The 55751-nt window shown below is 60.1% G+C and carries 54 protein-coding genes (1 of these 54 running past the window's edge); 24 read left to right on the top strand and 30 right to left on the bottom strand.

The features are described from left to right. Nucleotides 1-469, bottom strand: partial view of an ABC transporter ATP-binding protein gene (locus AC0Z5Z_RS24920; protein ID WP_485611782.1) — the 5' portion only. It extends 641 nt beyond the left edge of the window; 469 of the gene's 1110 nt are visible here — the first part of the coding sequence; the start codon lies at nt 467-469; the stop codon falls past the left edge of the window. Then, entirely contained in the window at nt 466-1386 is a 921-nt protein-coding gene (argF, locus tag AC0Z5Z_RS24915) for an ornithine carbamoyltransferase (RefSeq protein ID WP_315434867.1), read from the bottom strand. The genes AC0Z5Z_RS24920 and argF overlap by 4 nt, the downstream gene beginning before the upstream one ends. A gap of 405 nt (nt 1387-1791) precedes the next feature. Between argF and AC0Z5Z_RS24910 the strand changes: the two genes are divergently transcribed. From AC0Z5Z_RS24910 to grxD, 3 genes are all read left to right on the top strand, one after another. Beyond that, on the top strand, nt 1792-2082 hold the full coding sequence (locus tag AC0Z5Z_RS24910; RefSeq protein WP_041479870.1) for a hypothetical protein: 291 nt from the start codon (nt 1792-1794) through the stop codon (nt 2080-2082). 135 nt (nt 2083-2217) lie between these two features. Beyond that, the gene (locus AC0Z5Z_RS24905) at nt 2218-4323 is read left to right on the top strand and encodes a molybdopterin oxidoreductase family protein (RefSeq protein WP_485611781.1); all 2106 of its coding nucleotides are present in this window, start codon (nt 2218-2220) and stop codon (nt 4321-4323) included. Nucleotides 4324-4420: 97 nt separating this feature from the next. Beyond that, the gene (gene grxD, locus AC0Z5Z_RS24900; protein WP_016773402.1) at nt 4421-4762 is read left to right on the top strand and encodes a Grx4 family monothiol glutaredoxin; all 342 of its coding nucleotides are present in this window, start codon (nt 4421-4423) and stop codon (nt 4760-4762) included. A 201-nt stretch (nt 4763-4963) separates the two neighbouring features. Here grxD and bfr read toward each other — a convergent pair whose 3' ends face one another. Together bfr and AC0Z5Z_RS24890 are read right to left on the bottom strand one after the other, a co-directional pair. Beyond that, on the bottom strand, nt 4964-5437 hold the full coding sequence (bfr, locus tag AC0Z5Z_RS24895; RefSeq protein ID WP_016773403.1) for a bacterioferritin: 474 nt from the start codon (nt 5435-5437) through the stop codon (nt 4964-4966). 201 nt (nt 5438-5638) lie between these two features. Then, a complete protein-coding gene (locus AC0Z5Z_RS24890; RefSeq protein WP_003227725.1) occupies nt 5639-5857 on the bottom strand; it encodes a bacterioferritin-associated ferredoxin in 219 nt (72 codons plus the stop codon). Between the two features lie 312 nt (nt 5858-6169). Here AC0Z5Z_RS24890 and AC0Z5Z_RS24885 point away from each other — a divergent pair, with 312 nt between their 5' ends. After that, a complete protein-coding gene (locus AC0Z5Z_RS24885) occupies nt 6170-6772 on the top strand; it encodes a peroxiredoxin (protein ID WP_003227723.1) in 603 nt (200 codons plus the stop codon). A 74-nt stretch (nt 6773-6846) separates the two neighbouring features. On the opposite strand, the gene rnt is transcribed toward AC0Z5Z_RS24885, so the two are convergent. Then, nucleotides 6847-7524 (bottom strand): ribonuclease T, encoded by a 678-nt coding sequence (gene rnt, locus AC0Z5Z_RS24880; RefSeq protein WP_252868210.1) that lies wholly within the window; start codon nt 7522-7524, stop codon nt 6847-6849. Next, nucleotides 7521-8567 (bottom strand): dihydroorotase, encoded by a 1047-nt coding sequence (pyrC, locus tag AC0Z5Z_RS24875; protein ID WP_353188138.1) that lies wholly within the window; start codon nt 8565-8567, stop codon nt 7521-7523. The genes rnt and pyrC overlap by 4 nt, the downstream gene beginning before the upstream one ends. 160 nt (nt 8568-8727) lie before the next feature. On the opposite strand from pyrC, the gene AC0Z5Z_RS24870 reads away from it, so the two are divergent. Both AC0Z5Z_RS24870 and AC0Z5Z_RS24865 read left to right on the top strand, forming a co-directional pair. After that, complete coding sequence (locus AC0Z5Z_RS24870) at nt 8728-9642, top strand: flagellar protein MotY (RefSeq protein WP_016773406.1); 915 nt, start codon at nt 8728-8730, stop codon at nt 9640-9642. Nucleotides 9643-9771: 129 nt separating this feature from the next. Continuing rightward, complete coding sequence (locus AC0Z5Z_RS24865) at nt 9772-10989, top strand: argininosuccinate synthase (protein ID WP_007953201.1); 1218 nt, start codon at nt 9772-9774, stop codon at nt 10987-10989. A 116-nt stretch (nt 10990-11105) separates the two neighbouring features. Here AC0Z5Z_RS24865 and AC0Z5Z_RS24860 read toward each other — a convergent pair whose 3' ends face one another. Then, entirely contained in the window at nt 11106-11807 is a 702-nt protein-coding gene (locus AC0Z5Z_RS24860; protein ID WP_095181788.1) for a hypothetical protein, read from the bottom strand. 466 nt (nt 11808-12273) lie between these two features. On the opposite strand from AC0Z5Z_RS24860, the gene AC0Z5Z_RS24855 reads away from it, so the two are divergent. Then, nucleotides 12274-12900: a response regulator transcription factor gene (locus tag AC0Z5Z_RS24855; protein WP_016773408.1), complete on the top strand. Its 627-nt coding sequence runs from the start codon at nt 12274-12276 to the stop codon at nt 12898-12900. 88 nt (nt 12901-12988) lie between these two features. Here the strand turns inward: AC0Z5Z_RS24855 and AC0Z5Z_RS24850 are convergent, their stop codons facing one another. The 8 genes from AC0Z5Z_RS24850 to metG all read right to left on the bottom strand — a co-directional run bounded on the left by AC0Z5Z_RS24850 (nt 12989) and on the right by metG (nt 19797). Beyond that, entirely contained in the window at nt 12989-13168 is a 180-nt protein-coding gene (locus AC0Z5Z_RS24850; protein ID WP_041479865.1) for a PA3496 family putative envelope integrity protein, read from the bottom strand. A gap of 107 nt (nt 13169-13275) precedes the next feature. After that, nucleotides 13276-13914, bottom strand: a complete 639-nt coding sequence (gene nth / locus AC0Z5Z_RS24845; RefSeq protein ID WP_016773410.1) for an endonuclease III — start codon at nt 13912-13914, stop codon at nt 13276-13278. Continuing rightward, on the bottom strand, nt 13911-14483 hold the full coding sequence (locus AC0Z5Z_RS24840; RefSeq protein ID WP_150741899.1) for an Rnf-Nqr domain containing protein: 573 nt from the start codon (nt 14481-14483) through the stop codon (nt 13911-13913). The genes nth and AC0Z5Z_RS24840 overlap by 4 nt, the downstream gene beginning before the upstream one ends. After that, the gene (locus tag AC0Z5Z_RS24835) at nt 14480-15085 is read right to left on the bottom strand and encodes an RnfABCDGE type electron transport complex subunit G (protein ID WP_150741900.1); all 606 of its coding nucleotides are present in this window, start codon (nt 15083-15085) and stop codon (nt 14480-14482) included. Before AC0Z5Z_RS24835 ends, AC0Z5Z_RS24840 begins: the two co-directional genes overlap by 4 nt. Further along, nucleotides 15082-16074, bottom strand: a complete 993-nt coding sequence (locus AC0Z5Z_RS24830; protein ID WP_485611780.1) for an RnfABCDGE type electron transport complex subunit D — start codon at nt 16072-16074, stop codon at nt 15082-15084. Before AC0Z5Z_RS24830 ends, AC0Z5Z_RS24835 begins: the two co-directional genes overlap by 4 nt. Further along, entirely contained in the window at nt 16061-17065 is a 1005-nt protein-coding gene (gene rsxB, locus AC0Z5Z_RS24825) for an electron transport complex subunit RsxB (protein ID WP_236168283.1), read from the bottom strand. Before rsxB ends, AC0Z5Z_RS24830 begins: the two co-directional genes overlap by 14 nt. Next, nucleotides 17062-17631 (bottom strand): Rnf-Nqr domain containing protein, encoded by a 570-nt coding sequence (locus tag AC0Z5Z_RS24820; RefSeq protein WP_150637387.1) that lies wholly within the window; start codon nt 17629-17631, stop codon nt 17062-17064. The genes rsxB and AC0Z5Z_RS24820 overlap by 4 nt, the downstream gene beginning before the upstream one ends. 114 nt (nt 17632-17745) lie before the next feature. Next, entirely contained in the window at nt 17746-19797 is a 2052-nt protein-coding gene (gene metG / locus AC0Z5Z_RS24815) for a methionine--tRNA ligase (RefSeq protein ID WP_310218117.1), read from the bottom strand. 319 nt (nt 19798-20116) lie between these two features. Here metG and apbC point away from each other — a divergent pair, with 319 nt between their 5' ends. Next, nucleotides 20117-21211, top strand: coding sequence for an iron-sulfur cluster carrier protein ApbC (gene apbC / locus AC0Z5Z_RS24810; protein WP_024014150.1), 1095 nt, complete (start codon nt 20117-20119; stop codon nt 21209-21211). A 132-nt stretch (nt 21212-21343) separates the two neighbouring features. On the opposite strand, the gene AC0Z5Z_RS24805 is transcribed toward apbC, so the two are convergent. Then, nucleotides 21344-22102: an SDR family oxidoreductase gene (locus AC0Z5Z_RS24805; protein ID WP_460059028.1), complete on the bottom strand. Its 759-nt coding sequence runs from the start codon at nt 22100-22102 to the stop codon at nt 21344-21346. Between the two features lie 163 nt (nt 22103-22265). On the opposite strand from AC0Z5Z_RS24805, the gene AC0Z5Z_RS24800 reads away from it, so the two are divergent. The 4 genes from AC0Z5Z_RS24800 to groL all read left to right on the top strand — a co-directional run bounded on the left by AC0Z5Z_RS24800 (nt 22266) and on the right by groL (nt 25789). Further along, nucleotides 22266-22991, top strand: a complete 726-nt coding sequence (locus AC0Z5Z_RS24800) for a HugZ family pyridoxamine 5'-phosphate oxidase (RefSeq protein WP_095181796.1) — start codon at nt 22266-22268, stop codon at nt 22989-22991. A 71-nt stretch (nt 22992-23062) separates the two neighbouring features. Beyond that, complete coding sequence (locus AC0Z5Z_RS24795) at nt 23063-23539, top strand: FxsA family protein (protein ID WP_016773418.1); 477 nt, start codon at nt 23063-23065, stop codon at nt 23537-23539. A gap of 259 nt (nt 23540-23798) precedes the next feature. Further along, nucleotides 23799-24092, top strand: coding sequence for a co-chaperone GroES (locus tag AC0Z5Z_RS24790; RefSeq protein WP_007916610.1), 294 nt, complete (start codon nt 23799-23801; stop codon nt 24090-24092). 50 nt (nt 24093-24142) lie between these two features. Further along, nucleotides 24143-25789, top strand: coding sequence for a chaperonin GroEL (gene groL, locus AC0Z5Z_RS24785; RefSeq protein WP_016773419.1), 1647 nt, complete (start codon nt 24143-24145; stop codon nt 25787-25789). Between the two features lie 190 nt (nt 25790-25979). On the opposite strand, the gene AC0Z5Z_RS24780 is transcribed toward groL, so the two are convergent. After that, nucleotides 25980-26723: a phosphatase PAP2 family protein gene (locus AC0Z5Z_RS24780; RefSeq protein WP_252886732.1), complete on the bottom strand. Its 744-nt coding sequence runs from the start codon at nt 26721-26723 to the stop codon at nt 25980-25982. Nucleotides 26724-26932: 209 nt separating this feature from the next. Here AC0Z5Z_RS24780 and colR point away from each other — a divergent pair, with 209 nt between their 5' ends. The 5 genes from colR (at nt 26933) to AC0Z5Z_RS24755 (ending at nt 30657) form a co-directional block, all read left to right on the top strand. Next, nucleotides 26933-27616, top strand: a complete 684-nt coding sequence (colR, locus tag AC0Z5Z_RS24775; RefSeq protein WP_016773421.1) for a two-component system response regulator ColR — start codon at nt 26933-26935, stop codon at nt 27614-27616. Beyond that, nucleotides 27606-28889, top strand: a complete 1284-nt coding sequence (locus AC0Z5Z_RS24770; protein ID WP_041479854.1) for a sensor histidine kinase — start codon at nt 27606-27608, stop codon at nt 28887-28889. Before colR ends, AC0Z5Z_RS24770 begins: the two co-directional genes overlap by 11 nt. Before the next feature lie 149 nt (nt 28890-29038). Beyond that, nucleotides 29039-29707, top strand: coding sequence for a class I SAM-dependent methyltransferase (locus AC0Z5Z_RS24765; RefSeq protein ID WP_041480029.1), 669 nt, complete (start codon nt 29039-29041; stop codon nt 29705-29707). A 3-nt stretch (nt 29708-29710) separates the two neighbouring features. Further along, complete coding sequence (locus AC0Z5Z_RS24760) at nt 29711-30427, top strand: lipopolysaccharide kinase InaA family protein (protein WP_485611779.1); 717 nt, start codon at nt 29711-29713, stop codon at nt 30425-30427. 2 nt (nt 30428-30429) lie between these two features. Then, nucleotides 30430-30657 carry a hypothetical protein gene (locus tag AC0Z5Z_RS24755; protein WP_041479852.1) on the top strand — a complete coding sequence of 76 codons (228 nt, stop codon included), beginning with the start codon at nt 30430-30432 and terminating at the stop codon, nt 30655-30657. 244 nt (nt 30658-30901) lie between these two features. On the opposite strand, the gene AC0Z5Z_RS24750 is transcribed toward AC0Z5Z_RS24755, so the two are convergent. The 9 genes from AC0Z5Z_RS24750 to AC0Z5Z_RS24710 form a co-directional block, all read right to left on the bottom strand. After that, nucleotides 30902-33931, bottom strand: a complete 3030-nt coding sequence (locus AC0Z5Z_RS24750; RefSeq protein WP_485611778.1) for a multidrug efflux RND transporter permease subunit — start codon at nt 33929-33931, stop codon at nt 30902-30904. A 13-nt stretch (nt 33932-33944) separates the two neighbouring features. Next, entirely contained in the window at nt 33945-35093 is a 1149-nt protein-coding gene (locus AC0Z5Z_RS24745; protein ID WP_076563993.1) for an efflux RND transporter periplasmic adaptor subunit, read from the bottom strand. 255 nt (nt 35094-35348) lie between these two features. Further along, the gene (locus AC0Z5Z_RS24740; protein ID WP_056789981.1) at nt 35349-36449 is read right to left on the bottom strand and encodes a DUF1513 domain-containing protein; all 1101 of its coding nucleotides are present in this window, start codon (nt 36447-36449) and stop codon (nt 35349-35351) included. A 14-nt stretch (nt 36450-36463) separates the two neighbouring features. After that, the gene (locus AC0Z5Z_RS24735) at nt 36464-37528 is read right to left on the bottom strand and encodes an imelysin family protein (protein WP_056789978.1); all 1065 of its coding nucleotides are present in this window, start codon (nt 37526-37528) and stop codon (nt 36464-36466) included. Nucleotides 37529-37555: 27 nt separating this feature from the next. After that, nucleotides 37556-38983 carry a di-heme oxidoreductase family protein gene (locus AC0Z5Z_RS24730; RefSeq protein ID WP_485611777.1) on the bottom strand — a complete coding sequence of 476 codons (1428 nt, stop codon included), beginning with the start codon at nt 38981-38983 and terminating at the stop codon, nt 37556-37558. 275 nt (nt 38984-39258) lie between these two features. Continuing rightward, complete coding sequence (locus tag AC0Z5Z_RS24725; RefSeq protein ID WP_056789973.1) at nt 39259-40611, bottom strand: imelysin family protein; 1353 nt, start codon at nt 40609-40611, stop codon at nt 39259-39261. A 210-nt stretch (nt 40612-40821) separates the two neighbouring features. Continuing rightward, nucleotides 40822-42873, bottom strand: coding sequence for a putative bifunctional diguanylate cyclase/phosphodiesterase (locus tag AC0Z5Z_RS24720; RefSeq protein WP_016773430.1), 2052 nt, complete (start codon nt 42871-42873; stop codon nt 40822-40824). 329 nt (nt 42874-43202) lie between these two features. Continuing rightward, nucleotides 43203-43799, bottom strand: coding sequence for a superoxide dismutase (locus AC0Z5Z_RS24715; protein ID WP_016773431.1), 597 nt, complete (start codon nt 43797-43799; stop codon nt 43203-43205). A gap of 176 nt (nt 43800-43975) precedes the next feature. Further along, nucleotides 43976-44578 (bottom strand): LysE/ArgO family amino acid transporter, encoded by a 603-nt coding sequence (locus tag AC0Z5Z_RS24710; RefSeq protein WP_016773432.1) that lies wholly within the window; start codon nt 44576-44578, stop codon nt 43976-43978. Between the two features lie 96 nt (nt 44579-44674). Here AC0Z5Z_RS24710 and AC0Z5Z_RS24705 point away from each other — a divergent pair, with 96 nt between their 5' ends. The 4 genes from AC0Z5Z_RS24705 (at nt 44675) to AC0Z5Z_RS24690 (ending at nt 48611) form a co-directional block, all read left to right on the top strand. Beyond that, nucleotides 44675-45562: a LysR family transcriptional regulator ArgP gene (locus AC0Z5Z_RS24705; RefSeq protein ID WP_406227282.1), complete on the top strand. Its 888-nt coding sequence runs from the start codon at nt 44675-44677 to the stop codon at nt 45560-45562. 99 nt (nt 45563-45661) lie between these two features. Next, on the top strand, nt 45662-46654 hold the full coding sequence (locus AC0Z5Z_RS24700) for an NAD-dependent epimerase/dehydratase family protein (RefSeq protein ID WP_236168290.1): 993 nt from the start codon (nt 45662-45664) through the stop codon (nt 46652-46654). Nucleotides 46655-46770: 116 nt separating this feature from the next. Beyond that, nucleotides 46771-47628 carry an ATPase gene (locus tag AC0Z5Z_RS24695; RefSeq protein ID WP_252868193.1) on the top strand — a complete coding sequence of 286 codons (858 nt, stop codon included), beginning with the start codon at nt 46771-46773 and terminating at the stop codon, nt 47626-47628. Between the two features lie 134 nt (nt 47629-47762). Then, nucleotides 47763-48611 carry a cache domain-containing protein gene (locus AC0Z5Z_RS24690; RefSeq protein ID WP_095181439.1) on the top strand — a complete coding sequence of 283 codons (849 nt, stop codon included), beginning with the start codon at nt 47763-47765 and terminating at the stop codon, nt 48609-48611. 123 nt (nt 48612-48734) lie between these two features. On the opposite strand, the gene AC0Z5Z_RS24685 is transcribed toward AC0Z5Z_RS24690, so the two are convergent. Together AC0Z5Z_RS24685 and pobA are read right to left on the bottom strand one after the other, a co-directional pair. Continuing rightward, nucleotides 48735-50252 carry an MDR family MFS transporter gene (locus AC0Z5Z_RS24685; RefSeq protein WP_485611776.1) on the bottom strand — a complete coding sequence of 506 codons (1518 nt, stop codon included), beginning with the start codon at nt 50250-50252 and terminating at the stop codon, nt 48735-48737. Nucleotides 50253-50330: 78 nt separating this feature from the next. Next, entirely contained in the window at nt 50331-51524 is a 1194-nt protein-coding gene (gene pobA, locus AC0Z5Z_RS24680; protein WP_485611775.1) for a 4-hydroxybenzoate 3-monooxygenase, read from the bottom strand. 175 nt (nt 51525-51699) lie between these two features. Between pobA and AC0Z5Z_RS24675 the strand changes: the two genes are divergently transcribed. Then, complete coding sequence (locus AC0Z5Z_RS24675; RefSeq protein ID WP_024014136.1) at nt 51700-52590, top strand: helix-turn-helix domain-containing protein; 891 nt, start codon at nt 51700-51702, stop codon at nt 52588-52590. A gap of 130 nt (nt 52591-52720) precedes the next feature. On the opposite strand, the gene AC0Z5Z_RS24670 is transcribed toward AC0Z5Z_RS24675, so the two are convergent. Next, nucleotides 52721-52897: a hypothetical protein gene (locus tag AC0Z5Z_RS24670; RefSeq protein WP_016773438.1), complete on the bottom strand. Its 177-nt coding sequence runs from the start codon at nt 52895-52897 to the stop codon at nt 52721-52723. A gap of 130 nt (nt 52898-53027) precedes the next feature. After that, nucleotides 53028-53933 (bottom strand): LysR family transcriptional regulator, encoded by a 906-nt coding sequence (locus tag AC0Z5Z_RS24665; RefSeq protein ID WP_323167727.1) that lies wholly within the window; start codon nt 53931-53933, stop codon nt 53028-53030. Between the two features lie 113 nt (nt 53934-54046). On the opposite strand from AC0Z5Z_RS24665, the gene AC0Z5Z_RS24660 reads away from it, so the two are divergent. After that, the gene (locus AC0Z5Z_RS24660; protein WP_485611774.1) at nt 54047-54925 is read left to right on the top strand and encodes an MBL fold metallo-hydrolase; all 879 of its coding nucleotides are present in this window, start codon (nt 54047-54049) and stop codon (nt 54923-54925) included. 45 nt (nt 54926-54970) lie between these two features. Continuing rightward, a complete protein-coding gene (locus AC0Z5Z_RS24655) occupies nt 54971-55585 on the top strand; it encodes an NAD(P)-dependent oxidoreductase (protein WP_375122599.1) in 615 nt (204 codons plus the stop codon). Nucleotides 55586-55751: the final 166 nt, after the last annotated feature.

Genomic DNA, 55751 nt, shown 5'->3' with positions numbered 1-55751 from the left:
ACTGCGGCTCCGGCGCCAAGGCACGGGCGAGGGCGACGCGCTGTTGCTGGCCGCCGGACAATTCGTGGGGGAAGCGCTTGTCGAGGTTTTTCAGGTTGACCAGTTCCAGCAGCTCTTCGACCACGCGCGCCTTGTTCGGGTGCTTGCGAATGCCGAAAGCGATGTTGTCGGCCACGCTCAGGTGCGGGAACAGCGCGTAGTCCTGAAACACCATGCCGATCCGGCGTTTCTCCGGCGCCAGGGTAAAACCGGCGCTGGACAGGGTTTCGCCACCGAGGGTGATTTCGCCTTCATGCACCGGTTCGAAACCGGCGATTGCGCGCAGGGTGGTGGTCTTGCCGCAGCCGGACGAGCCGAGCAGGCAGCCGATGTCGCCGGCGTTGAGGTGCAGATTGAGGTTCTGCACCACGCGTTGATCTTGATAGCCGCAAGCGAGGTTGCGCAGGTTCAGCAGTAATTCATGGCTCATGCGTGGTGATATGCCGGTTCGACGAGGAACTCGAGCAGGGCCTTCTGTGCGTGGAGACGGTTTTCTGCCTGATCCCAGGCGACGGAGCGCGGATCATCGAGCAGGTCGAGACTGATTTCTTCGCCACGGTGCGCCGGCAGGCAGTGCATGAACAGCACGTCCTCGGCAGCGAGGTCGAGCAAGGCACGGTTGACCTGAAACGGCGCGAACAGCTTGAGGCGCTTGGCAGTTTCCTCTTCCTGACCCATCGAAGTCCAGACGTCGGTGCTGACCAGATGCGCGCCACGCACGGCGTCTTGCGGATCGCGGACGATGGTCACGCGATCACCAGCCTGGGCGACGAATTGCGGGTTCGGCTCGTAGCCTTCCGGGCAGGCAACGCGCAACTGGAAGTCGAACTGGATCGCCGCTTCTATATAGCTGTTGCACATGTTGTTGCCGTCACCGATCCAGGCCACGGTCTTGCCCTGGATCGAGCCACGGTGTTCGAGGAAGGTCTGCATGTCGGCGAGCAACTGGCACGGGTGCAGATCATCGGACAGGCCGTTGATCACCGGCACGCGCGAGTTGGCGGCGAATTCGGTGAGGGTGCTGTGGGCGAAGGTGCGGATCATCACCGCATCGAGCATGCTCGACATGACGATGGCGCAATCGCTGATCGGCTCGCCACGGCCCAGTTGGGTGTCGCGCGGGGACAGGAAGATTGCCTGGCCGCCGAGCTGGATCATGCCGGCCTCGAAGGAGATCCGGGTACGGGTCGAGGATTTTTCGAAAATCATCCCCAGCACGCGGTTTTTCAGAGGCTCGAACAGTACGCCGCGGTTACGCAGGTCCTTGAGCTCAACGCCTCGACGGATCACGCTGACCAGCTCTTCGGGCGTGCAATCCATCAGGGAGAGAAAGTGCCTTGCGCTCATCATTGACTACCTTTTTGCTACAGACCGCAGATGCTCAAAGCCTTGTTTAACGGAACAACGGGCGAGACCTGCGGCGTAAGCCGCACGGGGCGACGAAATAGGGGAAGGCGCGATATTGACACTAAATGTCGCGTTTTTCCAATAGGGTACTTTTTCAGCGGGATTCGGAGCGCGGACCGAGCATTTCGATCACGCATGTTGAAGCCGGATTCAGTACAGCGGTGAGCCTCTTTGTACACTGGCGCCGCCGGGCTTGGCAATGCGCCGCGACGGCAACGCAGCGGTCCTGGTCGGTTTACGAACGCGGCGCCACCGATTCGCTTGGTCGGATGTTCAGACTGAAACATTTGCTAAAGCAAAGTGCTGGGTTATAAATAAGTTTCGAGCGACGCAGGAAGCCTCCGCATGGAATCGAAAGAACAACTGTTAATGGAGCTGCTGGGCCACACGGCTCGCTCCCTGACCCATCTCACCGCGTCAGTCACCTCGATGTCTTTCGAGTTGCTGCGCAGTGACGACGAAGTGGTCAAATCCGCCGGCCGACACATGATCGATCGCATGGCCACCATCAGCGCCGGGCTCGATGAGCACTGGCGGTTGATCGGCGAGCTCACCGGCGTCCACGTCGCCCACGAGCAGATCGAAACCATCCAGGAAATCCAGCTGGCCGCACCGCCGCAGTTGCCTTCGAACTGATCGCGACGGTTTATCGGCTGCCCTGATAACCATCGATTCACGAGACGAACGTCGCTGGCGCCTGCTCCGCGCACGGGCCATAGTTTTGTTCCCGCGGGCGTGATCGCCTGCCCCCGAACAAGACAGAGACTGGCCATGACCAAGACTCTTCACCACCGTGCGTGCCACCTGTGCGAAGCCATTTGCGGGCTGACCATCGAAACTACGGAAACCGATGGCGATGTCGCGATCACCTCGATCAAGGGCGATGCCCTCGACACCTTCAGCCGCGGCCATATCTGCCCGAAAGCCGTGGCCCTGCAAGATATTCAGAACGATCCCGACCGGCTGCGTCAGCCAATGCGCCGCGTCGGCAGCGAATGGCTGCCGATCGAATGGGACGAGGCGTTTGCGCTGGTGGCCGAGAAACTCGCGGCGATTCAGGAACGTCACGGCCAGAACGCCGTTGCGGTGTATCAGGGCAATCCGAGCGTGCACAACTACGGCCTGATGACCCACAGCAATTACTTCCTGGGGTTGCTGAAAACCCGCAATCGTTATTCGGCCACTTCAGTCGATCAATTGCCGCATCACCTCAGCAGCTATCTGATGTACGGCCACGGCTTGCTGTTGCCAATTCCGGACATCGATCACACCGATTTCATGCTGATTCTCGGCGGCAATCCGCTGGCGTCCAACGGCAGCATCATGACCGTGCCGGATGTCGAGAAACGCCTGAAGGCTATTCAGGCACGTGGCGGCAAAGTGGTGGTAGTCGATCCGCGCCGCAGCGAAACCGCAGCGATGGCTGATCAGCACGTGTTCGTCCGCCCGGGCGGCGACGCGGCGCTGTTATTCGGCATGCTCAATACGCTGTTCAGCGAAGGCCTGACCCGCGACAGCCATTTGCCGGTCGATGGCCTCGACGAGGTGCGCAGCGCCGTGGCTGCGTTTAGTGCCGAAGCGATGAGCCCGCTCTGCGCGGTGCCTGCCGAGCAGATCCGCCAACTCGCCCGCGACTTCGCTGCCGCGCCAAGCGCCGTCTGCTATGGACGCATGGGCGTCTCGACCCAGGCCTTCGGCACCTTGTGTCATTGGGTGGTGCAGTTGATCAACCTGGTCACGGGCAACCTCGACCGCGTTGGCGGTGCCCTGTGCACCGAGCCAGCGGTGGACCTGGTGGCGTCGACCTCGGGCGGGCATTTCAACAAATGGCAGAGCCGCGTTTCCGGGCGTCCTGAATACGGCGGCGAGTTGCCGGTCTCGGCGCTGGCCGAAGAAATGCTCACCGAGGGCGAGGGGCAGATCCGCGCGCTGATCACCGTGGCCGGCAACCCGGTGTTGTCGACACCCAACGGCCGGCAACTGGAACAGGCGCTGGACGGCCTCGACTTCATGCTCAGCATCGACCTGTACATCAACGAAACCACGCGCTATGCCGATCTGATCCTGCCGTCGACCTCGGCGCTGGAAAACGATCACTACGACACCACGTTCAACCTGTTTGCGGTGCGTAACGTGACCCGCTTCAATCGCGCGATCCTCGCCAAGCCCGAGGGTGCGCTGCACGACTGGGAGATCTTCGTCGGTTTGGCCAAGGCCTTCGCCGAGAAAACCGGCAAGGAGCTGAAACCGACGATGCCGCCGGCGAAGATGATCGACATGGGCCTGCGCATGGGCCGCTACGGCGATGCGTCCGAGCACAAGTTGTCGTTGGCGACGCTGTTCGATCATCCGCATGGCGTGGATCTGGGTGCGCTGAAGCCGAATCTGGCATCACGTCTGAAAACGCCGAATCAGCGTATCCAGGCCGCACCGCCGGAAATTCTCGCTGACCTCGCTCGCTTTGCCGCGTTGCAGGCGCCGGCTGCCGATGAGTTGTTGATGATCGGCCGCCGCCATGTGCGCAGCAACAATTCGTGGATGCACAACTTCCATCGACTGGTGAAGGGCAAGCCGCGGCATCAGTTGCTGATGCACCCGGATGATCTGGCCAGCCGTGGCCTGGCCGACGGGCAACGGGTTCGGGTGAGTTCGCGGGTCGGGCAGATCGAGGTGGAAGTGCTCGCCAGTCTCGACATGATGAAAGGCGTGGTCAGCCTGCCCCACGGTTGGGGCCACGCGCGCCCGGGCGTGCAGATGGCGATCGCCAGCGGCCAGCCGGGGTCGAGCGCCAACGACCTGACCGACGAGTGCCAGCTTGACGAACTGTCGGGCAACGCGGCGTTGAACGGTGTGCCGGTGACAGTGGCGGCGGCTTGAGCGGGTCTGTCGGGGAGACCGAGCATGGCGCTCGGGATTCCGTTACAATGCGCCACCGTGCCGACCTCTGAGTCGGAAAGTTCAGCCGAGGTGCTCCATGGATATCATCGAAACGATTAAAGAGCAGATTGCCAACAACACCATTCTGCTTTACATGAAAGGCTCGCCGAATGCCCCGCAGTGCGGCTTCTCCGCAAAAGCTGCGCAAGCCGTGATGGCCTGTGGTGAAAAGTTCGCGTACGTGGACATCCTGCAGAACCCGGAAATCCGCGCCAACCTGCCAAAGTACGCCAACTGGCCGACTTTCCCGCAACTGTGGGTCGGCGGTGAGCTGGTCGGCGGCAGCGACATCATGACCGAGATGGCTGCAGACGGTTCGCTGCAAAGCACCATCAAGGCGGCTGTCGAAGCGGCAGCGGCGAACAAGTCCGAAGCCTGATTCTACGTTCATAGAGTTTCGCTCGACGACGCGTCTCCCGAAGGAGCTGTCGAGTGAAACGAGGCTGCGATCTTTTGATCTTCGGCCAACAAAAAGCCCCGCACCTCGAAAGAGGGCGGGGCTTTTTGTTGGTTATATGAGTTGACTGAGTATCAAGGCTGAAATCGATAAAGATCGCCGCCTCGTTTCACTCGACAGCTCCTACTCTTCGCCCATCTGCGACTGCAGATAGTTTTCCAGGCCGATCTTGTCGATCAGGCCGAGCTGGGTTTCCAGCCAGTCGATGTGTTCTTCTTCCGACTCGAGAATGTCTTCGAGCAGTTCACGGCTGCCGAAGTCGCCAACGGTTTCGCAATGGGCGATGGCGGCTTTCAGGTCGGCGTGGCCGGTCTTTTCGATGCGCAGGTCGCATTCGAGCATTTCGCGGGTGTGTTCGCCGATGTGCAGCTTGCCCAGGTCCTGAACGTTCGGCAGGCCTTCAAGGAACAGGATGCGCTTGATCAGCTTGTCCGCGTGTTTCATCTCGTCGATGGATTCGTGATATTCGTGCTTGCCGAGCTTGTTCAGACCCCAATCTTCATACATGCGCGCATGCAGGAAGTACTGATTGATCGCGACCAGCTCATTGGCAAGGATCTTGTTGAGATGCTGGATGACTGTAATGTCGCCTTTCATGATCGGAGTCCTGCCCTGTATTAACTGTATATAAGGCGGAGTTTGAGCTTGGTGTTTATAAGTGTCAAACCTAAGTTATTGAATAATAAATGAAAATTAATCGGAATAAGAATGTTTGTGTTCCGCGTCTGGACGCTAAGCAATTGATTTTCAGGCATAAAAAAACCGGACGCGAAGTCCGGTTCTTTGAAATGGGGGCATTTACGCAGCAGTAAATTCTACAGGGTAAGGGATCGCGGCCTGGGCGGTTTGCAGCTTGGTCAGGGTTTCGCGGACCACTTCCTTGGCAAGGCAGGCGCATTTGCCGCACTGGCTGGCGACGCCGGTGGCCTGGCGAACTTCTTTGTAGCTGCAGCAACCTTCATAGATCGCTTCGCGGATCTGTCCGTCGGTGACGCCAGTGCAGAGGCAAACATACATAAGTAAGAACCGTCGCTGGTTGTGACTCAATTGCGATGGATCTTAATGTTAACGAGAATGATTGTCAAAGTGCTTTCGGAACGCTTCCCAGCCAATTTCCCAGCGACTGACGAACGGTATTTTCCAAATGCGCGTCTGACCCCATGAATACGCAGTGGATAACCGAACAGGGAAAATCCGTTACGGACAGGCCAAACACGCAGTGTATGATGGTCGTCCCTTGCGAAGAGGGTTCGTGTCACAGGGCTGTCGCCTGAGGGTGACAGGCTGGCCCGGACCCTGAACTTCAAGTTTCTACACCAGGAGATATCAATGAGCGTACTCGTAGGCAAACAAGCCCCAGACTTCACCGTCCCGGCCGTACTCGGCAATGGCGAGATCGTTGACAGCTTCACCCTGTCCTCGGCCATCAAAGGCAAATACGGCCTGGTGTTCTTCTACCCGCTGGACTTCACCTTCGTCTGCCCGTCCGAGCTGATCGCTCTGGACAACCGCATGGCTGACTTCAAGGCGCGCAACGTTGAAGTGATCGCTGTGTCGATCGACTCGCACTTCACCCACAACGCCTGGCGCAACACTCCAGTGAACAATGGCGGCATCGGCCAGGTGAAATACACCATGGCTGCCGACATGAAGCACGACATCGCCAAGGCTTACGACGTTGAATCCGAAGGCGGCGTGGCTTTCCGTGGCGCGTTCCTGATCGACGACAAAGGCGTGGTTCGCTCGCAGATCATCAACGACCTGCCGCTGGGCCGTAACATGGAAGAGCTGATCCGTCTGGTCGACGCGCTGCAATTCCACGAAGAGCACGGCGAAGTCTGCCCGGCCAACTGGAAGAAAGGCGACAAAGGCATGAACGCTTCGCCAGAAGGCGTTGCGGCTTACCTGACCGAAAACGCTGCTGCCCTGTAAGGCGCAACGTCGAGGTACAAAAAAACCGGCCCATGTGGCCGGTTTTTTTATGCGCGGGATTTGTTCGCCGAGGATCAGTCGTCGAAGTCTTCCCAGCCGCCCATCTGTTTCCAGCGATTGACGATGCCGCAGAACAGCTCAGCGGTCTTTTCGGTGTCGTAGCGCGCCGAGTGCGCCTCACGACCGTCGAAATCGATGCCGGCGGCCTGACAGGCTTTCGCCAGCACTGTCTGACCGTACGCCAGACCCGCCAGAGTCGCCGTGTCGAAACTGGAGAACGGGTGGAACGGGTTGCGCTTCATGTCCAGCCGCGCGACTGCTGCGTTGAGAAAGCCCAGATCGAAGCTGCTGTTGTGCCCGACCAGAATCGCCCGTTTGCAACCGTTGGCTTTGAGGGCCTTGCGGATGCCACGGAAAATATCGGTCAGCGCGGTTTCTTCACTGACGGCCATGCGCAGCGGATGATCAAGCTTGATCCCGGTGAATTCCAGCGCTGCCGCTTCAACGTTCGCACCTTCGAATGGCTCGACGCGGAAGAAGTAGGTGTGATCCGGGTAGACGAAACCCTTTTCATCCATGGCGATGGTGGTCGCGGCAATCTCCAGCAGGGCATCGGTGGCTGCGTTGAAGCCACCGGTTTCTACGTCGACGACAACCGGCAGGTAGCCGCGAAAACGCGCTGCCATCGGGTGACGGGAACCGCCGCCACCACCTTGACCGTCCAGCTCATCGTCGAAATGCTCTTCACTCACGCGTGTTCCTCCAGCAGGCGCCAGCGCAGTTTTTCACCGGCGCGCAGCGGGATAACGGTCAGCTCGCCAAATGGCAGGCTGGTTGGGGCGGTCCATTCTTCGCGAACCAGGGTGATGCGATCGGTGTTTGCCGGCAGGCCGTAGAAACGCGGGCCGTTGAGGCTGGCGAAGGCTTCGAGCTTGTCCAGCGCATTACGCTGTTCAAACGCTTCGGCATACATCTCGATGGCGGCGTAGGCGGTGTAGCAACCGGCGCAACCGCAGGCGGCTTCCTTGGCGTGCAGGGCGTGGGGCGCCGAGTCGGTGCCGAGGAAGAACTTGGCGCTGCCGCTGGTGGCGGCATCGAGCAAGGCTTCCTGATGGGTGTTGCGCTTGAGGATCGGCAAGCAATAGAAGTGTGGCCGAATCCCGCCCACCAGCATGTGGTTACGGTTGTACAACAGGTGGTGCGCGGTGATGGTCGCGCCGACGTTGGCCGAAGCCTCGTTGACGAATTGCACGGCGTCACCGGTGGTGATGTGCTCGAACACCACTTTCAGCGTCGGGAAGCGCTCGACCACGCGGCGCATGTGCTCATCGATGAAGATTTTTTCGCGGTCGAACACATCGACGTCGCCACGGGTGACTTCACCGTGGATCAACAGCGGCATGCCGACTTCGGCCATGGCTTCGAGCGCCGGGAAGATCTTGTCGATGCTGGTCACGCCGGAATCGGAATTGGTGGTCGCGCCGGCCGGGTAAAGCTTGGCGGCGTAGACGAAACCGCTGGCCTTGGCCTGACGAATTTCTTCCGGTTGGGTGCGGTCGGTGAGGTACAGCACCATCAACGGCTCGAACTGACTGCCGGCCGGGCGGGCAGCGAGAATGCGCTGACGATAGCCGTCGGCTTCAGCGGCGTTGCGCACCGGCGGTACCAGGTTCGGCATGATGATCGCGCGCCCGAAGGTGCGGGCCACATCGGCAACGGTATTGGTCAACACGGCACCATCGCGAAGATGAATGTGCCAGTCGTCGGGACGCAGCAGGGTCAGGCGGTCGGACATGAGGGGATTCCAGGCGGGTCAAACTGAGGCGAATGCTACCGGAAAAGACTCTTGCAGGCACCCGCTATCAAGTTTTGCCACAAGCGTCCGATATCCCGAAGGTATGCCGTAAACATTGTGTGAATCGGTGTTTGTGTTTCACAAGCCAATGGAGCCTCCCGTGCGCCAGCGTTATTTAGCCCTGCTCAGTGTGTTTGCCAGCCTTCCCGCGATGGCGCTGACTTACCAGACCCGTCTGGAGAACATTGAGTGGACGGTCGCCGGCGACCAGTTCGAATGCCGCCTGACGCAACCGATCACTGATTTCGGCTCGGGCGAGTTCGTGCGCAAGGCCGGTGAGCAGGCGATCTTTCGCCTGAACGCCTACAACGCCATGCTTGGTGGCGGCTCGGCGACGTTGCTCGCTGCCGCTGCACCGTGGCAGCCGGGGCGCGGCGATATCAATCTGGGCTCGGTACGGCTGGGCAGTGGCAATGTGTTGTTCAACAGCTCGCAATCCCAGGCCGGTGGGCTGATCAGCGGTCTGCTGGACGGCCGTAGCCCGGTAGTTCGCCGTGCGTCTGGCGATGGCCGGGTGTCGGAAGTGCGTTTGCTGCCGGTGAAATTCAGCAAGGCGTTCAACGACTATCAAGGCTGCGTGGCGAAATTGCTGCCGCAGAATTTCGACCAGATCAAGCAGTCGCAGATAGGTTTTCCCGGCGAAGGCGTTGAGCTGGACCCGGCTGCCAAGGCCAAGCTGCAAGTGATGCTCGAATACATGAAGGCCGACCCGACGGTGAACCACATTGACCTCGACGGCCATTCCGACAACAGCGGCAATCGTCTGACCAACCGCGAATTGTCGCGCCGCCGCGCGCTGGCGGTAGTCGATTTCTTCAAGGCCAACGGCATTCAGGAATCGCAGATCACCGTGCGTTTCCACGGCGAGCAGTATCCGATCGTGCCGAACACCAGCAAGGCCAATCGTGCGAAGAATCGCCGGGTCAACGTGAAACTGTCGCGTGTGGCACCGACCACAGCTCCTGCGCCAGCGCCGCAAGCGAGTACGCCAGCCACCGCCGCAACGACTTCCTGACTCGCCGGTCATCGTCGCGCTCTCGACAGATTCTGTCGCTTTGTCGTCTTAAGCTGTCGCGCCTCTGTAAATTATCGCGTTTGAGCGGTAGACTCCCCGGCTTTCCGTAGAACCCCGTGGAGTGATGGCATGGCGGACGTAAACAAGGTCGTTCTGGCGTATTCCGGCGGCCTGGACACTTCGGTGATCCTCAAGTGGCTGCAGGATACTTATAACTGTGAAGTGGTGACTTTCACCGCCGATCTCGGTCAAGGCGAAGAGGTCGAGCCGGCCCGCGCCAAGGCTCAGGCCATGGGCGTCAAAGAAATCTACATCGACGATCTGCGCGAAGAGTTCGTGCGTGATTTCGTGTTCCCGATGTTCCGCGCCAACACCGTTTACGAAGGCGAGTACCTGCTGGGTACTTCCATCGCCCGTCCGCTGATCGCCAAGCGCCTGATCGAAATCGCCAACGAAACCGGCGCCGACGCCATTTCCCATGGCGCCACCGGCAAGGGCAACGACCAGGTGCGCTTCGAACTGGGCGCCTACGCGCTCAAGCCAGGCGTGAAAGTGATCGCCCCTTGGCGCGAGTGGGACCTGCTGTCGCGCGAAAAGCTGATGGACTACGCCGAGAAGCACGCGATCCCGATCGAACGCCACGGCAAGAAAAAATCCCCGTACTCGATGGACGCCAACCTGCTGCACATCTCCTATGAAGGCGGCGTGCTGGAAGACACCTGGACCGAGCACGAAGAAGACATGTGGCGCTGGACCGTCTCCCCGGAGAAGGCTCCCGACACCCCGCAATACCTGGAACTGACTTACCGCAACGGCGACATCGTCGCGCTGGACGGCGTCGAAATGACCCCGGCCACCGTACTGGCGACGCTGAACAAGATCGGCGGCGAGCACGGCATCGGTCGTCTCGACATCGTCGAAAACCGTTATGTCGGCATGAAGTCCCGTGGCTGCTACGAGACCCCGGGTGGCACCATCATGCTGCGCGCTCACCGCGCCATCGAATCGATCACTCTGGACCGCGAAGTCGCTCACCTCAAAGACGAGCTGATGCCCAAGTACGCCAGCCTGATCTACACCGGCTACTGGTGGAGCCCTGAGCGTCTGATGCTGCAACAGATGATCGACGCTTCGCAGGTCAACGTGAACGGCGTAGTGCGCCTGAAGCTGTACAAGGGCAACGTCATCGTCACCGGCCGCAAGTCCGACGATTCGCTGTTCGACGCCAACATCGCCACCTTCGAAGAAGATGGCGGTGCTTACAATCAGGCGGATGCGGCGGGCTTCATCAAGCTCAACGCGCTGCGCATGCGCATTGCTGCCAACAAGGGCCGCAAGTTGTTCTGAGTGGCTCAGACCGACGCGCAATAAAAATGGCGGCCTGTTGAGGGCCGCCTTTTTTTCATCTTTTTTTTCTGGTTCATCAGGCTCCCTCGTGTATCTGCGCGCAGTCTTGACCCGGTTCAGCTGGTTCGTCCCAGTAATGTCACCGTCTGCGAACACAGGTTATATACGATGCACAGTGTGGCTCCTGAGCCTTTCTTGGCCTGCCTGATCTGTTGCAATGCGGAGTGGGCAAGCGCGTCCGACGCATGATTACAAAGAAATACGAGAACCCGCGCGTGCTTTTTATCGACGCCTTTTAGCGTTTCGAAGATGGCATCGAATTCCTTCGCTGCATCAACTTCTCTTGCGTCAATGATGTTCAGTTCACTTACCCAGGGTGACAGCTTGATATTCTGCATAACCGGATGGGATGGGTCGCGTGGACCGAGCGGTGGGTCCGGCGCGTTGTGAACTCTGCAGGGAATCGGCACTCGGCCTGGCCCGGTTTTACCCGACACGATGCAACTGGTCAGCTCAAAAGCACAACGCTCGCCTGCTTCGCGAAAGGATTCGTCCCTCTGGTTATTTTGAGTGGTTTTCAAAAAGCTTTTGTCTTTGCCGAAGTCTGAAGGCGAGTAAAGCGAGCGATGATTGAAGTTGAGAGTGATAAAGAACAGGAATAACAAGTAAAAGGGGAAACTGATCAGAAACCAGACGTAAATTTCCCGGTCCTTGTTATCGAGAAATGGTAACGATACCGCCGCCGAGGTTTCCGAAAGAATTGCAAATATGGCGATGACTGTCATGGGGTTGGTGATTTTGTTTTTTATCTTTAGCATTGTTCTGCTTCTACATGGTTTGTCTAGTTTAAGTTGGTTGTTTCAGCGATAGTAAAGGCGCTTGTGTAAGTGCGCGGCTGTTAACTAAAGTTTTATAGAATCAACGATGTTGTGTCGAACAGGTGGTTGTGTCGGTTCGTTACGTCGTATGTCCCAGTGCTTGCCCAAGGCCAATTTGACAGGTAAATCATCGTGTATGAAGGTTCGTAATTGCGCCTGTTGAAGTTTTCCAACGACCCACCATGGCGTAGGACTCGACTGCATGAAGATCAAACTCCGCCGGTGTATGAAAGATCGGAAGGCGGTTGCAATGGGGCAAGGGCAGCGAATTTGTGGGAATTATCCTCAATGCCTGTAGGGAATGTCTCTGGATGCAAATGCGTGTAAAAGTTGCCATGCCTTGAAGCAAGTGACTGGGATATCGTGCGTGTTCTAAAAATTCGAACAGCGAAAACTGGACTTGCCCATGAATAAAGTGCTGATCGTGGATGACCACCCCGTCATTCGACTTGCGGTACGTATGCTGATGGAACGGCATGGCTACGAAGTCATTGCAGAAACGGATAATGGCGTTGATGCACTACAAATTGCTCGTGAACAAATACCCGATCTTGTCATCCTGGATATTGGAATACCCAAACTCGACGGACTGGAAGTTATTGCGCGCCTGACCTCCACTGCCATGCCGGTGAAAGTGCTGGTGCTGACTTCCCAGGCTCCCGGCCATTTTTCAATGCGTTGCATGCAATCGGGCGCAGCGGGTTACGTGTGCAAACAGCAGGATCTGACCGAATTGCTCAGTGCGATCAAGGCAGTACTGTCCGGCTACAGTTATTTTCCCAATCAGGCGCTGCACACCGTGCGCACCAGTCTGGGCAATGCGAGTGAAGCGGACATGGTTGATCGTCTGTCCGGGCGGGAAATGATGGTGTTGCAGCAGTTGGCGCGCGGCAAGACCAACAAGGAAATCGCCGATGGCATGTTTTTAAGCAACAAGACTGTGAGTACCTACAAGACTCGCCTGTTGCTGAAACTCAATGCGCGCTCTCTGGTTGATCTGATCGAGCTGGCGCAGCGCAACGGCCTGGTTTGAACGATTCGACAGCTGAGAACGTCATGGGCCGATCAAGCTCGGTTGTCGCAGAAAATGAAAAGCCTCCGTCTAGGGAGGCCTTCAGATATCACAGATCATAATCGTAGTCAGCCAATTGCCTTTGCAGTCGGCGCTCCTCAAGCAGGTTGTCGATTGTGCGACGCTTGCTAAGGTTGGTCTTGGCCACTTCAACCACCGGTTCGACCTCATCGGCGTCGGTGGCAATAAGATCCTCTTCTACATCCAGTTGCTCTGTGTCGGTACTCATGAAGTCAACTCCCGGCTAAGACTGCCTTTGGCGCTCCTTATATCGACATTACTGCGGCGGGTAAAAAAGATTTTTTCAATCGATGGATGCGAAAAACCGATGACCGCTCAATCGTCAGAAGTTTTATGTTTGTATTCGCATAGATCTTCGATGCGGCAGCTGCCGCAGCGCGGTTTACGCGCCAGGCAAACATAACGACCGTGCAAAATCAGCCAGTGATGAGAGTCGAGCAGGAATTCTTTCGGTACAAACTTCATCAACTTCATTTCTACTTCCACCACATTTTTCCCCGGCGCGATGCCGGTGCGATTGCTGACGCGAAAAATGTGCGTGTCGACCGCCATGGTCAATTGGCGGAAAGCGGTGTTGAGCACCACGTTGGCGGTCTTGCGCCCGACGCCCGGCAAGGCTTCCAGTTCTTCCCGGGTTTGCGGGACTTCACCGCCATGACGCTCAACCAGCAAACGGCAGGTTTCAATGACGTTTTTCGCCTTGCTGTTGTAGAGGCCAATGGTCTTGATGTACTCGGACAGCCCCTCGACACCCAGCGCATGAATCGCGGCGGGTGTATTGGCGACGGGAAAGAGTTTGGCAGTCGCCTTGTTGACGCCGACATCGGTGGACTGCGCCGAAAGAATCACCGCAATCAGCAGCTCGAACGGCGAAGAGTAGGCCAGTTCGGTTTTCGGCTCGGGATTGTCTTCGTGCAGTCGGCGAAATATCTCAAGACGTTTTGCAGCATTCATGGGCGATGCGTTTCCTTGATGACAGAATTGCGGCGTGTCCACGCCTGACGGGCGGCGAGAAGCAGGCCCAGTAAAACCAAAGCGCCGGGAACCAGCGTAATCAGACGCAGCCCTTCGGGGAATAAAACCAGACCTGGCCAATGCTCCGAAAGGCCTCGGCCAAGGCTGCCATAACCGATAATCTCGCGCAGCCCGCCGACTACCAGCATGAGCGCGCCGAACATTGCGCAGCGTTTGAAGCTGACAGCGACGGGCTCGCGGAAGGCACCGTGGTATTCAAACACGACGCAGTGCAAGGCGATCAGCCCTATGTAGAGCTCAGACGTCTGCTGCCATGGCAAAAACCAGCGTTGCGCCACAATATCCGCGCAACTGGTCAACGTCGCGGCGATTATCAGGCTGGCGAGCAATGCACGGGTGCCCGTGAGGCGCTCGCGCAGCGGCGACATGCAGACGGCAAATACACCGAGTACCGCGCTGAGCATCAAGGTTATCCCCAGTGCAGCGCTGAATGTTGGTGTGGCGCCCAGTAGGGGCACCAGCATCAATAAATTCACCGTGCGCTTCATGGGCCAGTCCCCAACAGCAGCGCCCGATGCTCATCGAAATAACGCAGTGCGTCATGAATTGCGTCAATGGCGGCACGGGAGGTAATGGTCGCGCCAGCGATTTGATCGAACTGCCCCTGATCCTTTTTCAGCGCCCAGCCGGCGTCTGTCGGCTCAGTACGGGATTTGCCGATGAAGGCCTGAAGCCAGGCATTCGGCCATTCACCGATGTAACCACCCAATCCTGGCGTTTCGCGCTGCTCAAGGGTTTTCACGCCTAAAAGTTTGCCATTAGCATCAATGGCAATCAGCAGTTCCAGAGTACCTGCGTAACCTTCTCTGCGACTGCGCAACAGCACCGCGACTGTCTGACCGGAGCGGGTCGCTCGATAGCCGCCCGACAGCGTGCTATGGCGCAAAGCAGGCTCGGCGAGCGTCAGCGGTAGCTCCAGCGGCTGATTGTCGTAGAGCGCGGCAGGCATGACATCAAGCAATTTGCGGCTGTCGAGCAAGCGCTGCTCGCTGGCAATCTGCGGTGCACTGCTGCGCTGCAACACGTATGTCGCACTCATGCCAACGAGTGCCAGCAGCACCACCGTCGCGACACTCGCTGAGCGGTTCACGCGTTCACCTTCGACTGGCGGCTGAGGGCGAAGCGTTCGAGTGCCGGCACCAGAAGATTCATCAGCAATACCGCAAACGCGACGCCGTCCGGGTAACCACCCCACGTGCGAATCAGATAAGTCAGCAGGCCGACGCCAACACCGAACAGCAGGCGGGCAAGGGCGCTTTTCGCGCCGGACACCGGCTCGGTCACAATAAAAAATGCACCGAGCATGGTCGCGCCGCTGAGCAGGTGAAACAGCGGCGAACCATGGGAATCCGACCCCGAGCCGTTCCAGCACAACAGGCTGATGACGAACAGACTGGCGAGCATCCCCACCGGTGCGTGCCAGGAAAAGATCCGCCGCTGCAACAGCCACAGGCCGCCGAGCAGAAACGCCAGATTCACCCATTCCACACCGCGCCCGCCGAAACGGCCGAAGGCCGGGTTGCTGGCGAACAGCTCCTGCATGGTCAGGCTTTTATTGATGCGCAAACTGTCGAGTGCCGTGGCTTGCACCCAAGCGTCCGGCGCCTGCGCTGGACTGAAAACCTGTTGCAGCGCCGCAAGAGAATCCAGGCCATGAGCGGGCCAATGGGTCATCGCTTGCGGGAACAGCACTATGCTCAGGACAAAGCCAAGCATCGCCGGGTTGAACGGGTTTTTGCCGACGCCGCCATACAGATGTTTGCCGAACAACAGACCTGAAGCGGTCGCAATGACCGTCAGCCACCAAGGGCAATAAGCCGGCAGCGCGGCGGTCAGCAACATCGCACTGACCAGCGCGCTGCCATCAAGCATTGCCGCTTGCACCGCTTGCACCGCTTGCCGACGCAGACAGGCGACGCCCGCTTCGACGAGCAAAGCACTGACAACCGCCAGGGAAAGGTTGATCAACACGCCCCAGCCATACAGCCAGAATAAAGCGAGCAGACCCGGCACAGCGGCCAGCAGCACGGTGTTCATCGCCTGTTGCAGGCGATCGTCCACTGGCTCAAGGGGCGGCATGGTCTTGCACCCTGCGCTCGGCGTCACTCACGGCTTGCTCCAGTGCTGCGATCTGCTCCGGCGCAGCCTCCGCTGCCTGAGCCTTTTTCAACTCGGCGCGGCGCATGGCCAACTGGATCTTGGCTCGCTTCAGTTCGGCGTCGTTGGTCGGTGCGGGAACGGCGGGAATCACCGGTTGGCTGCTTTCCAGATTCGCCAGCGCCTGCTCGGCGGCTTCGAATTGTTGCTGCAGGACGATCAATTGCGACTGCTGCTCGAACGTCGGCGGGTGACCGAAGGCTTTCAGCGATTTGTGCAGTTGCGCTCGACTCATCGCCACATCGACCTTGGCCTTCTTCAGTGCCGCATCAGCGTTCGCGGCTTTTTGCGCACGCACCCGCTCCAGCGCAGCCTGCACCGGGTCGGCGGTCGATACTTGCGGTTGTGCCGCACGCGCGGCTCGCGCTTCACGTTCAGCCTGCTTTTGCTGTTCTTCATGCAGCAAGCGCTGGTTGCGTCGCTCGAAACGCTGGCGCGCATGGTCACGCTTTTCAGCGCGGGCGCGCTGTTCTTCGAGATCGAATGCGAGACCGCCAACCACTGGGATCGTGTTCGCAGGCAAAGGATGCATTTCGATGCAGTCGACCGGGCACGGCGCAACGCACAGATCACAACCGGTGCACTCGTCGATCAGCACCGTGTGCATGAGTTTTGCCGCGCCGACGATGGCGTCGACCGGGCAGGCCTGAATGCACTTGGTGCAGCCGATGCATTCGGCCTCGCGGATAAAGGCGATTTGCGGCGGTGCCGGGCCACGGCTGATGTCCAGTTCCAGGACCGGTATTTTCAACAGTTCGGCCAGGGCGACGATGGTCTCCTCGCCGCCCGGCGGGCACTTGTTGATCGGCTCGCCGTCAACAATGCCTTGCGCATAGGGTTTGCATCCGGGATGGCCGCACTTGCCGCATTGGGTCTGCGGCAGCAGGGCATCGATGCGTTGAATCAGACTCATGTTTTGATCAATCCACTGAATCCGAGAAAAATCACTGCGACCAGTCCGGCGCTGATCAGATCGATCGGCAGGCCGCGAAAGGGCAGGGGAATATCGTTGTCGACCGTGCGCTCGCGCAGGTCGCAGAACACGCTCAGCACCAGCCAGAAACCCAGCCCTGCACCCAAACTCAAAGCTGTCGCGTGCAGCAGGCCATGATCGTTTTGCGCATTGATCAAGGCCAGCCCGAGTACCCCGGCATTGCCCAGCAGCAGCGGCCACAATCCAGCGAACGGCCAATCGGGCAGGCCGCGCGCCAGCAGTTTCAGCAGCGGCGCGATCAACAACACACTCAATGGCAGAAACACGAACAGGCGCAGCGCTTCAAGCTGCAACGGCACCAATATCCACTGCCAGATCGCCTGACCGATAACGCCGACCACCACCATCAGGCACAACGTCGCCAACCCCAGCGCATGGACCTGGCGTCGGCTGCCCGCCAGCAGCGGAGCGACGCCCAGCGGCCAGTGCAACACGAAGTTGTTGAGCAGCGCAGCACTGATCAGCGTTAACACGAGTTCGGTCATGGTTCTGCCAGCGAAACGGGCGGGTGTCTCTTAAGGGTAGGCACTATCGGGCCAGATATGAAAAATCCCACCGGCATGCAGAGCACGTCGGTGGGATCGTTTTGCGGCAACCTCTTACTTGATGCGCTGACCCGGCTTGGCGCCGCTGTCCGGGCTCAGCAGGTAGATCTCTTCGCCGCCGGGACCGGCTGCCATCACCATGCCTTCGGAAATACCGAACTTCATTTTCCGTGGCTTGAGGTTGGCAATCATCATGGTCAGGCGACCGTCGAGCTTGGACGGGTCCGGATACGCGCTCTTGATCCCGGAGAACACGTTGCGTTGTTCGTCACCGATGTCGAGGGTCAGGCGCAGCAGCTTGTCGGCGCCTTCGACGTGTTCGGCCTTGACGATCAAAGCAACGCGCAAATCGATGGCGGCAAAGGCGTCGAAATCGATTTCCGGCGACAGCGGATCCTTGGCCAGTTCGCCGTTGCCCGCAGGCTTGGCTTCGCCGGTGTCGGTCTGGCTGGCGGTCAGGTCTTCTTTCGATGCGTCGGTCATGGCTTGCACTTTTACCGGGTCGATGCGGGTCATCAACGGTTTGAATTCGTTGAGCTGGTGATTGGCCAGCAGGGTGGTGTGGTCATTCCAGGTCAGCGGCGCAACGTTGAGGAACGCCTCGGCATCTGCGGCCAGCAGCGGCAGTACCGGTTTGAGGAAGATCACCAACTGGCGGAACAGGTTGATGCCGGTGGCGCAGATCGCCTGGACTTCATCCTGCTTGCCTTCCTGCTTGTTCAGCGACCACGGCGCCTTGTCGGCGATCCACGCATTGGCACGGTCAGCCAGGGCCATGGTTTCACGCATGGCGCGGGCGAAGTCGCGGGCCTCGTAGGCGTCGGCAATGCTCGGCGCGGCGGCGAGGAAAGCCTCGGTCAGCTCCGGCGCGGCATTGTTGCCGACCAGCAGGCCGCCGTTGCCCTTGTGGATAAACCCGGCGCAACGGCTGGCGATGTTGACCACTTTGCCGACCAGGTCGGAGTTGACCTTCTGCACGAAGTCTTCGAGGTTCAGGTCGAGGTCGTCGACGCCACGGCCAAGCTTGGCCGCGTAGTAGTAGCGCAGGTATTCCGGCGACAGATGATCCAGATAAGTGCGGGCCTTGATGAAGGTGCCGCGCGACTTGGACATTTTCTGGCCGTTGACGGTCAGGTAGCCGTGCACGTTGATGCCGGTCGGCTTGCGGTAGCCGGCGCCTTCGAGCATGGCTGGCCAGAACAGCGCGTGGAAATTGACGATGTCCTTGCCGATGAAGTGATACAGCTCGGCGGTCGAGTCCTTGCCCCAGAACGCGTCGAAGTCCAGCTCCGGCGTACGGTTGCAGAGGTTCTTGAAGCTGGCCATGTAACCGATCGGCGCATCCAGCCAGACGTAGAAATACTTGCCCGGCTCGCCCGGGATCTCGAAGCCGAAGTACGGCGCATCGCGGGAAATGTCCCACTGCTGCAGGCCGGCATCCAGCCATTCGGCGATCTTGTTGGCCACGGCGTCCTGCAGGGTGCCGCTGCGGGTCCAGGCCTGAAGCATTTCCTGGAAATCCGGCAGCTTGAAGAAGAAGTGCTGGGAATCCTTGAGCACCGGGGTGGCGCCGGAGATGGCCGACTTCGGATCCTTCAGATCGGTCGGCGCGTAGGTCGCACCGCATTTTTCGCAGTTGTCACCGTACTGGTCTTCAGTGCCGCATTTCGGGCAGGTGCCCTTGATGAAGCGGTCGGCCAGGAACATTTTCTTTTCCGGGTCGAAATACTGGGTGATCGAGCGCTGGGCGATATGCCCGGCGTCACGCAGCTTGAGGTAGATCTGGCTCGACAGCTCACGGTTTTCTTCGGCGTGAGTGGAGTGGAAATTGTCGAAATCGACAAGGAAGTCGGCAAAGTCGGCGCTGTGTTCAGCCTGCACGTTGGCGATCAGTTGTTCCGGGGTGATGCCTTCCTTTTCCGCGCGCAGCATGATCGCCGAACCGTGGGCGTCGTCGGCGCAGACATAAATGCATTGGTTGCCGCGATGCTTCTGGAAGCGCACCCACATATCGGTCTGGATGTATTCCAGCATGTGGCCAAGGTGAATCGAACCATTGGCGTAGGGCAGGGCGCTGGTGACGAGGATCTTGCGTGGCTCGGACATGGGGCTTCGCTACTTGATGAAACGGAGGTCGGCCACTATAAAGCGCCGGCGCATATTTTTCACCCCTGCGCCACTGGGTACTTTGAGAGCTCTTGTGGCGAGGGGATTTATCCCCGCTGGGTGGCGAAGCCGCCCCAAAACCGCAAACTTCGATGCATCAGACAGTCCGAGTGCAATGGCTTTACGACTGCTGCGCAGCCGAACGGGGATAAATCCCCTCACCACAGTGGCTTTTCAGCGCAAGTAATCTGTTCGCCTCAAATCGGTGTCCAGCGTACGATAGCCGCCATTCTTTCCAGTCTTGTTATCGGAGTTGCCCATGAGCGCCGTCACTCGCGCAGCGGTGGAAGCCGTCCTCAGCCAATACACCGACCCTTACCTGAACCAGGACCCGGTCAGCGCCGGTTGCGTGAAAAACATCGAGATCATCGGTGACCGCGTCAATGTGCAGCTGGAAATCGGCTACGCCGCCGGACTGTTCAAGAGCGGTTGGGCGCAATTGCTGCAACTGGCCATCGAAAACCTCGACGGCGTGGTCATCGCCCGTGTCGAGGTCACCAGCGTGATCGCCGCGCACAAGGCCCAGGCGCAGATTCCCGGGCTGGCCAACGTCAAGAACGTCGTCGCCGTCGCTTCCGGCAAGGGCGGCGTGGGCAAATCCACCACCGCTGCCAATCTCGCGCTGGCGCTGGCCCGGGAAGGTGCCAAAGTCGGCATCCTCGACGCCGATATCTACGGCCCGAGCCAGGGCATCATGTTCGGCATTCCCGAGCGCACCCGTCCTGAGGTCAAGGATCAGAAGTGGTTTGTGCCGCTCAAGGCTCACGGCGTGGAAGTCATGTCGATGGCCTTCCTGACCGACGACAACACGCCGATGGTCTGGCGCGGGCCGATGGTTTCCGGGGCGCTGCTGCAACTGGTCACGCAAACCGCGTGGGGCGATCTGGATTATCTGGTCATCGACATGCCACCAGGCACCGGCGACATTCAACTGACTCTGGCGCAGAAAGTCCCGGTGGCGGGTGCGGTGATCGTCACCACGCCGCAGGATCTGGCACTGCTCGACGCACGCAAAGGCGTGGAAATGTTCCGCAAGGTCAACATTCCGGTGCTGGGCGTGGTGGAAAACATGGCCGTGCACATCTGCTCGAACTGCGGGCATGCCGAGCATCTGTTCGGTGAAGGTGGTGGCGAGAAACTGGCGACCCAGTACGGCGTCGAACTGCTGGCCTCGCTGCCGCTGTCGATGCTGATCCGCGAACAGGCCGATGGCGGCAAGCCAACCGTGATCGCCGAGCCGGACAGCCAGATCGCCATGGTCTATCAGGAACTGGCCCGCCACGTCGGCGCGCGCATTGTCTTGCAGGAAGCGGCCACGCCGGCGATGCCGAATATCACCATCAGCGACGATTGATCCATCGGCAGCGCTGAAAAACCTGTGGGAGCGAGCCTGCTCGCGAAAGCGGTGTGTCATCCAACTCATCAGTTGCCTGATACGACGCCTTCGCGAGCAGGCTCGCTCCCACATTGGCTTGTGTAATGGGACTTAGATACGCAACCCGCCATCCATCTCCAGAATCCGCCCGGTGTAGTAGTCGTTCTCGAAGATATACGCCGCCGAATGGGCGATCTCTTCGGGCTTGCCCATGCGCTTGAGCGGAATCCCCAACGTCATCTTCTCCAGCGCTTCCGGCTTCATGCCCAAAGTCATTTCGGTTTCGATGAAGCCCGGTGCGATGCCCGCGACGCGAATGCCGTAACGCGCCAGCTCCTTCGCCCAGGTCACGGTCGCCGCTGCGACGCCGGCCTTGGCTGCGGAGTAGTTGGTCTGCCCGACGTTGCCTGCGCGGGAGATCGACGAAATATTGATGATCGCGCCGCTGTTCTTCAGCTCGACCATCTTCGCTGCGACTTCACGGGTGCAGAGAAACACGCCGGTCAGGTTGACGTCGATCACCGCCTGCCACTGCGCCAGGCTCATCTTGGTCATCTCGCCGTCCTTGACCTTCAACAGCAGACCATCGCGCAGAATCCCGGCGTTGTTGATCAGGCCGTGGATGGCGCCGAAGTCTGCGGCCACTTGCGCGACCATGTGCTCGACCTGTTCTTCATTGGCGACGTTGCACAGGTAGCTGCGCGCTTCGACACCTTTGGCTTTGCAGGCGGCCACGGCGTCGTCGAGTTTTTCCTGATTCAGATCGACCAGGGCCAGCTTCGCGCCCTTGCCGGCGAAATACTCGGCCATGGAACGGCCCAAACCCTGGCAACCGCCGGTGATAATGATTACTTTGTCGTTGAGTTGCATTCGCATGTCCCGCTGGCAGGTCTGAGTTGTTTTTGTTGTCGGCAACGCTCGATCGGCACCGGTCAGGCCTGGTAGCACACGAACATTTGCCCGATGCGCGCCGGTTACTTTTCGCTGCGCGCCTGTCCGTTTTCTAGACGGAACCCATTTAAGGAGTCACAAATTGAGCGCTGAAGTGGCGAAGAATGCCCGAGAATTGCTTCTCAAGGAATACCGTGGAGTGCTGTCGACCCACTCCAAATCGATGCCGGGTTTTCCCTTTGGCTCGGTTGTGCCGTATTGCCTGGACGAGCAGGGCCGGCCGCTGATCCTGATCAGCCGCATCGCCCAGCACACGCATAACCTGCAGAAAGATCCGAAGTGTTCGATGCTGGTGGGCGAGCGCGAGGCCGACGATGTACAGGCGGTCGGGCGGCTGACTTATCTGGCCGAAGCGCAGAAGCTCGCAGAACCGGCAGCGATTGAGGCTGCCGCCGAACGCTACTACCGCTATTTCCCCGACTCGCAGAATTATCACCAGGCCCACGATTTCGATTTCTGGGTGCTCGATCCGGTGCGCCATCGCTACATCGGCGGGTTTGGCGCGATTCACTGGATCGACGATCTGACCCTGGCCAACCCGTTCGCCGGCAAGGCTGAAATCAGCATGGTCGAGCACATGAACAGCGACCATGCCAAAGCCATCGCCCATTACGTCGAGCTGGCCGGGCTGCCCAACAGCACGCCGGCGCAACTGGCCGGCATCGACAGCGAGGGCATGCACCTGCGCATCGGTCAGGCCGTCTACTGGTTGCCCTTCGCGGCGCCATGTAATACGCCGACACAAGTGCGCGAGGCCTTGGTTTCTCTGGCTCACGCCCAGTCCTGGCCGAAAAAAGCGCAAAGTTAAGCTTGAATTCACGCAAGGGCGACGTCATCTAGGGCTTACTGCAAGGCATTTCTTGCGTTGAGGAAACTTTGATGCGCCCTTTTCTGTTGCTCTTTCTGCTGTTTCCAGTGCTGGAGCTGTTCGTATTCGTCAAAGTGGCAGGCTCTATCGGGTTCTTCCCGGCCCTGCTGCTGATCATTCTCGGCTCGATGTTCGGTGTGTTCGTGCTGCGCGTCGCCGGTCTGGCCACCGCATTGCGTGCCCGGGAAAGCCTGAATCGCGGCGAGTTGCCCGCGCAGACCATGCTCGAAGGCCTGATGCTGGCACTGGCCGGTGGCCTGTTGATCATTCCCGGCTTCATCAGTGACGTCGTCGGTCTGGTGATGCTGTTGCCGGTCACCCGTCGTCTGCTGGCGAACAAGATGCGCCAGCGCGCCGAAGATCAGGCCATGCGTCAGCGCGCCTTCGCCGACGACCTGCAACCCCGTGGCGGCCCGGCCCCGCGCGAGCCGCTCGGTCGAGAGCCGAATGTGATCGAAGGCGAGTTCGAACACCGCGACAACAAGTGATATCAGCATCGACACGGCACCCTCGGGTGCCGTGCTCGTTTATGGCGCTTTTTTACTGGGTGGCGATGAAAAATTTTTTCCGCCAGCCCTTGTAATCGGCTTGTACGCCCCTATGTATCGGTCACCGAAAGGTTTCCGGTATTCAAACCGGACAGACTTGCGCGGTTCGCTCGACGGACCGCAACCGGCGCAGGCCGGATTCGTTAAACCCGCCGGGACTACACCGGCCGATGAAAACCACAATTAGGAGAGATCGACAATGAAGCTTCGTCCTCTGCATGACCGCGTCGTCATCCGTCGCAGCGAAGAAGAAAAGAAAACCGCTGGCGGTATCGTCCTGCCAGGTTCGGCTGCTGAAAAAGCCAACCACGGTGTGATTCTCGCTGTAGGCCCGGGCAAAGCTCTGGAAAACGGTGAAGTGCGTGCACTGTCCGTGAAGGAAGGCGACAAGGTTGTGTTCGGTCCTTACTCCGGCAGCAACACTGTGAAAGTCGATGGCGAAGACCTGCTGGTAATGAGCGAGAACGAAATTCTCGCGGTTATCGAAGGCTGATACTCCCGTTCATTTTCCCGTTACTACAAAGTATTTAAGGAATATCGATCATGGCTGCTAAAGAAGTTAAGTTCGGCGATGCCGCCCGCACCAAGATGCTCAAAGGCGTCAACGTTCTGGCTGACGCGGTAAAAGCGACCCTGGGCCCGAAAGGCCGTAACGTGGTTATCGAGAAGAGCTTCGGCGCTCCGACCATCACCAAGGACGGCGTTTCCGTCGCCAAAGAAATCGAACTGGATGACCGCTTCGAAAACATGGGCGCGCAGCTGGTCAAAGACGTTGCCTCCCGTGCCAACGATGACGCTGGTGACGGCACTACCACCGCTACCGTTCTGGCTCAGTCGATCGTCAACGAAGGCCTGAAAGCCGTCGCTGCCGGCATGAACCCGATGGACCTGAAGCGCGGCATCGACAAGGCGACCATCGCCATTGTCAAAGAGCTCAAAGCCCTGTCCAAGCCATGCGCTGACTTCAAAGCCATCGCTCAGGTCGGCACCATCTCGGCCAACTCCGACAACTCCATCGGCGACATCATTGCCGAAGCCATGGAAAAAGTCGGTAAAGAAGGCGTGATCACCGTTGAAGAAGGCTCGGGCCTGGAAAACGAACTGTCGGTTGTAGAAGGCATGCAGTTCGACCGTGGCTACCTGTCGCCATACTTCGTCAACAAGCCGGACACCATGGTTGCCGAGCTCGACGGCCCGCTGATCCTGCTGGTCGACAAGAAGATCTCGAACATCCGCGAAATGCTGCCAGTGCTGGAAGCCGTTGCCAAAGCCGGCCGTCCACTGCTGATCGTGGCCGAAGACGTTGAAGGCGAAGCCCTGGCGACTCTGGTTGTGAACAACATGCGTGGCATCGTCAAAGTCGCTGCCGTCAAGGCACCGGGCTTCGGCGACCGTCGCAAGGCCATGCTGCAGGACATCGCTGTTCTGACCGGCGGTACCGTTATCTCCGAAGAGATCGGTCTGAGCCTGGAAAGCACCACCCTGGAGCACCTGGGTAACGCCAAGCGCGTAACCCTGTCCAAGGAAAACACCATCATCGTTGACGGTGCTGGCGTGCAGGCAGACATCGAAGGCCGTATCGCCCAGATCCGTGCCCAGGTTGCCGAAACTTCCTCGGACTACGACCGTGAAAAACTGCAAGAGCGTCTGGCCAAGCTGTCCGGCGGCGTTGCAGTGATCAAGGTTGGCGCTGGTTCCGAAGTTGAAATGAAAGAGAAGAAAGCCCGCGTTGAAGACGCCCTGCACGCAACCCGCGCAGCCGTTGAAGAAGGCGTGGTACCTGGCGGTGGCGTGGCGCTGATCCGTGCTCTGGAAGCACTGACCGAGCTGACCGGCGACAACGCTGACCAGAACGTCGGTATCGCTGTGCTGCGTCGCGCTGTTGAAGCGCCGCTGCGTCAGATCGCTGCCAACTCCGGTGACGAGCCAAGCGTCGTCGTCAACGAAGTGAAGAACGGCAAAGGTAACTTCGGTTACAACGCTGCTTCCGGCGAATACGGCGACATGATCGAAATGGGTATCCTGGACCCAACCAAGGTAACCCGTTCGGCTCTGCAAGCTGCAGCTTCGATCGGCGGTCTGATCCTGACCACCGAAGCAGCGGTTGCCGACGCACCGAAGAAAGAAGGTGCAGCTGGCGGCGGTATGCCAGACATGGGCGGCATGGGTGGCATGGGCGGCATGATGTAAGCCAGCCCTGGCCCTGTAACGCGAAACCCCGCTGGCGAAAGTCAGCGGGGTTTTTTATTACCCCAATTTCGAAGCTCACTGGTATCCCCCTGTGGGAGCGAGCCTGCTCGCGAAAGCGGTCTGTCATCCGACATGCAAGCCAGTTGAGCCGACAATTCGCGAGCAGGCTCGCTCCCACAGGTGCTTTATTTCAGGCATTGATCGGCTGTGTGTTCATCGCCGTCGAAGTCTTGCCAGCCGGGCGATACAGCACCCAGTAATAAGCCCCCAGGCAAATCAGCCAGCAGAAAATCGCCGTCCACACGTTGTGCGAAAAGAAGTGCGCGCCTTGCATCATGCGACTGATCGAGAACACCGAACCCAGCGCAAAGGCGAACACAAACGCCTGCCGCGCCAGTCGTGGACGGCGGTCGCGCAGCACGAAGAACAGTGCAAACAGGGTGAACCCGGTCGCCGCATGGCCACCCGGCCAGCAACGTCCCGGCTTGTCCGTGGCGGGGCGATGTTCCATGAGTTTGCTGTAGGTCTCGTGACCGCCGAATTGCTCCAGGCTCCATGGGCACTGCACGGCGGTGACGGCTTTGACTGGAGTAACAAACGAAGTCGCCAGCCCCAGCGACAGCACCAGACAGCCCAATTCACGCTTGAACGGTTTCAGCCGTTCGATGAAAAACGCGCCGATGAAACCCAGAATGGCAAACACCGAGAAGCCGATCACCAGCTGTTTCGCCCGGTCATGCAGGATGTCTTCAAGAAAAAAGCTGTGCCGTCCGATGAAATCCCCGGCGACCGGGTCGTAGAACATTTGCGCCAGAACCATGTCCAGATCGGTCAGTTCGAGCAACAGCAGAATGATCGCCGCCGCTGCGGGAATGCCCAGACACAACCACCAGTTGAGCGGTCTTGCAGCGGGAAGGGCAGAGGTCGACACCATGGCAGGTTCCTTGGTCGATGAACGGAGGAGAGAGCGTAATCGCGCGGAGTCTGCGCGCGCTGGCGTCGGCGATTTGTTAACCGAAAGTGAAAAAAACGTCGCAGCGCGCGCAGTGCAGGTTTATCGAAAAACGCCCCTAGCCCTGAGCCACACTTGGCCGTAAGCTGCGCGGGCCAAGACGGCCGTTACCCCGTTCGGAGGAGATGTCCATGCGAATTCTGCTGGTCGAAGACAACCGCGACATCCTGGCCAATCTGGCCGATTACCTGGGCATGAAAGGCTATACCGTCGATTGCGCACAAGACGGCTTGTCCGGTCTGCATCTGGCGGCGACCGAGCATTACGATCTGATCGTGCTTGACATCATGCTGCCTGGCATCGACGGCTACACCTTGTGCAAACGCCTGCGCGAAGACGCCCGGCGTGACACGCCGGTGATCATGCTGACCGCCCGTGATCAACTCGACGACCGGCTGCAAGGCTTCAAGTCCGGCGCCGACGATTACCTGATCAAACCGTTTGCCCTGTCCGAGCTGGCCGCCCGCGTCGAAGCGGTGATGCGCCGTGCTCAGGGCGGCGGTCGCCGGGCGTTGCAGGTCGGTGACCTGAGCTACGACCTCGACACCCTGGAAGTGACCCGCGAAGGCAAGCTGCTCAAGCTCAACCCGGTCGGCCTCAAGCTGCTCGCGGTGTTGATGCAGAAGAGCCCGCACGTGCTGCGTCGGGAGATTCTTGAAGAAGCGCTGTGGGGCGATGACTGCCCGGACAGCGACAGCCTGCGCAGCCATGTCCACCAATTGCGCCAGGTGATCGACAAGCCATTCGCCAAGCCACTGCTGCACACCGTGCACGGTGTCGGTTATCGCTTGGCCGAGGGGCGAGATGGAGTTTAAGCAGAGTCTTTCCCAGCGGATCATCATCGCCTTTGCGCTGATGAGCGCACTGGTCGCCGGCGCTTTCGCCATGGGCATCGTTGCGACGGTGCACCTGGTGGAAGAGAAACTGATTTCCGCAGGGCTGGGCGGCGACCTGCAACGTTTGCTGCTGATGGACAATGTCTCCGACTGGAGCCATCGGCCCGAGCCGGATCAGTTGTTCTACTTCAGTGGCGGGCCGGGGGATTTTGACCTGCCCAAGGATCTGCGTCACCTCGATGCCGGTTTCCATGAGGTCTTTCGCGAGCAGCTGTCCTATCACGCCATGGTCGAAGTGGTGGATGGTCGGCGTTATGTCTTGCTGCAGGACCAGAGCGATTTCGAAGAGCGCGAGCGCGTGCTGTTTGCGGTGGTGCTGGTGGGCTTCGTGCTCAGTCTGGCGCTGGCGGTGTTTCTTGGCTGGGTGCTCGCGCGCAAGGTGATGGCGCCGGTGGTGCGCCTGGCGCGGCAGGTCCGTCATCGCGACCAGCTGCTCGGGCTGGCGCCGCCCTTGGCGCCGGACTACGCGGCGGATGAAGTCGGTGAACTGGCGGTGGCGTTCGATGCCACCTTGGGGCGCTTGCGTCAGGCACTGACCCGCGAACGTCTGTTCACCAGCGACGTCAGCCATGAATTGCGCACGCCGCTGATGGTCCTGGCCAGTTCCTGCGAACTGCTGCTGGAAAACCCCGGAATCGATCAGCGCGGTCGCGCCCAGGTCGAGCGCATTGCCCGGGCCAGCGAGGAGATGCGCGAACTGGTACAGACCTTCCTGATGCTGGCGCGCACGCAGAACGAAGAGGCCGCAGCGGCGCCCCAGCAGAACCTCACACAAGTGGCCGAGAGCCTGCTGTGCCTGTGGCGTGAGCCGATCGAGCGCAAGGGGCTGACACTGATATTCGAGCCGGGCACCCCAGCGGATACTCGCTACAACGCGACCTTGCTGAACGCGGTGATGGGTAACCTTCTGCGTAACGCACTGCATTACACCGAACAGGGTTTCATTCGCCTGACGCTCACCGCCAACGGTTTCGTCGTTGAGGATTCGGGCGTGGGCATTCCCGAGGAAAAACGCGAGGCGATGTTCGAGCCATTTGTGCGCGGCAGCGAGAAGCGTGGCGAAGGGCTGGGCCTGGGTTTGTCGCTGGTGCAGCGTATCTGCGAAAACCAGGGCTGGACGGTCAGCTTGAGCACGATGGACCCCAATGGCTGCCGATTCGAGGTAGATCTTGGCGTGAATGCCAGCAAATAGTGGCTCGAGGCTACTCCCGTACACCTGTCTGAATCCTGTATAACGTTGTAATAATTTACGGATTTACCTGACAGATTTTTCACAATTGGATGACCTGACGCTGACACGCCGCTGTTTAAGGTGGCGTCATCAGAACAGGAGTCCAGATGATGGCCGGCCCGATCAAGCTCGATTTTTCCGAAAAGTACGACGACCAACACGCACAACGATATCTGCGCAAGCACCAGCAAAGCCTTGGTCGCCGCCTGTCGCACCTGCGCGATGAGCAAGTCGGTCGCAAGGCCTTGGCGCTGGCGGGAGATCCCGGGCTGGTGCTGGATCTGCCCTGCGGTGCCGGGCGTTTCTGGCCAATGCTCGCGGAGAAACCCAACCGGGTGATCATCGGCGCGGACAATTCCGAGTCGATGATCAAGACCGCGATGCAGGGACAACCGGCCGAGGTGGTCAAGCGTGTACAACCGCTGCACACCTCGGCATTCGATATCGCTCTGCCGGATAACTCGGTCGACAGCATCTTTTGCATGCGTCTGTTGCACCACATCGGCGAGGCCGAGCACCGCCGGGTGATCCTGCGCGAGTTCGAGCGGGTGACCCGCGACAGCGTGATTGTTTCGTTGTGGGTCGACGGCAATTTCAAGGCCTGGAAGCGCAAGCGTGCCGAGCGGGATCGGCCAAGTCATGATTACCAGAATCGGTTTCTGATTCCGGCGGCGACGATCGAGAAAGAATTTGAACAGGCGGGTTTCCGCATTCAGGAACAACTGGACTTCATACCGCTCTATGCGATGTGGCGAGTTTACGTATTACGCAAGAGGTAGAGGATGGCAGTGCAAGCAGCGGTTGAAGCGGATGTCGCTCCCCAGGATCGTTTCGATTATTACTGGAACCAACGCGGCGAATGGGTTGAAGAGCCCAATGTGCGCCGTGGTGGCGAAAGCGGGGTGCAGCGCATCGTCGACCGTGACGGTCAACTCTTGTACGCCAAGCGCCAGACCGGGCACATCTATCGCAGTTGGTTGCATCCCTTCGGTCGCCCGACCGTATTGCGCGAACTCGACGCCCTGACTGGCGTTAGCAAACTCGGCGTGCGCGTACCGCAGATCGTCTTTTGCGGCGCTCAGCCTGATCCGCAGCACAAATGGCGCGCGCTGCTCGTCACCAAATCCCTCGATGGCTTCCAGGAACTGGAACACTGGTTGGCCGCTGCCGGTGGTCGCGATCAGTGTGGCGAGGTGGTTTACGAGAAAGTCCTCAAGGACCTCGCCGAGAACCTGGCGCGCATGCACAAAGGTCGCTGGCAGCACAGCTGCATTTACATCAAGCACGTTTTCGTTCGGGTCACCGGCGAAGGCGAAGCGGCAAAGGTTGAAGTGGCGTTGATCGATCTGGAGAAGTGCCGCCAGCGTCTGACCCCCTATCGCGCCGCGCAGCATGACATGAAGCAACTGCGTCGCCATTCGTCGTTCCGCGATGCCGACTGGAAGAAACTCGTCTACTTTTATGAGACGGCGTTTGGCAGCGCTATCAAAGGTTTATAGCGATGAAACTCGAAATTGCACGAGGTTTGTTCCTGATCGGGGCCTTGGCAGTTGCTTCACTGGCGGTGGCTGCCTGGGAGCAGCCGCGCATGCAGGTCATAGGGGCGTCCGGGAACGACGCTCATTGTTCGGTTCCACGGGTGGCCAAGGCTTCTGTGGCGACCCAGCCTGATCATGATCTGCTGTTGTTCATGTTCGGACTGTCCCAAGGGATGAGGCCAGCCAGTTGACACGATTCAAGCCCAAATAAAAGGCCTCGCAATTGCGAGGCCTTTTATTTGGAATACGGATTTTGTAGGAGCTGCCGAAGGCTGCGATCTTTTGATCTTGCTTGATCGTTCCCACGCTCTGCGTGGGAACGCCTCAAAGGACGCTCCGCGTTCCAATGGGACGCGGAGCGTCCCGAGCAGCATTCCCACGCAGAGCGTGGGAACGATCAATCAAAGATCGCAGCGTTCGGCAACTCCTGCAGGGTCACGTCTTGGCATCCGGTTTCGCCAGGAAGGTATAAACACACGGCAGCACGAACAGCGTAAACAGCGTGCCAATCGACATCCCCGTCGCAATCACCATGCCGATATCAAAACGGCTCACGGCTCCCGCCCCGGTGGCCAGAATCAGCGGCACCATGCCGAACACCATTGCCGCCGTCGTCATCAGCACCGGGCGCAAGCGAATTGCTGCCGCTTCCTCCACCGCGTCACGGGCGCTCAGGCCCTTGTCCTTGCGCAACTGGTTGGCGAATTCGACGATCAGGATGCCGTGCTTGCTGATCAGGCCGATCAGCGTCACCAGCCCGACCTGGGTGTAGATGTTCATGCTCGACCAGCCGAGGAACAACGGGATCAGCGCGCCGCAGATCGACAGCGGTACGGTGACCAGAATCACCAACGGATCGCGGAAGCTTTCAAACTGTGCGGCCAGCACCAGAAAGATGATCGCCAGCGCCAAGGCAAACGTGACCCACAATGCGCTGCCTTCCTGCACGTACTGGCGCGAGGCACCGCCGTAATCGAAGGCAAACCCGGCCGGTGCTTCTTCGCGGGCAATCTGCTGCACGGTATCGATGGCTTCGCCCATGCTCACCAGCGGGAAACCGGAAATCTTCGCTGCGTTGAGCTGCTGGAACTGATTGAGCTGGCGCGGCCGTGCGCGGTCGCTGACCTTGATCAAGGTCGACAGCGGCAGCAATTCGCCCTGGGTGTTTTTCACGTAGTAATTGTTCAGCCAGTCCGGGTTGTCGCGGTAGGCCCGTTCGACCTGGGCGATGACCTTGTAGCTGCGCCCGTCGATGGTGAAGCGGTTGATCTCCGCCTCGCCGAGCAAGGTCGCCAGCGTGCTGCCGAGGTCGAGCATCGACACGCCCATCTGCGCAGCCTTGTCGCGGTCGATATCGACCACTACTTCCGGCTTGTCGAACGCCAGATCGAGGTCGACGAAGGCGAACTTGCCCGACTCCATGGCGCGTTTCTCGATGCGCTCGGCGACTTGCAGCAGCAGCTCGTAGTCATTGGCGGTGTTGATCACGAATTCGAAGGGCAGGCCTTCACCGGTGCCGGGCAGGGAGGGCAGGTTGAAACCGAAGATCTGCAGGCCGGGAATGCTCTCCAGTCTGCTCTGCACCTCGGGGAGGATTTCCATCTGCGTGCGGCTACGCTCATTCCATGGCTTGAGCAGGAAGCCGCCGATACCGGCCTGCACGCCGCTATAGCCGTTGATCTGGAACGAGGAGTAGTACTCGGGAAACTCCTTGAAGATGGTGATGAATTCGTCGGTGTAGGTGCTCAGGTAGTCGAGGTTGGTCGGCTGCGGCGCGCTGGCCATCATGAAAATGATGCCCTGGTCCTCGTCCGGGGCCAGTTCCGACTTGGTGAACTTGAGAAACACCGGAATCAGGCACAGCACGATCACCGCAAACACCAGCACCACCGGCCGAGTATTCAGCGTGCCATGCAGCATGCTTTGATAACGGCGCTTGAGGCCTTCAAAGACTCGGTCGAGACGATGGGCCAGGCCGCTGGGATTCTCTTCGTGGCGCAGCAGAAACGCGCACATCATCGGCGACAGCGTCAGGGCGACGACGCCGGAGATCACCACCGCGCCGGCCAGGGTCAGGGCGAACTCCTTGAACAGCGCTCCGGTCAGCCCGGTGAGAAAACCGATCGGCGCATACACCGCCGCCAGGGTGATGGTCATCGACACCACTGGCATGGCGATTTCCCGGGCGCCTTCCAGGGCTGCGTCGAACGGCGTCTTGCCTTCCTCGATGTGCCGGTGGATGTTTTCCACCACGACGATCGCGTCGTCCACCACCAGACCGATGGCCAGCACCATCGCCAGCAGCGTCAGCAGGTTCATCGAGTAACCCATCATCTGCATGAAGAACATCACGCCGATCATCGACAGCGGAATGGTCACCACCGGGATCACCACCGAACGCAACGCGCCGAGGAACAGGAACACCACGACGATGACGATCAGTACCGCTTCGAACAAGGTCTTCACCACCTCATCGATGGAGGCCTGAATGAACAGCGTGGCGTCGTAGGCGATTTCGCTTTTCAGGTTCGGCGGCAGCTGCGCTTCCAGCTCGGGCATCAGCTTGCGCACTTCCTTGATCACGTCCAGCGGGTTGGCGCCGGGAGTGGCCTTGATGCCGATATACACCGACGGCGTGCCGCCGAACGAGCTGATCGAATCGTAGTTTTCCGCGCCCATTTCCACCCGCGCGACATCACGCAGCAACACGCGGCTGTCGCCATCGACCTTGAGCGGAATCGCCGCGAAGGCTTCCGCGGATTTCAGTTCGGTGTTGGCGTTGATGCTGGTGACGGTGTACTCGCCTTTCACTTCGCCCGCCGCCGAGAGAAAGTTGTACTGGCGCACCGCCGCAGTCACGTCGGCGGCACTGAGACCGAAGCCGGCGAGTTTCACCGGGTCGAGCCACAGGCGCATGGCGAACACCTGATTGCCGAGAATCTCCGCTTCGGCCATGCCCGGCAGCGTCGCCAGTTTTGGCTGGATGACCCGCGACAGATAGTCGGTAATCTGCGGGTTGCTCAGGTCTTTGCTGAAGAAACTGATGTACATCAGCGCCGAAGCGTCGGCGGACTCCTTGCTCAGCACCGGGTCTTCGGCGTCCTGCGGCAGCTTGTTCTTCACCTCGTTGGCCTTGGCCAGCAGTTCGGTGAACAAGCGGTCGGTGTTGGCACCGATGCGCGCGTAAATCGAAATCACCGAGAAGTTCTGCCGGCTGACCGAGGTCATGTAATCGATGCCTTCGGCGCTGGCCAGGCTCTGTTGCATCGGCTGGGTGATGTAGCCCTGAATGGTTTCGGCGTTGGCCCCGGGATAAGCGGTGGTCACCGTGATCAGGGCGTTTTCCATTTGCGGGTACTGGCGCAGCGGCAGCTTGCTCCAGGCCTGAAAGCCCAGCAGCACAATCAGCAGGCTGACCACGGTGGCGAGCACCGGGCGGCGGATGAACGGATCGGTAAAAGCCATGGGGATTCCTTGATCAGTCGGCGCGAGGCGGACTGTTCTGCTCGCCGAGGGTCTTGTCGTCGCTGATGGCAATGTGGGCGCCGTTGTCCAGTTTGATCTGGCCAGCCGTCACCACTTGTTCGCCGCTCTGCACGCCCTTGTTGATCATCACCAGGCCATCGCGGCGTTCACCGGTCTCGACGAAGCGCCGCTCGGCAATCAGCAGCGGTTGGCCGTTGTCATCCTTGGCGACGCTGCCATCCTCGGCCTTCTTCTGCCCGACCACGTACACCGAGTTGCCGTACAGGGTGTAGGTGATCGCGCTCTCCGGCACCACGATGTGCTTCTGCGGATCAGGCAGCAGCACTTCAAGGCTGGCGAACATCCCCGGCAGCAGCTTGCCGTCGGGGTTGGCGAGGGTGGCGCGGACGAGGATGTTGCGCGTGGTGCTTTCGACGATCGGGTTGATCGCGCTGATCTTGCCGACAAAGTTCTGCCCCGGATACGCGGCGACGGTGAACTGCACGGGCTGGCCGATAGCGAGTTTCGGCACCGCTTGTTCCGGCACGTAGAAGTCAGCGTAGAGGCTGCTCAAATCCTGCAACGTGGCGATTTTGGTACCGCTGGCGAGGTAGTCGCCGACGTCGACCTGGCGGATGCCGATGGTGCCGCTGAATGGCGCGAGGATACGCTTTTTCGCCAGCGACGCGTTGAGCTGATTGACCGTGGCCTTGTTCTTTTGGAGAACGGCGGAGAGGCGGTCGTACTCGCCTTTGGAGATCGCGCGGCTGTCGACCAGTTGCGCGCCACGGCCGAAGTCCAGTTGTGCCAGGCCTAAATCGGCGCGGGCAGTTTCCAGCAGGGCAGTCTCCACGGCGCTGTCGAGTTGCAGCAGCGGTTGCCCGGCCTTGACCTTCTGCCCGGATTCGAATTTGAGTTCAGTGACGGTGCCGGCGACTTCCAGACTCAAGTCGACACCTTGCAGGGCCTTGAGCGTGCCGACGGTGGGCAGGCGCATCTGCCACGGCTGTTCGCCGGCAGTGGCCACGGCGACGCTGATCGGCGGCTTGGGCTTGGAAAAGCCCTGGATCATCGTGTAGATCGAAAAGGCTTTGTATCCGCCCAGTACCAGGACGATCAGCAAAACAACACCCAACATGATCAGCATGCGGCGACGCAGCATATTTCCATTTCCTTGGATAAATCATGAGACAGGCGGGCACATTACTCTGAGTCAGGTGGGGATTCCAACTGGCAGTTATTACGTGAAGGCCGGATATGAACCCTGTGGCGAGGGGATTTATCCCCGTTGGGCTGCGAAGCGGCCCCCTGAATCCTTCAGTCATACCGCAATTGCAGTTTTAAGGGCGGCTGCGCCACCCAACGGGGATAAATCCCCTCGCCACAGGATGGGGGGCCGTCTCAAAAATGGGGGGTATCAGGCCATCAGATGAAGATGGTTGTCCCAGAGCCCCGCCGGCAATTCCAGCGGCTTGGCCAGCAGTTGTTCCTGGCGGCAATCGTAGTAACGGCAACGGCCCTGCCCCGAGGTCACGACAAAGCCATCCTTTACCGCACCGACGCCGGCGCAATCAGGCAAAGGCGCATCGAGGCGCAGTTCGCCGCTGTCCAGATCCCAGATAAAGAAACGATTGCCACGCGGTGCCGTCAACGCGACCAGACGCAGATCGCTGTGCACCGCGACGCTGGCGGTGTAGTGCCCCATCGCCTGCAACTGCTGCTCGGCCACCGGGAACGCCACGAACGCTTGTCCCGGTCGCTTGATCGCCAACAGCTCCGAACGCTCGTGGGACGGCCCCATGAATTGCTGACCGGCGACGATGGTGCCGTCACTGGCGATGCCCAGGTGGCGGACGCTGTTCATCTGCTGGGCGAGGGTTTCCTTGCTCAGCAACGTGCCGTCGCGCTGCATCAACACCAGGCTCGGTTCCATGGCGTTAAGGTTCATGTCGACGCGGCTTTCCGCCTCGGTGCGAATCCCACCGTTGGCCACTACCAGCGTCTCGCCGTCGGGCATCCAGGACACCTGATGCGGGCCGAGACCGTGAGTGGAAATCTCGCCCGTGTGCACCAGCCGTTCGCCTTCGAACTTGTACACGCCGAGCAGGCCACGGCCGGGATCGCTCGTGTCATTCTCGGTGGCGTACAGGTATTCGCCGTCCTTGTGCACCACGGCGTGGCCGTAGAAGTGCCGGTCCGGCTGCGAGGTCACGGTCTGCAGCAGCTTGCCGTCGCGCAGGTCGATCAGGTAACTCTCGGTTCCCGGACGCCGCGCGACGAACAGCGCCAGCGGCTGCGTCGGATGATTGATGATGTCGTGACAACGCTGGCCGACGTGGGTGGCGAACACCCGCGTACCGTCGAGCCGATAGCCGACGGCGTAATGCTTGCCGTCAGTATCGTCGCGCGCCGACAGCAACAGCGGGCTCTGATCCTTGCGTTTGAACAGCGTCCAGCCGCCCAGCGTCACTGCTCCCAGCAGTGCACTACCTAAAGTCAGAACCTGACGTCGCAGCATGGCACTCGCCCTCATCAGTCACCGTCGTTGGCGTTGAAGCCCAGTTGGATGCCCAGCGCCTTGGCCAGCTCGCCTTCATGCAGGCGATGGACGACGTTGAGGCTGTCGTAGATATCGTTGAGTTGCTGGCGCCCGGCGTCGTCTTCGAGCATTTCGCCGAGCGAACGCTGGGTGCTGTCGAACAGCTTCAGCGAAGCGGCATAAGCGGCATCGATCTTGTCCGCCAACGGTTTCTGCTCGGCCGGCAGCAGACCGCGCAGGCCTTTGTTGTCGACGCCTTCCCAGACGGTTTTGGCGGCGGCAAGGCTGGCTTCCAGCGCCGTCAGCGACGACTGGCTGCGCCACGCATCCGCCTGGAATGGCTGCGGCACGCCTTTGCTCTGGCGGCCCATCGGCGTGCCGAGTTTTTTCTTCAGGGTATCCAGTGCCGTCACTTGTACGCGCAGCAGATCGGCGATCGCTTCGTGGGAGTCGGCGTAGCGCTGGTTAGGGAACTTGCTCATCTGCGCGAGCATGCCGTCGGTGTTGTTCCAGCCCTGCAGGATTTCTTCGGCCAGTTGCTTCTGGCGTTCGCCGATGGCGATCAGCAGCGGGCAGTATTTGGCTTTTTGCGCGTCGTTGGCGACGTCAGGCTTGGCGTCGAAGAGGATGTATTCGTAAGCCGACAGGCCCTGCACCACGACGCTGGATTTGGCCAGTGCGGCGGCATCGATCTGCGGCTGGGCGACGACCAGTTGCTCGACCTGACGGCCGACGAGATTTTTCTTGTCCGGCCAGAACTGTACTTGCCACGAGCGATTGCCCTCGGCCAGCGGCCCGATCAACAGCGGTTGCAACTCGGCCCAGGCTTTCTGCGCGTGAAGGAAGTCGGCACGGGCGGTTTCCAGGGTCTCTTTGCCCTGGCAGTAGGCGAGGGCGCTGACCGCCAGTTGCCGGTCGGCTTCGACCCAGCGAGTGTAGGTCGGCAGGATCACCGATTTGGCGATCGCCGCCGAAGTGACCGCTTGCGGGTCCTGCGGCGAGCAGGCGCCGAGGGCGAGCGCGGCAAGGCTGGTGAACAGTAACTTGGGACGGAACATGTCGGGCTCCCGATGCTTTTACAGTATTTAAAGTGAGTTCAGAAAAGCCAGCAACGCAGCGCGCTGCTCGGCATTGAAAGACAAAACCTGTTGCTGCGCCGCCGTCGCCTCGCCGCCATGCCAGAGCACCGCTTCGAGCAGGTTGCGTGCGCGACCGTCATGCAAAAACTGGGTGTGACCGCTGACCGCTTGCGTCAGACCGATCCCCCACAACGGCGGCGTGCGCCAGTCTCGGCCGGAGGCCCGAAATTCGGTGCGGTTGTCCGCCAGGCCTTCGCCCATGTCATGCAGCAGCAAGTCGCTGTATGGACGAATCACCTGATTGGCCAATTCCGGTTCGGCGGCATCGGCGGCCGTGGTGTATTTCGGCGTGTGGCACGACTGGCAACCGGCCTGGAAAAACAGATTCTTGCCGGCCAGCACCTGTGGATCGTTGACGCCACGGCGCGCCGGCACTGCGAGATTGCGGCTGTAGAACAGCACCAGCCGCAGAATGTTGTCGCTCACCTCCGGTTCACCGTCCGGGCCATTGCCGTTCGGCGCCTGTTTGCAGGCAGTCTGCGCCTCGGTGCAATCGTCGAACGGCCGCAGGCTGGTGGTCAGGCCCATGTCACCGGAGAACGCGTGAACATTCTGTTGATTGAGATTCGGTTGCCCGGCTTTCCAGCCGAACCGGCCGATGACGGTTTTCTGCAACTGGTCATCCCAGACCTGGTTGGGTCGGCCATTGATGCCGTTGTTCTCTTTCGCCTGGGCGGCGGCGTTGGCGAGGATCGCCTCTTCAGGGATCGCTTCGAGCAGGCCCAGACCAATCATCGGCGGCGCCACCCGCGCGGAAAAACGCGTGTCCGGGTGCATCGGCCCGTAACCGAGTTGAGTGATCTGCAAGGTCGGTTTGCGCAGCTCGACTTCAGTGCCGTCCTTGAAGCGTACCGGCACCGGCGTGTAATCCACCCGCACCTTGCCTTCCGGGGCAACGCCGGGCACGGCCATATCCTGGAACTGCCCGCCATATACCGGCTCCGGCACTACGCCGAGCTGTTGGATGACTTTGGCGTATTGCGGCGCGTCGGGAATCGACAGGCGCACCAGCATCGACACTGCATTGCTTGCATCAGGTGCCGGCGGATGACCGCGACCGTCCTTGATGTGGCAGTTCTGGCAGGCGTTGGTATTGAACAACGGGCCGAGACCGTCGCGCGCCGTGGTGGTCGACGGCGCGATCACCCACGGGCTGCGAAAGAAACTGTTGCCGACACTGAAGTCCACGCGCCGCGAGGGCGGCAAGTTGGCCGATGGCAGGGAGAAGGCGTTCTGATCGCTCTTGCGCACGGTCGCCGCACCGCCCGAACGCGCTTCCCCCGGCTCGGCCTTGGTGAAACGCGGGGCGTCATCGCAGGCACTCAGGCCCAGGGCCAGCAACAGTGCGGACAAGCGAAGAGGCAGCGAGGGCATCAGACATCCTGCGGACGGGCAAAAATGAAGGCGCAAAGTCTAACAGGGCGAGGGAGTTTGAATAAGAGGAATTATCGTTTGCTTGATACAGCGCAAATCTGCAGAGCGATGCAAACCTCCTGTAGGAGCTGCCGAAGGCTGCGATCTTTTGATTTTGATCTTCAAAAATCAAGATCAACAGATCGCAGCCTTCGGCAGCTCCTACAGGGGACTGTGAACATGGGGTATGAAAAAGGCGACCCGAAGGTCGCCTCTTTTTGACGCGGACGCTGCGATCAGAATTCGTGATCGGCGCTGTCCGGGTTCAGGTCGCTGATGCCCAGTTTGCCCGCAGCGGCTTCGATCGAGCCGGTCTGCTTGACCAGCGCGGCGATGGCGTCGCGAACGACCTGGTTGCCAGCGGTGTTGCCGGCAGCGATCAACTGGTCGTAGTGCTCACCCTTGTTGGCGTGATCGACCATGACCTGGATCTTCGCTTCGGTCGCGGCCAGATCGGCTTTCAGCGCGGTGTCGGCAGCCGGATCGGCCTTGGCCACCAGCGACGACAGGCTGGCGCCGGTCATCTTGGTGCCGTCAACACGGGTGTACTCGCCCAGGTAAACATTACGCACGCCTTTGGCGTCGTAGAAGTGCGAGTAGTGGGTGTTGTCGCTGAAGCAATCCTGCTCGTCTTCAGGGGAGTTGGCTTCCAGGGAAACCTTCATGCGCTCGCCCGCCAGTTCACCCAGGGACAGGCTGCCCATGCCGAAGAGCATTTTGCGCAGGCCGGTTTCGCCTGGCTCGGCTTCCAGGGTGGCGCGGTAGTTGTCGGCCACGTTCGGCTTCCAGTTGGCGACCATTTCTTCCAGATCGCTGACCAGCAGTTGGGTCACGGCTTTCAGGTAGGCGCGACGACGCTCGTTGTGACCACCGGTGGCGCCGGCGCCTTCCAGGTAGTCCGAGGCCGGACGGTTGCCAGCGCCAGGGCCGGTGCCGTTCAGATCCTGGCCCCAGAGCAGGAATTCGATCGCGTGGTAGCCGGTGGCGACGTTGGCTTCCGAGCCGCCCAGCTCGTTGAGGCTGGCGAGTTTTTCCGGGGTGATTTCTTTCACGTCGACTTTGTCTTCGCCGACCTGCACTTCGGTGTTGGCGATGATATTGGCGCTGGCGCCCGGGTTACCCAGTGCGTGCTCGTAGGATTTGTCGACGTAGTCGATCAGGCCTTCGTCCAGCGGCCAGGCGTTAACCTGACCTTCCCAATCGTCAATGATGGTGTTGCCGAAGCGGAACACTTCGCTCTGCAGGTACGGCACGCGCGCGGCGACCCAGGCAGCCTTGGCGGCTTTGAGGGTGTCGGCATTCGGCTTGGCGAGGAACGCGTCGACCGCAGTTTGCAGGGTTTTCGCAGTGGATTCGGCATCGCTGTAAACGGCGAAGACCATGTCGGCATAGTGCGCGACCACAGCCTTGGCGGCAGCATCGTCAACTTTACCGGCAGCAGGAGCCGGTGCAGCGGCAGGGGCTGGAGCAGCGCTGCTGGAAGCCGGAGTCATTTCGGAGGCTTTTTCTTTGTCCTTGCCTTCGCCGCAACCGGCGAGGGAAATAGCGATGGCCAGCAGACTGGCGGTAGCCAGAGGCATACGAATCATGGCGAACATCCTGCTTCGGTAGTTGAATGGACTGGCGCCGGGGGCGCGCAAAACTGCGACATAATGCAAATCTTTCGCATTATGTGTAAAGGCGTGCTTGGAAATATTTCTTATTTGCGCATGAAAATCAAAAGTCGCAGCCTCGTTTCACTCGTCAGCTCCTACAGGGGGAACGCATTTCAAATGTAGGAGCTGCCGAAGGCTGCGATCTTATAAAATAGCCGCGTTGCTGCGTTGCGCCTGCTTGAGGTAAATACCCAGCTCCCGCGCCGGCAGCGGTTTGCTGTAGTGGTAGCCCTGACCTTCGTGGCAACCCTCGGAAATGATGTAGGTTTCCTGCTCGGCGGTTTCCACGCCTTCGGCAATCACCTGCATGCCGAGGCTCTTGCCCAGTTGAATGATCGCCCGAACGATGGTCGCGTCATCGTCGTCATCGAGCAGGTCCTGCACGAAGCTTTTGTCGATCTTGATCTTGTCCAGCGGCAGGCTTTTCAGATAGCTGAGGGACGAGTAGCCGGTGCCGAAGTCGTCGATCGCGATCAGCGCGCCGGAGCGGCGCAGGCTGAGCAGATGCTGGGCGGCGGTGGTGATGTCTTCCATCAGGCCGGTTTCGGTGACTTCCAGTTCCAGACTGCGCGGCGGCAAGCGGTACATCTGCAACAGGTTGTTGACCACCCGTGGCAGCTCGGCGTGGTGCAGTTGCACGGTGGACAGATTGACCGCCATGCGCAAATCGACAAAACCTTGATCGTGCCATTCGCGCAATTGCTTGCAGGCCTGATCGAGCACCCACTCGCCGATGGCGATGATCGTGCCGTTCTGTTCGGCCAGCGGAATGAACAGGTCCGGCGGCACCAGCCCGTGTTCCGGATGTTGCCAGCGAATCAGCGCTTCGACGCCAACCACGCGGTGATCGCGATAACTGATCTGCGGCTGATAGACGAGGTAGAACTGGTCGCGGATCAGCGCATCGCGCAAATCCTTTTCCAGCTCGCGACGACGGCGCATCTCGCTGTCGACGCTGGCGATATAGAACTGATAGCGATTGCGCGAGCGGGTCTTGGCCAGGGTCATGGTCTGCTCGGCTTTCTGCAACAGCTTCTCGGTGCTGTCGCCGTCCTCCGGAAACAGGGTGATGCCGATGGTCGCGCGCAGGCGGATTTCCTGATCGTCGAGGGCGAAGGGCGCCTCAAGATCATCGAGAATGCTCTGCGCCAGTTCTGCTGCTTCGTAAGGCTGTTCAATGTCGGCCTGCACCAGCGCGAACTGATCGCCGCCCAGGCGAGCGAGGGCGCCCAGGCGACCGCTGTGGGCACGTAAACGATCGGCCAGGGCCAGCAGCAATTGGTCGCCGGTCTGGTAGCTGAATTGCTCGTTGATGCCCTTGAAGTCATCCAGGCCGACGCACAACACCGCGACGCGGCGCTGCAGCTTGCCGGCATCCACCAGAATCTTGTCCAGTTGCTGCTGCAATTGCTGGCGGTTCGGCAGGCCGGTGAGGAAGTCGTACTGGGCCATGCGCAGCAGGCTGTTTTCCGCTTCGTGGCGCAGGTGGGTGTTGCGTTCGATGGACTCGAGCAACTGGTTGGCAGTGTTGATCCACAGGCCCAGTTCGTTCTTTTCGTGGCCCTTGATCTGCGGAATCTTGTGCTCGCTGGGACGATCGGGGTTGATTTCGGTGAGGTGCTCGATGATTCGTGACAGCGGTTTGGTCAGCAGCCAGTGATAGACCAGATACAGCACCAGCCCCAACGCCAGTGCGCGCAACACCCCGGAAATGAAAATGATCACCGAGCTGACGATGAAACCTTCGCCATAAGTGGCGGTGTCGAGGGTGATGCTCAGGTCGCCGTAGTATTCGCTGTAAGGGCCACGGCCGACCAATTGCGTGGTAAAGGTGCGTTCCTGGCCGAGAATCAGGTCGGTCAGCCAACGGCTATTGGAATGCTGCAGTTCGCGGGATTTTTGCGCCAGCATGGCTTCGTTGGGGTGGCCGATGGAGGCCTGACGCACGGCGTCGTCCTGGAACAGCCCTTCGATCACCTGCATGCCCATTTCCCGATCCAGGCTGTACACGGCCTGGGTCGATGGATCGCGGAACATGTCGAGGATGCGCTCGGCGTCGCCGGCCACAGCCTGACGGGTCTTGTAGGCATCGAAGACAATCTGCGCGCAGCTCAAGACTACGCCTACGATCAATGCCGACAGGAGCACGACCCGGAGCAACTTCACCGACAAGCTGTTCTTGAGTTCCAGCTTCAAAGGGTTATTCCTTGTTCCGTGCGGGTAGCGTCAAGTTGCCATGAGTATTGGCAATCCCGGGTTGGCAGTCAAAGGGACAATCAGGCACGGGAAAAGTCGCCGTGATCCTGGCCGCAATGTCGTCATTTGAGTAATAGCTCTGAATTAACTGTGTCGGTTGCAATTGCCTTCAACTTGAGCACTGGGCCAAAGATTTTTTCCTTTCTGTGATGGTAGACGGCTGGGGGCTGGCGGCAAACGGCGCGAAGCTGCTTTTACCGTGCAAGAAACGCCATGCGCCGGGCATAAAAAAACCCGGCCGAAGCCGGGTTTTTCATCTGGCGTGCAGCTTAAGCGGTGAAGGTTTTGCCTTCGAACTGCTCGGCCACGAACTTCCAGTTGACCAGGTTCCAGAACGCTTCAACGTACTTCGGACGCAGGTTACGGTAGTCGATGTAGTAAGCGTGTTCCCAGACGTCGCAGGTCAGCAGCGGGGTGTCGCCGCTGGTCAGCGGGTTGCCGGCGCCGATGGTGCTGGCCAGGGCCAGGGAACCGTCAGCCTTTTTCACCAGCCAGCCCCAGCCGGAACCGAAGGTGCCGATCGAGGTTTTGCTGAATTCTTCCTTGAACTTGTCGAACGAACCGAACGCTGCGTTGATGGCATCTGCCAGGGCGCCGGTTGGTTGACCGCCGGCGTTTGGCGCCAGGCAGTTCCAGTAGAAAGTGTGGTTCCAGACCTGAGCGGCGTTGTTGAAGATGCCGCCCGAAGAAGTCTTGACGATTTCTTCCAGGGTCTTGCCTTCAAACTCGGTGCCTGGCACCAGGTTGTTCAGGTTCACGACGTAGGTGTTGTGGTGCTTGTCGTGGTGGAACTCCAGGGTTTCCTTGGAGATGTGCGGCTGCAGGGCATCGTGTGCGTAAGGCAGCGGCGGCAATTCGAAAGCCATGATGATTCTCCTAATCAGGTCTGTTGCGGTGAGCGCAAGGCCGATCACGGGCGGCCGGAAATGCACCGGCGAGTTTTTACTCTTTGCGGCGCAGGGTTCGGATCATAGCACCGGGGTCGCGCCTTAACCACGCAACAACTGTGTGGGATAGAGGTTCCAGAGCCTTTGGCAATTATTCATCCGGCGATGATCAACTGCGCGGCGACGGCGAACATCATCAACGCCACCACCAGATCGAGAATGCGCCACGTGCTCGGGCGGGCCAGCCACGGTGCCAGCCACGCCGCGCCTAGGGCCAGGGTGAAAAACCACAGCAACGATGCACTCGCCGCGCCGACCACATAAGCGCCCGGCACCGACTGCTGCGCGCCCAGCGAGCCGATCAGCAAAACCGTATCGAGATAAACGTGGGGGTTGAGCAAGGTCACCGCCAGAGCGCTGAGCATCACTGCGCGCAGCGAACGCACGGTCTGGTTTTCGCCTTGCTCAAGGCTCTGCTTCGAACAGGCCCGGCGCAGTGCCTGGCTGCCGTACCAGATCAGAAACGTCGCACCGCCCCAACGGGCGATCGCCAGCAGGGTCGGGTTCTGCGCGAGGATCGTCGCCAGGCCGAACACCCCGGCCGCGACCAGAATCGCGTCACACACTACGCACAATGCCGCCACCGGCAAATGGTGTTCACGGCGCAGGCTTTGCGCCAAGACAAAAGCGTTCTGCGTGCCGATCGCCATGATCAGGCCGAACGCCACCAACAGGCCGTTTACGTAGCTTTGCCACATGGGAGAGATCCTTGAAAGAGAGTGCTTGCTGGCTATTCTCCGGTGTGACGCTGTATAAGAAAAACCAATAGTGCTGATCGCCCATTAGGAAAACTGATGTTCGACTATAAATTGCTTTCCGCGCTCGCCGCAGTGGTCGAGCAGGCCGGATTCGATCGCGCCGCACAGGTGCTCGGCCTGTCGCAGTCGGCGATCTCCCAGCGCATCAAATTGCTTGAAGCGCGGGTCGGCCAGCCAGTGCTGGTGCGCGAAACACCGCCAGCGCCGACCGAGATCGGCCGACGCTTGCTCAACCATGTGCAGCAGGTGCGTCTGCTCGAGCGCGACTTGCAATCAGTGGTGCCGGCGCTCGACGAAGAAGGCCTGCCCGATCGCCTGCGCATCGCCCTCAACGCCGACAGCCTCGCCACTTGGTGGGCCGAGGCCGTCGGCGATTTCTGCGCCGAGCAGCATTTGTTGCTCGACCTGATCGTCGAAGACCAGACCGTTGGCCTCAAGCGCATGCGTGCCGGTGAAGTGGCCGCATGCCTGTGTGCCAGCGAGCGGCCGGTGGCCGGCGCACGCAGCGTATTGCTCGGCGCCATGCGTTATCGGGCGCTGGCCAGTCCAGCCTTCCTCGCTCGGCATTTTCCCGAAGGCGTGCGCGCCGAACAGCTGCCGCGCACCCCGGCGCTGGTGTTCGGCCCGGACGATTTCCTTCAGCATCGCTATCTGGCGCTGTTGGGCGTCGACGGCGCGTTCGAGCACCATTTATGCCCGTCCTCCGAAGGCTTCATCCGCCTGACCGAAGCCGGTCTGGGCTGGGGCCTGGTGCCGGAACTGCAGGTGCGCGAGCAATTGCAACGCGGGGTGCTGCGCGAATTGCTGCCAGATAAACCGATCGACGTGCCGCTGTACTGGCATCATTGGCGCAATGGCGGCCAGTTGCTCAATCTACTGACCGAGCAACTGCTGCGCTCCTCAAAGCAATGGCTAGTGGCTTGAACGCAGCAACAAGCGTCAAGCTGCAAGCGGCAAGAACACGTACCGTTTCAACTTGCAGCTGAAAGCTCGAAGCTTGCAGCTGCTTCCCTGGAGTTTTTGATGAAGATTTTGGTTACCGGCGCCAGTGGCTTTATTGGCGGGCGCTTTGCGCGTTTCGCCCTGGAGCAGGGCCTTGAAGTGCGGGTCAACGGTCGCCGGGCCGAGAGCGTCGAACATCTGGTGCGCCGGGGCGCGGAGTTCGTGCCGGGCGATCTGAGCGACGCCGATCTGGTGCGCGACCTGTGCAGCGATGTCGAGGCCGTGGTGCATTGCGCTGGTGCTGTCGGTGTGTGGGGGCGTTATCAGGACTTTCATCAAGGCAACGTCGAAGTCACCGAAAACGTCGTCGAAGCTTGCCTCAAGCAGCGGGTGCGGCGGCTGGTGCATCTGTCGTCGCCGTCGATCTATTTCGATGGCCGCGACCATCTCGGTCTGACCGAAGAGCAAGTGCCCAAACGCTTCAAGCATCCCTACGCCGCGACCAAGTATCTGGCCGAGCAGAAAGTCTTCGGTGCCCAGGAATTCGGTCTGGAAACCATCGCCCTGCGCCCGCGTTTCGTCACCGGTGCCGGCGACATGAGCATCTTCCCGCGCCTGCTGAAGATGCAACGCAAGGGCCGGCTGGCGATCATCGGCAATGGCTTGAACAAGGTCGATTTCACCAGCGTGCAAAACCTCAACGAAGCCATGCTCAGCAGCTTGTTGGCGCAAGGTTCTGCGCTGGGCAAGGCCTACAACATCAGCAACGGTACGCCGGTGCCGCTGTGGGACGTGGTCAATTACGTGATGCGCCGGATGGACGTCGATCAGGTGCGCAAATATCGCTCCTACGGTCTCGCGTACAGTGTCGCGGCGCTCAACGAAGGCGCGTGCATGCTCTGGCCGGGACGCCCGGAGCCGACCCTGTCGCGTCTGGGCATGCAGGTCATGAAAAAAAATTTCACCCTCGACATCAGCCGCGCCCGGCATTATCTCGACTACGATCCGAAAGTCAGCCTCTGGGCTGCCCTCGATGAGTTCTGTGCGTGGTGGAAAGCCCAGGACATCCGTTGAAACGATTCGGCCGGGCGGCAATGAACCGCCTTGCGGGTTGAGGGTCAATGCCTGCGGCTGCGGCGGTTATACTTCGCAGCATTTAGCCATCACCGCGTTTGCCAAAGGTTACCTCAATGTCCATGCGAAACGATGCCCACGACGACGATTTCGATAACGTGCCAAGCCTGCGCGCTGACCCGTTCGACGACGATGACATCGCGCCCAGCCCCCGTACTTCCGTGCATTCGCGCACGGCGCCAGTGGTCAAGGTCAGGGCCGCCAGCACCGGGCCGCTGTGGGCGCTGGTCGGTGCGTTGTTTTTCGCCTTCATCGGTCTGGCCTGGTGGAGCTTCCAGCAGATATCGCTGATGGAACAGCAACTGGTCGCCACCCAGGAAAGCTTCGCCCGCATCAGCGAAGAAGCGGCGGGGCGCCTGCAGGATATTTCCGGCAAGGTCGTCGCCAGCCAGAGCAACGTCAACAGTGACAGCGAAGCGCTGAAGCTGCAGATCAAACAACTCGAAGGCAAGCTGCTCGACCAGAGCAAGCAGCAGCAAGGCGTGGCCGGGCAGACCAGCGAGCTGGACAAGCGGCTGGCGCAAATGACCGCGCAGACCACCGAACAGCAGAACGCCAATACGCAGTTGCAGGCTCAGGTCAAAGCCTTGAGCGCCGAGCTGGCGACCATCAAAAGCACCCCGGCCGATACCAGCAAGGTCGATGCGCAGTTGAAAGCTTTCGACGCCCAGTTCAAAAGCCTCGGTGCCGATATCGCCGCGCTGAAGAAACAGGGCAACCCGAGCGCGGCGATCGATCGTCTGGAGCAGGACATCGTCGTGCTGAAAAGTCAGCAGGACAATCGCCCTGCAGCGCCACAGGGTGGCGGCAATACCGCCGAGTTCGATGCGTTCCGCGCGCAGATGACCCGCAACCTCAACACCTTGCAGGCGCAGATCCAGAACCTGCAGCAGCAGATCAATTCCCGCCCGTAGCGACTGATCTGTTGTCCGGAGGGCTTTGTCCCCCCACCACAGGGGTCTGTAATGCCCTGCATCATTCTGAATACTCGTACATCAGCCCAAGCCGTCTACGCTCTTGAGACACCAAAAAGAACGAGGGATGCGCTATGGGGTTTTTGCATAAAGTGGCCTGGCTCGGCCTGATTCTGCTGGCCGGTTTCGGCCAGGCCAGCGCCGCCACCGCCGCCAAGGATGACAGTCAGGCGGCCATCGCCCTGCTGGAAAAAGCCTTGGCCTACTACCACGACAATGGCGACAAGGCCTTCGCCGCCTTCAGCCGCCAGGGTGAGTTCGTCGACAAGGATCGCTACGTGTTCGTCCTCGACACCAAAGGCGTCATGCTTGCCAGTGGCGGGCCGTCATCGGCGCTGATCGGCCGTGATGTCAGCGAAGTCCTCGGGCCGGATCTGCAGAAGGCGTTCAAGGATGCGCTGAAAGTGCCGGAAGGCAACGGCATCCAGCAGGCCGAATACCGCTGGCAGAACTGGGCCGACGGCAAGGTCGAGCGCAAGCATGTGTTTTATCAGCGCGTCGGGCAGCGGATTCTCGCGGTGGGTTACTACTTGCCACGGGCGTCGGCTGAGCAGGCCAAGGCCTTGCTGGACAAAGCCGCGACGGATCTGGGCAAGGACGAGAAGGGCACGCTGGTTGCGATCAACTCGCTCAAGGGCGGATACCTGCAGGATGACCTGTATGTCTTCGTGGTCGATCTGAACAACCAGCGTTATGTCGCCCACGGCACCAATCTGCGCTTGATCAACACTGATTTTGGCAAGGTCAAGGACCCGGAAGGCAAGCCAGTGGGCGAGCCGATTCTGGCGCTGATCGGCAAGCAGGATGAAGGCGAATACGAATACCGCTGGAAAAACCCGGTGACCGGCAAGATCGAGGACAAGCATGCGTACCTGAAAAAGGTCGGGCACTTCCTCGTCGCGGTGGGTTATTACAGCCCTTGAGCGAACACCGTTCCCTTGTGGGAGCGAGCCTGCTCGCGAAGCGGTGTGTCATTCAGCTATGTGTCGGCTGACACCGCGCATTCGCGAGCAGGCTCGCTCCCACAGTGGTATTTGTTGCGGCAATTATTTCGCGCCGTGCTCCCGTCCGCGCAGCAGGTTGTTCGGCATGGCAATCGCCGCTGCCAGCCCCAGCAACGACACTGCCGTGCTGACCCAGAGCAAGTGGCGGAAGGTCACCAGCAGTTCCGCGCGCAAAGCGTTCTGCGCTTCGCCGGGTGCGGCGTTCAGGCCATCGAGCAGGACGTTGCCCGAATGCCCTTCGCTGATCAGCGAACTGTTCGCCAGATGGGCGAAACTGGAATCGTGCAGCAACGCCAGCAGCAGCGCCGACATCAACGCCACGCCCACCGCGCCGCCCAGTGAGCGGAACAGGTTGGTGGTGCTGGTGGCGACGCCGATGTCGCGTTGTTCCACCGAGTTTTGTGTGCCGACCAGCGAGGTCGGGAACTGCATGCCGCCGGCGATGCCGCTGAGCAACATGAACAAACCGCTGAGCAAGGTTGCTTGGGGCGGACTGAAGGCCATGCCGAGAATCGAGATCGGCATGAGGATCGCCCCGGTGAGAATCTGCGGTTTGTAGCGTCCGGTAATCGAGGTGCGGCGACCGGCGAAATAGGCGCCGATCGGCAAGCCCATCGCCAATGGCAGCAAGTGCAACGCCGCACTGTCGGCGCCAGCCCCGGTGACGCTTTGGAAACGCAATGGCATCAGCACGATCAGCGAGATGGCCTGGAAACTGGTGAAGAAAATCGTGCACCAGCACAGCAGCGCGCTGCGATTGGTGAACAAGTGCATCGGCAGCAACGGCTCCCGCGCCCGGCGTTCATGCCAGACGAACAGCGCCAATACCACCACGGCACCAGCGAACAGGCCGAGCACTTCGCCGCTGCGCCATGAATGGCCCTGGCCGACTTCGGTGATACCGAGCAACAACGAGGTCAGGCCGATGATCATCAGCACCGTGCCGAGGTAATCGATCACCGGTTTGCGCTGCGGAATCGGCAAGCCGCGCAGGTTGCGCCGTGCCACCCACCACGCGCCAAGCCCCAGCGGCAGGTTGATCAGAAACACCCAGCGCCACGACAGGTATTCGGTCATGTAGCCGCCGAGCACCGGGCCGGCGACGCTGGCCACGGCGTACATGCTGCTGAAGTAACCCTGATAGCGCCCGCGTTCACGTGGCGGGACGATGTCGCCGATGATCGCCTGACTCACCGAGATCATGCCGCCGGCGCCGATGCCCTGAAGGATCCGCGCCAGCACCAGTTGCTCCATGCTCTGCGCCATGCCGCAGAACAGCGAGGCGAGGGTGAACAGGCCCATGCCGAACAACATCAGTTTGCGCCGCCCGTACAGGTCGCCGAGTTTGCCGTAGATCGGCACCGCCACGGTCATCGCCACCATGTAACCGGAAATCACCCAGGCCAGCAGGCTGACGTCCTTGAATTGCGCGGAGATCGCCGGCATCGATACGGCGACGATGGTCTGGTCCAGCGCACCGAGGAAGATCGCCATCATCAAGGCGACCAGCACGCTGCGAATGGCCGGTTTGGGCGTTTCAGGTTGATTGAGAGTGGTCACGGGCGAGCCTGCGGGCATTGATGGACCCGCGCGGCCATCGCGCGCGGGTGGATGCTCGCAGTGTAAGTCGGTAGGAAGCTATTCGATAGCCTCGTACGGAAGCCCGACGTAATTTTCTGCAATGGTTTTTTGCCCGGCTTGCGAGCTGACAAAATAGTCCAGTTCCGAAGCGCAGATGCGCTGGCTGAATTCATCGTGCTCGTCGAAGCGATGCAGCATCGACGTCATCCACCAGGAAAACCGTTCGGCTTTCCACACCCGGCGCAGGCAGATTTCCGAGTATTTTTCCAGAAGATCAGTGCGGCCTTCGCGATAGACCTTCAGCAGAATATTGAACAACGTGCTGACATCGCTGGCCGCCAGGTTCAAGCCCTTGGCGCCAGTCGGCGGTACGATATGTGCGGCGTCGCCGACGAGAAACATGCGCCCGTACTGCATTGGCTCGACGACAAAACTGCGCAGCGGCGCGATGCTTTTTTCGATCGAAGGGCCGGTCACCAGTTTTTCCGCGAGGGCATCCGGCAGGCGTTTTTTCAGCTCATCCCAGAAACGCTGATCGCTCCAGTCGTCGACGTTTTCATCCGCCGGGACTTGCAGGTAATAGCGGGTGCGGGTGGCCGAACGCATGCTGCACAAAGCGAAGCCACGCTCGTGGCGGGCATAGACCAATTCGTCGTGGACCGGCGGTGTGTCGGCGAGAATGCCCAGCCAGCCGAACGGGTAGACCCGCTCGAAGATCTTCAGGCAATCGGCCGGAATCGACTGCCGCGCGACGCCGTGGAAACCATCGCAACCGGCGATGTAATCGCAATCGACGCGCCAGCTTTCACCGTCCTTTTCGAAGGTGACGAAAGCTTCGTCGCTTTTCATGCCGTGGGGAACGACATTGCTCGCCTGATAAATTGTCGGCGCCCCCGCGTCCCGACGAGCGGCCATCAGGTCGCGGGTGACCTCGGTCTGACCGTAGACCATTACTGTTTTACCGCCGGTCAGAGCGTGCAGATCGATGTGCACCTGACGCCCGTCCAGCGCCAGATCGAAGCCGCCATGAACCAGGCCTTCGACATCCATTCGCTGACCGACGCCGGCCTCACGCAGCAGCTCTACCATGCCTTGTTCAAGCACACCGGCACGGATGCGCCCAAGAATGTAATCAGGCGTCTGGCGTTCGAGGATCAGGGTTTCGATGCCAGCGTTGTGCAGCAACTGGCCGAGGAGCAGTCCGGAAGGACCGGCGCCGATAATGGCGACTTGGGTTTTCAGGGTTTTCATTGTTTTTATGACTCGCAAGCTTCACGCAGCAACAGCCGGTGAATGATTTTATGGATCGAGTGCTTGCATTTTTCCCTTGCGGGTCTGTCAATTGAAGGTGAAAACTGAGCCGATACCTGTACATTCTGCCAATCGGTGCGATTATCGCCCAAAAACCAGAGGCCTGGATTGAAGTATGAACAAGCCTGCCCTGCCTTCTATTCCGGTGTTCAAGCTCTACGGTGAAAGCCTGGACTGGCCGACCCCGGACTTGCTGCACTGTGAAACCATTTCCTCGCGCAGTCGCGAACATCAATGGGAAATCAAACCTCACCGCCACGCGGATCTGTGCCAGCTGCTGTTCGTTTTCAAAGGTCAGGCAGAGCTCGAAATCGAAGGCCAGCGCACGCAACTCGAGACGCCAGCGATTCAGGTGCTGCCACCGTTATCGGTGCACGGGTTTCGTTTTTCCGAGGATGTTGAAGGCTTCATCGTCACCTTGGCCACGCCGCTGATCAATCATTTGCAGGCGCAATTGGGCGATTCGGTACACGCGCTGGCCCGGGCGGAAAACTACCCGGCCGGCAAGGATGGCGATTATCTCAACAGCCTGTTTTCAGCGTTGCAGGCCGAGTACAACGGCCATCAACCGGCGCGGGAAATGCTCATGCATTCGCTGGTCAGCGTGATCATGGTCTGGGTCAGCCGCCAGGCGATCGTCCGGCACAAGGCCAGCCAACGGCCGCAACGCCAGCGCGAATACCTCAACGGTTTCATTCAGTTGGTGGAAGAGACTTACCGCCAGCACGTCAAGGTCGAAGACCTCGCCCATCGCCTGGGCATCTCCGTGTCGCACCTCAACGGCACCTGCCGTGAACTGGCCGGGCAACCGGCGTTGCAGATCATGCACGAGCGTCAGTTGCTGGAAGCCAAGCGCCTGCTGACCTACACCAGCATGACGATTTACGAGATGTCGGAGTTGCTCGGTTTTTCCGATCCGACCAACTTCACGCGCCTGTTCCGTCGCCGGGTGGGGATTTCGCCAAAGGCATTCCGCGACCGCTTGAAGGCCGAGCAACAATCCTGATGCGCTGATGAGCCCTGTGGGAGCGAGCCTGCTCGCGAATACGGTCTTTCATTCAGCAACTAGGCTGGCTGACACAGCGCATTCGCGAGCAGGCTCGCTCCCACAGCAGTTGCATTCCAGCGCAGGTCTATCAGCGCAATGCGTTCAGCGTGGCATTGTGCGGAATACACCGCTCATAGTTGCAGCTCGCATACTCGCGCGGCAGCTGGCGCAACTGCTCGACCCGCCAGGCAGCGGTGCCGTACAGCGCCAGCGTGGCGGCGCAGGTGATGAAGATGGCGGCGTATCTTTTTGTTTTGATGTTCATGGTGTTCGACCTCTGAACGTCTACCTTGCGGTATTACTTTGAGCATAGGTCAGCGGCGCGCACTTGCCAGCGAGTGCGCTTGAGGATTTAGCCGGCCATTCAGGTGATTGATGCCCATGTCGGAGCGGGTTTACAGGCCGGCATCCCAGGCCGGGGCCTCGGGAAAGCGCTCAACCAGAAAGTCGAGCATGCTGCGCAGTGCCGCCGGCATGTGTTTGCGTGAGGCGTACACCGCGTAGATATTCATCTGGCGCGGTTCGACATGTGGCAGCAAACGCAGCAGTTCGCCGCTGTGAATATGCACGCCAGCCTGGTAGGTCGGCAGCATCGCCACGCCCGCGCCGGCCAGGGTTGCGCGCAGAAGGGTGCTGGCCTCGTTGGCGCTGATATTGCCCTGCACCGGTACCGAAACCGGTTCGCCATCCTCCTCGAAATGCCACAGGCTCTTGCCGAAATAGGAATGGGTCAGGCAGTTATGTCGGCTCAAATCCTCAACCGTTTGCGGCGCCGGATGCTCAAGCAGGTAAGCCGGCGCTGCGCAGACCACCGAGCGGCACACGGTCAGGCGCCGGGCGATCAGATTCGGATCAAGATCATTGCTGGTGCGAATCGCCAGATCGATGCGTTCATCGACCAGATTCACCGTGCGGTCGAGCATCTGCAGATCGATGCTCACGCCGGGGTAAAGCCTGACATATGCCGCCATCGCATCGGCCAGTTGCGCTTGGCCAAACGAGGTGCTGACGCTGATCCGCAGCAGTCCGCGCGGCGCGTCATCGGGTTCGCTGACGGCGGCCTGCATGTCGTGCGACAGGTCGATCATCTGCCGGCAGCGCGGGAGGATTTCGCTGCCGGCGGCGGTCAGGCTCAATTTGCGCGTGGTGCGGTGCATAAGCCGCGCGCCGACCCAGTCTTCCAGCTCCGCCAGATAGCGCGACACCACCGGCCGCGACAGGTCGAGGTGGTCGGCCGCCGCCGACTGGCTGCCCAGGTCCACGACCGTGACGAATACCCGCATTGCTTGAAGCCGATCCATGATTTGCCCGCTTTCAGAAACAAACTATGTCCAAGCATCGCATTTTTTGTACTGAGTCTGGCAACTAAGCTCTGTTGCATCGCCAGACTGGCATTCGCAATCCGGAGCAACACATGATCGGCTTTACCCCCTTCAAACGCGTTCTGCTCGCCGCAGCATTTTTCGGCTTTGCCGCCCATGCATCCGCCGCCGAGCTGAGCCTCGATGTCTACAACCCGGGCACCCAGGCGATTTTCCCGGTCAGCTCGGTGCTGGTCAGCGGTGAGAAAGAAGCGATTCTGGTCGACGCGCAATTCGGCAAATCCCAGGCTGAGCAGGTCGTGGAAAAGATCCGCGCCAGCGGCAAGCAATTGACCACCATCTACATCAGCCATGGCGACCCGGATTACTACTTTGGCCTCGACACCCTGACCAAGGCATTCCCGCAGGCGAAAGTGCTGGCTTCGCAGCCGACTGTCGATCACATCAAGCACACCGTCGACGGCAAACTGGCCTACTGGGGGCCGAAAATGGGCGCCGACGTGCCGGCGAAAACCATCGTCCCGGACGTGCTCAAGGGCGACAGCCTGACCCTCGAAGGCAAGCAATTGCAGGTGATCGGCCTCGACGGCAAGCAACCGGATCGCAGCTTCGTATGGATCCCGTCGCTCAAAGCAGTGGTCGGTGGCGTAGTGGTCGCCGAGAACATTCATGTGTGGATGGCCGACACCCAGACCGCGCAATCCCACGCCGATTGGCTGCACACCCTGCACACCATCGAAAGCCTGAAACCGCAAACCGTGGTGCCCGGTCATTACCTGGGGGACAGCAGCCGCTCGCTGGCCAGCGTGAAATTCACCGCTGATTACATCAAGGCCTTCGATGCCGAAACCGCCAAGGCCAAAGACTCTGCTGCACTGATCGTTGCGATGAAAAAACGCTACCCGCAACTCGGCGAGGAAAGCTCGCTGGAACTCAGCGCAAAAGTCGCCAAGGGCGAGATGCAGTGGTAAGCCGAACCTGAACACGCAGCATTTTCAAGCCAACTGGAGAATGTCATGAGCAAGATCGCAATCATTGGTGCCACCGGCCGTGCCGGTAGCCAATTGCTGGAAGAAGCCCTGCGTCGCGGCCACAGCGTCACCGCCATTGCCCGCGATACCTCGAAGATCGGCAGCCGTGCCGGTGTCGTCAGCAAGAGCCTCGACGTACTGGATTCGGCGGCGCTGCAAGCGGCGGTGGCCGGTCACGACGCAGTGATCAGCGCAGCGCATTTCGCCTCCGTCCCGGCCTCGGCGATTGTCGGACCGGTGAAGCAGGCGGGCGTGAAGCGCTTGCTGGTGGTCGGCGGCGCCGGTTCGCTGTTGCTGCCGGATGACACGCGAGTGATCGACAGTGCCGGTTTCCCGGCCGAATACAAAGCCGAGGCGAGCGCAGGTGCTGAGTTTCTTGATGCGTTGCGTCACGAGCAGGAACTGGACTGGACCTTTTTGTCGCCGTCGGCGGAGTTCGTCGAGGGTGAGCGCAGTGGCACATTCCGCGTCGGCAAGGATCATCTGTTGGTCAGTGCCGAAGGACGCAGCTGGATCACATTTGCCGATTACGCGATTGCGCTGATTGACGAAGTGGAAACGCCGAAGCATTCGCGCCAGCGTTTTACCGTCGGGTATTGAGTCAAGCCTTTTCCCCTCACCCCAGCCCTCTCCCGGGGGAGAGGGAGCCGACCGAGTTGTCTTGGGTCACACATTGACCTGAACGACCGTGTCGATTATGGATTCGGCGTGGCTGTGTCAGGTCGATGAATTTCTTGAGTATCCCCAATCAGTTCCCTCTCCCTGG

The organism is Pseudomonas sp. 1L-E-NC-VB-C3 (genome assembly GCF_057291535.1).
This window is presented reverse-complemented; position numbering and strand designations above follow the sequence as displayed.

Excerpts from the sequence above, each read along its gene's own strand:
- argF (WP_315434867.1), bottom strand. The coding sequence starts at position 1,386 with ATGAGCGCAAGGCACTTTCTCTCCCTGATGGATTGCACGCCCGAAGAG.
- AC0Z5Z_RS24910 (WP_041479870.1), top strand. The coding sequence starts at position 1,792 with ATGGAATCGAAAGAACAACTGTTAATGGAGCTGCTGGGCCACACGGCT.
- AC0Z5Z_RS24905 (WP_485611781.1), top strand. The coding sequence starts at position 2,218 with ATGACCAAGACTCTTCACCACCGTGCGTGCCACCTGTGCGAAGCCATT.
- grxD (WP_016773402.1), top strand. The coding sequence starts at position 4,421 with ATGGATATCATCGAAACGATTAAAGAGCAGATTGCCAACAACACCATT.
- bfr (WP_016773403.1), bottom strand. The coding sequence starts at position 5,437 with ATGAAAGGCGACATTACAGTCATCCAGCATCTCAACAAGATCCTTGCC.
- AC0Z5Z_RS24890 (WP_003227725.1), bottom strand. The coding sequence starts at position 5,857 with ATGTATGTTTGCCTCTGCACTGGCGTCACCGACGGACAGATCCGCGAA.
- AC0Z5Z_RS24885 (WP_003227723.1), top strand. The coding sequence starts at position 6,170 with ATGAGCGTACTCGTAGGCAAACAAGCCCCAGACTTCACCGTCCCGGCC.
- pyrC (WP_353188138.1), bottom strand. The coding sequence starts at position 8,567 with ATGTCCGACCGCCTGACCCTGCTGCGTCCCGACGACTGGCACATTCAT.
- AC0Z5Z_RS24865 (WP_007953201.1), top strand. The coding sequence starts at position 9,772 with ATGGCGGACGTAAACAAGGTCGTTCTGGCGTATTCCGGCGGCCTGGAC.
- AC0Z5Z_RS24860 (WP_095181788.1), bottom strand. The coding sequence starts at position 11,807 with ATGCTAAAGATAAAAAACAAAATCACCAACCCCATGACAGTCATCGCC.
- AC0Z5Z_RS24855 (WP_016773408.1), top strand. The coding sequence starts at position 12,274 with ATGAATAAAGTGCTGATCGTGGATGACCACCCCGTCATTCGACTTGCG.
- AC0Z5Z_RS24850 (WP_041479865.1), bottom strand. The coding sequence starts at position 13,168 with ATGAGTACCGACACAGAGCAACTGGATGTAGAAGAGGATCTTATTGCC.
- nth (WP_016773410.1), bottom strand. The coding sequence starts at position 13,914 with ATGAATGCTGCAAAACGTCTTGAGATATTTCGCCGACTGCACGAAGAC.
- AC0Z5Z_RS24840 (WP_150741899.1), bottom strand. The coding sequence starts at position 14,483 with ATGAAGCGCACGGTGAATTTATTGATGCTGGTGCCCCTACTGGGCGCC.
- AC0Z5Z_RS24830 (WP_485611780.1), bottom strand. The coding sequence starts at position 16,074 with ATGCCGCCCCTTGAGCCAGTGGACGATCGCCTGCAACAGGCGATGAAC.
- rsxB (WP_236168283.1), bottom strand. The coding sequence starts at position 17,065 with ATGAGTCTGATTCAACGCATCGATGCCCTGCTGCCGCAGACCCAATGC.
- AC0Z5Z_RS24820 (WP_150637387.1), bottom strand. The coding sequence starts at position 17,631 with ATGACCGAACTCGTGTTAACGCTGATCAGTGCTGCGCTGCTCAACAAC.
- metG (WP_310218117.1), bottom strand. The coding sequence starts at position 19,797 with ATGTCCGAGCCACGCAAGATCCTCGTCACCAGCGCCCTGCCCTACGCC.
- apbC (WP_024014150.1), top strand. The coding sequence starts at position 20,117 with ATGAGCGCCGTCACTCGCGCAGCGGTGGAAGCCGTCCTCAGCCAATAC.
- AC0Z5Z_RS24805 (WP_460059028.1), bottom strand. The coding sequence starts at position 22,102 with ATGCAACTCAACGACAAAGTAATCATTATCACCGGCGGTTGCCAGGGT.
- AC0Z5Z_RS24795 (WP_016773418.1), top strand. The coding sequence starts at position 23,063 with ATGCGCCCTTTTCTGTTGCTCTTTCTGCTGTTTCCAGTGCTGGAGCTG.
- AC0Z5Z_RS24790 (WP_007916610.1), top strand. The coding sequence starts at position 23,799 with ATGAAGCTTCGTCCTCTGCATGACCGCGTCGTCATCCGTCGCAGCGAA.
- groL (WP_016773419.1), top strand. The coding sequence starts at position 24,143 with ATGGCTGCTAAAGAAGTTAAGTTCGGCGATGCCGCCCGCACCAAGATG.
- AC0Z5Z_RS24780 (WP_252886732.1), bottom strand. The coding sequence starts at position 26,723 with ATGGTGTCGACCTCTGCCCTTCCCGCTGCAAGACCGCTCAACTGGTGG.
- colR (WP_016773421.1), top strand. The coding sequence starts at position 26,933 with ATGCGAATTCTGCTGGTCGAAGACAACCGCGACATCCTGGCCAATCTG.
- AC0Z5Z_RS24770 (WP_041479854.1), top strand. The coding sequence starts at position 27,606 with ATGGAGTTTAAGCAGAGTCTTTCCCAGCGGATCATCATCGCCTTTGCG.
- AC0Z5Z_RS24765 (WP_041480029.1), top strand. The coding sequence starts at position 29,039 with ATGGCCGGCCCGATCAAGCTCGATTTTTCCGAAAAGTACGACGACCAA.
- AC0Z5Z_RS24760 (WP_485611779.1), top strand. The coding sequence starts at position 29,711 with ATGGCAGTGCAAGCAGCGGTTGAAGCGGATGTCGCTCCCCAGGATCGT.
- AC0Z5Z_RS24755 (WP_041479852.1), top strand. The coding sequence starts at position 30,430 with ATGAAACTCGAAATTGCACGAGGTTTGTTCCTGATCGGGGCCTTGGCA.
- AC0Z5Z_RS24750 (WP_485611778.1), bottom strand. The coding sequence starts at position 33,931 with ATGGCTTTTACCGATCCGTTCATCCGCCGCCCGGTGCTCGCCACCGTG.
- AC0Z5Z_RS24745 (WP_076563993.1), bottom strand. The coding sequence starts at position 35,093 with ATGCTGCGTCGCCGCATGCTGATCATGTTGGGTGTTGTTTTGCTGATC.
- AC0Z5Z_RS24740 (WP_056789981.1), bottom strand. The coding sequence starts at position 36,449 with ATGCTGCGACGTCAGGTTCTGACTTTAGGTAGTGCACTGCTGGGAGCA.
- AC0Z5Z_RS24735 (WP_056789978.1), bottom strand. The coding sequence starts at position 37,528 with ATGTTCCGTCCCAAGTTACTGTTCACCAGCCTTGCCGCGCTCGCCCTC.
- AC0Z5Z_RS24730 (WP_485611777.1), bottom strand. The coding sequence starts at position 38,983 with ATGCCCTCGCTGCCTCTTCGCTTGTCCGCACTGTTGCTGGCCCTGGGC.
- AC0Z5Z_RS24725 (WP_056789973.1), bottom strand. The coding sequence starts at position 40,611 with ATGATTCGTATGCCTCTGGCTACCGCCAGTCTGCTGGCCATCGCTATT.
- AC0Z5Z_RS24715 (WP_016773431.1), bottom strand. The coding sequence starts at position 43,799 with ATGGCTTTCGAATTGCCGCCGCTGCCTTACGCACACGATGCCCTGCAG.
- AC0Z5Z_RS24710 (WP_016773432.1), bottom strand. The coding sequence starts at position 44,578 with ATGTGGCAAAGCTACGTAAACGGCCTGTTGGTGGCGTTCGGCCTGATC.
- AC0Z5Z_RS24705 (WP_406227282.1), top strand. The coding sequence starts at position 44,675 with ATGTTCGACTATAAATTGCTTTCCGCGCTCGCCGCAGTGGTCGAGCAG.
- AC0Z5Z_RS24700 (WP_236168290.1), top strand. The coding sequence starts at position 45,662 with ATGAAGATTTTGGTTACCGGCGCCAGTGGCTTTATTGGCGGGCGCTTT.
- AC0Z5Z_RS24695 (WP_252868193.1), top strand. The coding sequence starts at position 46,771 with ATGTCCATGCGAAACGATGCCCACGACGACGATTTCGATAACGTGCCA.
- AC0Z5Z_RS24690 (WP_095181439.1), top strand. The coding sequence starts at position 47,763 with ATGGGGTTTTTGCATAAAGTGGCCTGGCTCGGCCTGATTCTGCTGGCC.
- pobA (WP_485611775.1), bottom strand. The coding sequence starts at position 51,524 with ATGAAAACCCTGAAAACCCAAGTCGCCATTATCGGCGCCGGTCCTTCC.
- AC0Z5Z_RS24675 (WP_024014136.1), top strand. The coding sequence starts at position 51,700 with ATGAACAAGCCTGCCCTGCCTTCTATTCCGGTGTTCAAGCTCTACGGT.
- AC0Z5Z_RS24670 (WP_016773438.1), bottom strand. The coding sequence starts at position 52,897 with ATGAACATCAAAACAAAAAGATACGCCGCCATCTTCATCACCTGCGCC.
- AC0Z5Z_RS24665 (WP_323167727.1), bottom strand. The coding sequence starts at position 53,933 with ATGGATCGGCTTCAAGCAATGCGGGTATTCGTCACGGTCGTGGACCTG.
- AC0Z5Z_RS24660 (WP_485611774.1), top strand. The coding sequence starts at position 54,047 with ATGATCGGCTTTACCCCCTTCAAACGCGTTCTGCTCGCCGCAGCATTT.
- AC0Z5Z_RS24655 (WP_375122599.1), top strand. The coding sequence starts at position 54,971 with ATGAGCAAGATCGCAATCATTGGTGCCACCGGCCGTGCCGGTAGCCAA.